This window comes from Streptomyces sp. NPDC051740, assembly GCF_044453165.1.
GTDB classification, from domain to species: domain Bacteria; phylum Actinomycetota; class Actinomycetes; order Streptomycetales; family Streptomycetaceae; genus Streptomyces; species Streptomyces atrovirens.
The window spans coordinates 1-56,524 of sequence record NZ_JBITCL010000009.1; the positions used below are offsets into that span (position 1 = coordinate 1).

A 56,524-nucleotide genomic window follows, 5' to 3' on the forward strand; every position below is an offset into this window, starting at 1 on the left:
CTCCGGCCGCACCTCGGCGACCATGCGGACCGCACGACGGCGCAGCTCAAGCGGGTAAGGGGAAGGACGTGCCATGACTCGATCCTCTCAAATGACCGAGTCCCCACCGAACCCGGAACGGTTCAGACGGTGCTGCGGCCCGAGGACGTGCTGTTCGTCGGCGTCCACTGCCCGCTGGACGAGTTGGCCCGCCGCGAGCTGGCCCGGGGTGACCGCCCGCAGGGCCTCGCGGCGCGCCAGTACGACCTGGTCCACGGCCACGACAACTACGACCTGGAGTGCGACACCAGCGCGGCAAGTCCACTCAAATGCACACATCAGGTCAAGGTTTTCCTCCCGCGTCACCCCGGCCCCACCGCCTTTACCCGCCTCCGCAGACGCTACCTGACGGGCGGCCGGGAATCCCCCACGGTGTGAACGCGCCTACTCGGCCGTGCTGGTCTTCTCGTGGCTGGCACCTGGGCGCCGAGCCCGATCCGTAAGGGCAAGAGCCTGCGCCTGGGGATCCACATCTACGGCTGGAGTACCAAGTTCGAAGTTCCGCCGCCGATACTGGAGTGGTGAGCAGCCCAGGTGCTTCCTGAAGACGCGTGCGAAACTCTCCGGGTTGAGGAAGCCGCAGCGGATTCCTATCTGAGATATGAGTTCGTCGCTTGTAATGAGGAGATGGCATGCGGCCTCGATCCGCAACCCGGTCAAGTATTGCATGGGCGTTTTTCCCGTGGCCGCGGTGAACTGACGTATGAAGTAGTAGCGGCTGAGTAAGGCTTCCTTGGCCATGTCTTCGAGCGTGATGCGCTCCGACAGGTTCTTACGCATGTAATCGGTCACCAGGATTAGTTGTTCCGGCTTGAGGCCTGAAGTGTTCGACTGTGATCCGTGGTGCGAGTGGAGCAGGTGGGCGGTCAGGTAATGTGCTGCTCTCAGTGCGTAACCCTCGCCTATCTTCGCTTCCTGGGCGCGTAATAAGTCGTAGGCCATGGGTGCGACCACAGGATCGGATACCCGCGGATTCTCCAAGGACGACAGGTCGTCGACGGCGACTTCTGGATGTTCGTCTGCATAATCCCGGAAGTGCTGTGGGGGCAGGGCGATGAACGCCACTTCGAATTTCTGCTCCCCTGACGGCGGCCGCCACAGTCGCATCGCGCTCCGGTTGACGAGGCGAGAGGTGTCTCCGACGGCGAGTGTGGTCCGACGCCAGCCCGAACCGTCCGGATATTCAACATGGCATAACCCTAACAGTGGCGTCACGATAGTGAACCAATTTTGGGGTGGCTGATATGTCACGCGTCCCTGATCTGGGATGAATCGCCTCTTGATTGTCAGATACCTCCAGGTCGGGGCACCGTAAGGTCCGGCCATAATCTGTTTTCCTTCCGTGAGCGTTTTCAGCGCTGACGCTCCAGGCTGAGGACTGCTGCGGTGATTGACGACAGGCGGTTCGGGCTGCATCGGGCTCTGCGGAAGATCCGCCAGGACTTCAGCCTTGCGACTCCCCGTTCGACCGGTGCTCGGGCCGCTGACAGTGCCCGGTTCGTCGTGTGCTGGGTGGGTGTGAGTTCTCGGCGGGGCGGGCGTCTGAGTGGTGTGGTCGCCCAGGGGCCGGCTCCGATGCAGGCGCGGTCGGCGAGGATGGGGACGCCCTGGCGTTCGCAGATCCGGATGATCCGGTGGGTACGGGCCGCGGTGAGGTCGTGGGTGCGGCCGGGCAGCGCGGGCGAGATCCACAGCAGTCTGCCCGCAGGATCGGTCACGACCCGCACGTTCACGCCGTGGCGGCGGTGTTTGCGGGAGTAGTCGGTGCGGCTGTCGCCGCCCCGGTCGCACTCGGCGAGCGTGCCGTCGAGGAGGACGTGCTCGGGGTCGGTCTCCCGCAGCACCCGCAGCAGTCCGGGCGCCCGTTTGGGCAGGTGGTTGATGACGGCGGTGACGTAGGTGTGGGCGGTGCCAAGAGATCCCGAAGCCGGCCGCGATCTGAGGCTGGGTGTCGTGCCGACGCAGGTACACCAGGCCGACCGGGGCACGCTGGTGCGGCGGGAGCTTGCAGCGGCGGCCACCCTCGCGGGTGACGATGAGCATGGTGACCCACTCGACCAGGGCGTGAGGCAGGTCGAGTGCGGCAGGATAGACAACCAACAAGGCTCCCGCGCCGGTGGGTTGAGACGTGGACCACCTCCCTCGACGGCACGGGCGCCTCGTGCGTTGCGGGGGCCGATCCCATCATCCGATCGGTGGCCACGCTGAAAGATCTCAGTCTCCGGCCGGACATGACGACCGGATGAGCAAGGCAGATGCCTCAGCGGCAGCGGCCTCGATGGAGTGGCAAGGGATGACAGTGAGCCTTTTCCATCTTGATCAGGCGGCGAGTTCGAGGGTGACGACGGCTCGGACGGCGGCTGTGATCCGGGTGGTGCTGCAGCGGAGCTTCCGCAGGAGCCGCCAAGACTTGAGGATCGCCATGGCGCGTTCACCGAGGCTGCGGATCTTCGCGTGGTCCCGGTTGTGACGCCGGCGCCAGCCGCGCAGGTGCTTGTCACGGATTGGGACACGGATCGCAGGGCCGGCGCCCTGATACGCCTTGTCGGCCCAGCACTTGATGTCCTCCGTGGTGAGGGCGGCGGGAATGCAGTGGGCCCGCGCCGCGGTCAGGTCGTGTGTGGCTCCCGGCAGTGCGTCCGAGACCCAGACCAGGCGTCCGGCGGGATCAGCGAGGACCTGCACGTTCATCCCGTGGTGCTTCTTCACAGCGGACACAGTTCCATGGGCCGGTGCCGGGCCGGCCCATGGAACTGGTGTGCCAAGGAATGATCAGCCGGTCGAAGGTGACCGTGAGCGTTTGGCTGTTCCCGTTTCCGCTGTTCACCACCTTCGCGATCTGCGGGTGATTGAACTGGAAACGCTTAACGCTGGCTCCCTGAAAGTCGCGCACGTCGACGGTGAGGTAGGCCGGCCGGAACCGGCTGGGGTCCTTCAGCCACGTGTCGACGATGGTTTGGGCGCCGGTGCGCCGGGGGAACGTGACTTCGTGCTCAGTGAGGCCGCCGACCTCCTCCAGATATTCAGTGGGGGCGCCCGCCACACCGAGAAGGAAGTTGCGGGTGACGATCGGTGGCTTCAAGTCTTGGGTGATCGCCTGGTGAGCCGAGGTGTGCGGTGATGTGCTCGCTGATGCGGTCGCGGTCGAACAGATGCCCAGGAGACCGGCGGACAGTGCTCCTGCGGCGATCAGAGTGGTCACGCGCCGAACACGGTTGCGCTGATACCTCATCAAAACCTCACGATCGTGACGGTGCCTTCGCACTCCGAAGCTACGGATCCGGCGGCCCGGAATCGTCACCCGGCAGTGGACACTTTTCGGTAGCTCGTACGGGGGACGGGCCCAAGGCTTCGGTGTAGTCGGCCTCGTCCGTTTTGATCACGTGAGGCCGAGAAGAGTGAGGGCGCGGGTTTGGTCCCGGGCTGCCCGTCGGAGGCCGGCGGCGATGTTGCGGATGCCGGCGAGGCGGAAGGCTCCGATCGCGAGGTTTCTGCAGGTGGCCATCGCTCGGGGTGCGTTTCCGGTCCGCAGTCGGGAGGCGTCCTCGGCGAAGGCGACGTCCCTGACGTGGTGCAGGGCCTCGACGGTCCGGTGTCCTCGGATCAGTCGGGCGAGCCGGGCCGGCCTGCCCGGTGGTGAGGCTGGTGACCGCGTAGACGGTCTTGAGGCTGATCTTCCTGGTCTTGCGGTGGACGCGGTGGCGGACGATCTGGACGGCCTGGCGGGCGCCGGGCAAGAGCAGGTTGTTGACCGGGCAGACCTTCAGCCGGCGGAACTCCTGGCGGTCGTGACCGGTCGTGACCGGTCGCACGGGTCCTGTCTTGCAGGGGGATCTGCGTCCGGGGAAGGGACTTGAGCTGCTCGCGGAGCTTCTTCGTGCTGCGCTTGGCGATCACGATGTAGTGGGCCTGCCGGTCGAGGAGACAGGCGGCGTGGTCGTACTGGGTGTGTATCGCGTCGCTGACGACGACTGCGTCGGCCAGGTCCTCGAGGGTGTCGGGCAGAGGCTGGAAGCGGGTGATCTCGTTGGTCTTCTCACCGACGTCCGTCTGGGCCAGGACCAGTGCGTTCACGTGGTCGCAAGCGGCCAGGAGGTGGATCTTCCGTCCCTTCGCGCGGGCCGCACCCCGCAGCGGCTTCCCGTCGGCCGCGAGCCCTCGCAGCCCTTGATCTCTGCCCTGCCGCTCCGCGAGCCAGGCTCCGACCGCGCGGTCCAGGGCGTCCGCGTCGGTTCTGGCGAGCAGTCGCCGGATCGTGGGTTCCGCGGGCCATGACCGTTTCGGTACCAGCGGGTCGACGGCCGTACCGAGCCGTTCGAGCAGGGCCGGCGGTGCGTCGGCCACCCACTTCACCCACCGCGAGCAGGGATCGCGCTCCGGCGAGGACCGCGCAGGCCGTCAGCGCCAGGAGCGTCACGAGCGGATGCCGTACTCCCCCGTGGATCCCGCCGGTCCGGGACCTGCGCGAGGTGTTCCAGCAGATCCGGAAGCTCGCTCCCGGACCCTTCCGGATACGGTCTTGGCTGTTCAGAGACAGGAGAGACCAGAGATGACACGTCGGCAGGCACGGGCGGTCCAAGGTCACAGAGCGTAGAGAACTCCGTGATCGCGGACGTCCGTGCCTGCTCTGTGTCGGACCCTGTCCCACACGACGAGACGTCAGCAACCGGACGTCAGCCGACTACGCCGAATCCCTGCCGGACCACCTCACATGATCACTCGCAATATTGGCCATGGACTGCGCAAGTCCGGTCAAGCGCTCGCCAGTTGATTCCATAGAGTTGCTCTTGAGCACGGACAATGGGTTGACCCTCACATAACGAGGAGAGGGGGATTCGACGGTCATGGCCGCCGCGTTTCGCAGAGAATCCTGAGTCGTCCGTCGGCCGTACTGGGACGGCTCGTCCCGAGCGCGCCGACAAGCCGCATGCGGGCAGCGAGCCTTTTCCAACCTGACTGACGTCGACCGTCGGGCACCATGCGGAGTGACTGACGGCCGGCCTGTCGCATGGCGGGATCGCTGGTCAACGGCCTGGCACAGCTACGGCCCAGGTCGAGTTCCAGCCCTCTGACCAGCGTAGATGCCAGGTCGAAAAGGGCTCAGTATCTAATTCCGTCTCTTCCGCCGGGTGCGAGCGCGGTCGGCCCCGGCCTGCGAATTTTGACCCCTCCGGGGAGGTTGTCGCAGCACTATTACATTCTTTTGACGCCGCACGGCAAGCGGCACTTTGCAGACTTTTGTCCGTCCGCCACAGTCAGCTCGTAACCAGATGGTGAGGGTGTCTTGGAGTCCGAGGAACTGGCATCCCTGAAATCGGATGTTCCCTTATCGCGTGAAGGAACCCCGTCATTCCTGAAGGAGGACCGCATCATGGGCAGTGAATCGCTGGAGCGTGTGTACCCGGCCGCCTCGGTCACGGCCTTCGATCACGTCAGACTGGACGTCGCCGACATCGACGTCGCCGAACGTTTCTATGCCGAAGCGCTCGGCCTGTCCAGCGTCGTGCGCTACGAGCTGTCCGATCGCGTCATCCTGCAGATGGCGCCGGGCGGCAGACCGGCAGGCGTAGAACTGTGGCAGGAGCGAGACCTGGTTCCGCGCCCCCACCCCACCCACCATGTCGCGTTTCGTGTCGCTGATGTTCCGGCGCTGGTGGAGCACATTCGCGCGCTCGGCTACCAAGTGGTCACCGAGCCATACCGGATAGAGAAGGAGACGGTGGCGCTCGTCGCCGACCCCGATCGCCACACTATCGAGCTCAACGATTTCCTGGGGCGCCCGACAGCAACAGTAGGAGCACCGGTATGACGGCCGACACCTTGATCGCTACGGATTATGTGAAGCAGCTCGCCAGGGCACTGCCCGAGCTCGACCTCCGAAGGGTGGAGGGCTGGGGCGCACAGCTGGCCGAGCTGGGCAGCGACGGCCGACGTCTGCTGGTGGTCGGCAACGGCGGGTCCGCAGCGCAGGCCCAGCACCTGACGGCTGAGCTTGTAGGCCGGTTCCAGATGGAACGCCCACCCATATCGGCGTTGTCGCTGCATGCCGAGACCTCTTCGGTCACCGCGATCAGCAACGACTACGGCTATGAGGAGGTCTTTGCCCGGCAGGTCCGGGCACACGCCGGTCCGGGCGACATCGTCCTGCTCATGTCCGGCTCCGGCCGCAGTCCGAACCTGTTACGGGCCGTGGAGGCCGCGCGTGAGGTCGGCGCGGTGACCTGGGCGCTGACGGGACCGGCACCCAACCCGCTGGCCACGCTGGTGGACGAAGCGGTGACCGTGACGGCGGAAGCCCTGTCCACGGTGCAGGAGTGCCATCTCGTGGCGATCCATTTGATGTGTGCCGCGATGGACGCCGTTGTCGCCGCCGGGGTCGATACCACCAAGGCCGGGGCCTCCAGGACCGATGCCGCCGAGGACACCGCCGGTTCGGCTCCGGCCGTGCAGCCTTCGTCCGATCCGTCACCGGAGCCGGTGGGAGAAGGCGAACCGACCACGGCACACGAAGACCGCACACACCTCGTGGTGGTCGGCGACGCGTTCCTCGACCGCGACCACGTCGGCCGCGTGGAGCGGGTCGCGTCCGACGAGCCCGCCCTGGTCGTGACCGGAGGCATCACGCACTTGCGCCCCGGCGGTGCCGCTCTCGCCGCCGTCCTGAGCGCCCGACAGGGTTACCCGGTCACCCTCGTGACCGCGCTGGGCCAGGACACGGTCGGCGACCAGCTGCGCGCGCTGCTGGACGAAGCACGAGTCGAGGTGATCGACCTCGGACTGGACGGCTCGACCGCGGTGAAGACACGGATCCGTGCCGTCGGGCGCACCCTGATGATGCTGGACGAGCACAACGTCTGCCCGCCGGTCGGGAGGGAGGGCGACACGGCACTCGCCGAGGCGCGGCGCGTGCTGATGGCGGCCGACGGCGTCCTGGTGTCCGACTACGGTCGAGGCGTCGCCGCACACGCCGGCATGCGTGCCGTCCTGACCGAGGCCGCCCGGCGAGCCCCCTTGGTCTGGGACCCGCATCCCCGCGGTGCGGTGCCGGTCGCCCATACCGCGGTCGTGACGCCGAACAGCCGGGAGGCCCGGCTGATCGCCTCACGTGCGGGCGACACATTGTCCGACGACATCGAGGCGGCGCGTCTGGTCGGTCGCGAGTGGGGGCCGGTCCAGGTGGCGCTCACCCGGCACGAACACGGCGCCGTCCTGCTCGCCGACGCGGACCTTCCGCCGCTGGTCATACCCACGACGGCCGCCCCGGGAGGGGAGGCCGACCCCTGTGGTGCCGGCGACTTCTTTGCCGGTCACCTCACCACCATGCTGGCCCGCGGCCGACTTCCCAGCGCGGCGGTGGCATCGGCGGTGGAAGCGGCCTCGGCGTACGTCGCGGCGGGTGGTCCCAGGTCACTGGACCGGCTGCACGGCGACGGCTCACCGACAACGGGGCGCCCCGGCGCCGGGCCGGTAGCGACCAAGCGAGGAGCGATCGAGCTCGCCAACGCGGTTCGTGCCAGGGGCGGAACCGTGGTCGCGGCGGGCGGTTGCTTCGACCTGCTGCACGCGGGGCACGTCCAGCTCCTCGAACAGGCGCGCCGGCTGGGTGACTGCCTGATCGTCTGCCTGAACAGCGATGACTCGCTGTCCCGGTTGAAAGGCCCGTCCCGCCCCATCGTGCCGGCGGAACAACGCGCTCTCGTGCTCGAAGCACTCGCTTCCGTGGACGCTGTCCAGGTGTTCGACGAGGACACCCCGGAAGAGGTCATACGCGCGCTGCAACCCGAGATCTGGGTCAAGGGTGGCGATTACTCGGGGATGGAACTCCCCGAGGACAAGCTGGTCAGCTCCCTGGGCGGACGAACCGTGCTCGTCCCCTTCGTCGACGGCTGGTCGACGTCGTCGCTGATCGAATCGGCACGGATGCTGTGATGACGACACCCCCTCCCCTTCGCTTCCCCACGGCTTCTCAGCGACCGGCCGCACGGCCCGGACCGCAGAGGTGGCAGGCATGAGTCGGCAGAGCGTGCTCGTGACCGGTGCGGCCGGATTCGTCGGACGGCACGTGGCACGGGTCTTCCTGGGCTCCGGGTACCGGGTGACCACGGTGGACCTCTCCGAGCCGCCACCTGATCTGTGCAGGGAAACGACCGTCAACGTCGGGTCGTTCGACGACCCGGCGATCCTCGGCGCGGTGGAGGCCGGCCAGTTCACGGCGGTGGTACACCTCGCCGCGATCAGCAGCACCGTCGAGGACGACTGGCAGGCGCTGGAACGGACGAATGTCACCGGGCCGGCGGAGCTGGCGGAGCGCTGTGCGCGCGGCGGCACGCGTTTCGTGTACGCGTCCTCGTCGAGTGTCTACGGTGAGATCGCCGAGCGGCGGCCGCTGCCGGAGAACGCCCTGGGGTCCTCCGCCTGCTCCGGCCCGCTGAATGCCTACGCCCGGTCGAAGGCCACGTTCGACGCACACATGGCCACGCGGTACCCGGCCGATGGCGAACCGGGATGGGCGGGACTGCGGTTCACCAATGTCTTCGGCACCGGCGAACAGCACAAGAAGTCGATGGCCTCCATCATCGGCCAGCTGCTCCTCGCAACCGCGCGGCAGGAAACGCTCAAGGTCTTCGCCGACACCCTGGAGGCGAGCCGCGACTACATTCCCGTCGCCGCGGTCGCCCGGACCTGCGTGCTCATGGCTGGGCACGACGCGCCCTCCGGCGTCTACAACCTCGGATCGGGCCACGCGGTCAGCTTCGCCGAACTGCTCCGCTGGTGTTCGGAATTCGCGGAGACACCGCTGAACGTGCAACTGATCGCGAATCCTCACGTCGGCCGGTACCAGTACTGGACCTGTGCTGACATGTCCGCCCTGGAGACGGCACTTCCCACGCTGCCCCGTCCGGGCCCGGACGATCTGCGGAGCGCTGCCCATGAGCTGTATCTGCATTTCAAGAAGACGAACGGCTGCATCTGAAAGCGCGTCCGCCGGGACACCAGAAAGCGGATCGATGCGATTACTACAGGGATGGATATCACGTGAGTCTTGACATGGTCGTGGTGGGCAAGGATCAACTGGACATGCTCATGCCTCTGATCCTCGAGCAGCAGTACGACGCGGGAAAGGAGGTCGACCTGGCCAGCACCCGTACCTTCTTCGAGGGAATCGTCGGCCAGGAGACGAGCTTTCAGGTCATGGCGGTCGAAAAAGGTGCGGCTGTGGGTCTGGTGATGATCGATCCCATTCCCAATCTCCAGTTCGCCGACAACGTGGCGTATGTGCACGACGTTTATGTGACCGAGTCTCTCCGCGGCGTCCGGGGCATCGGAGCGATGCTGGTGGCGGCGGCGTTCGTGGAGTCCATGCGGCGCGGCTACGAGTTCGCCGAGGGGGAGACCTCGCCGGACAACCGTGCCGCGCGGAACCTCTACGGCCGTATGTCGAAGAAATTGGGGATCGGCTGCAAGGAGGTGGGCTCGGTGCGTCTCCTCGTGGATCTCCGTCCCGGTATCCAGCGAGCGCGCACCGAGCCCGGCTACCTGGACCAACTCGCCACACCGCGGCTCATCAGCCGCCTGGGTGAGCGACCGGGAGCCGATGGCTGACGCGTCTTTCTCAGCGTGCCGGCGGGGCTCGGCCGATGTCGGCCGCGACGCGGGCCGAGTCATCGAAATCCGCGCGCACGGGCCGGGCGGGCCTGCCATCCGCCAGCCCACGGACGCCTACCCAGAAGGGCAAGTATGCGTACGGCAATGGTCGTCATCAATGAAGGCGTGGGCAACGGAATCATTGCGACGCCACTTCTGGCGGCGTTGGAGCGGTGTCATCCGGATTGGCGCTACTTCATGGCGCCGAATATCGCACTCGACACCGAATGGGTGCGTTCGGCGGTCGGAATGCAGGGTCCATCGGGGTCGTTCCCGGCACTGTGGCGACGGTTCCTACCGGCCGATCGGGAGGAGCTGTGGAACTTCATCGACCGCAGCGGTGTGGACCTGGTCGTCAACCTCAGAATGGAGTTCGCCGAAGAGGACGGTAACTACTTCGGGTTCCGGGCGGAGGCGACGAAAAGGGGAGTCGAGTGCTGGGATCTGCACGAACTGGGCGAGCGGCCGCAGCGGTTGCCCTTCGCTGAGCAGGCCTCGAATCTCCTGCGCGCACACGATGTCCCCGTCGGCCTGGACCGCCCGGCCTGGCTGGCCGATCGACGGCAACCACGTCCGGACGTGGTCGGCTGTTACGTCGGTGCCAGCGCAGCGGTCAAACGCTGGCCGACGGATGACTGGTCGACTCTGATCGCGCAACTGGCCGACCGGGGGCTGAGCGTCGAGGTCGCGGTCGGCCGGGACGCGGAGGAGCAGGTACTGGTACGGCGGCTGTCCTCGGCGCCGGGCGTCACCGACACGGTGTCCCTGCAGTCGCTGGAGGCCCTCCGTGACTGGATCGCCGGGCTGGACGTGCTGGTCAGCAACGACACCCTCGCCGTCCATCTGGCGGCCGCCCTGGGGTGCCCGGTGGTCACGCTGCACCTGGCGACCGACGGTGCCATCTGGTCACCGTTGGCGGCCCCCGAGGTCTCGCGGACAGTGCAGAGCGCCGTAGCGCTGTCCTGTTCCTTCATGAAGCCGAACGGCACCTGTCGGCTCTACTACACGGGCTGCCCGGCTCCCTGCGCGGCCGGCGTGCGCCCACCTGACGTTCTCATCGAATTGGACCAACTGGAGTGGAGTATGCGGAAGATCAATCACCGGGGCGTGGCCGAATGACCCGTCGGCGCGCGATCGCGGTACTCGGTGGCCGGCCGGGCAACGCGGGTGCGGACACACTCCGGCTGGCCGAGATGATCGGCAAGGAGCTCGCCCTGCGCGGCTACGGGCTGGTGAGCGGCGGCGAGGGCGGAGTGGCGGCCGCGGCCAACAAGGGCTGCCAGTCGGCCGGTGGCGACACACTCGCGCTGCTGAAGTGGAACCGTCTGGCCGATGCCGAGGAAGGCACCACCTGGGCTCTGCCCACATCGATGGACCTGGCCAGGAGCAACATCCTCAACTGGTGCGGCGACGGCATGATCGCCTTCGAGGGCCGCTACGGCACACTCACCGAGATCGGTCTCGCCCTGGACACGGGACGCCCGCTGCTGGTCCTGGGCAACCAGCCCTTCCTGACCGCCGAGGCGTTCGAGGCGCCCACGTGCCGTGTCGTACCGGACCCGAGGCCGGAGGATGCCGCCGAGCTGGTCGACCTGCTGGAGAAGTTGATCGAGGCCGGCGAGCAGGCATCGGTGCGGCCCGGTGCCGCCGTGGTCGAGGACGACCTTGCCGACGAGAGCGGTATCGGGTTGCGCCGTGCGATACCCGAGGACATCGAGCTGTTCCGCCGGACGTTCGCCGACCCCACGGTGCGGGCGTGGCGAGAACTGGAACCGGGCGACGGGGCCCTCAGCCGCTTCCAGCACGAACGCTGCCTGGTGATGCTCGAGCGGAATCGTCCCGTCGGCTTCCTGGAGTACCGCACGGAGGCCGATCCGGGCTCCAACCACATCCAGGTCGAGGCACTGGCGGTGTCCGACGCGGCCGACCGGGGCCGGAAGATCGGAACACGGGCGTTGAGGCTGTTCGCCGGTTCGGTCCTCGCCGCCGGCCGGCACCGCATCACCGCGGCGCCCAACGCCGACAACAGAGCCGCCCTGCGGTGCCTGGAGAAGGCGGGCTTCCGGAAGGTCGGCGTGATGAGGGCGTATGAACGCCACAGCGGTTCCTGGCGGGACGCGCTGCTGATGGATCTCGTGCCGAGCGATCTGGCCGACGCGGTGTCCGGGCCACCGCGCACCGCAGCCGGGCGCGGATAACAGGACAGAGTCAGACGAAAGGAGTGACCGTCATGGCAGGACCAGGAGTTTCCCGTATCGGCCCCGAGGAGGAGGCCGAGGTGCTGAGCGTCGTGCGTGAGCGCGAGCTGAGCCGGTACCGCTTCGACGACCACGAGGGGTCCGCGCTCCCGTCGAAGGTCTCGCAGTTCGAGAAGGAGTTCCGCACCCTGACCGGTGCGCACCACTGCCTGGGCATGAACAGCTGCACCAGTGCTCTGTACGCCGGGCTGCTCGCCGCGGGCATCGGTCCGGGCGACGAGGTGATCGTGCCGGGCTACACCTTCATCGCCTCGATCGCCGCAATCGCGCACACGGGGGCCGAGCCGGTGCTCGCCGAGATCGACGAGAGCCTGTTGCTCGATCCCGCGGACGTGGCCGCGAAGATCACCCCGCGCACAAAAGCGGTGATGGCCGTGCACATGCTCGGGGCTCCTTGTGACCTCGACGCCCTGGAGGCCCTCACGCGGGAGCACGGGCTGCTGCTCGTCGAGGACTGCGCGCAGGCCGGCGGCGGCACGTACCGCGGCCGGCATCTGGGAACGGTCGGTGGTTTCGGCGCGTTCAGTCTCAATGTCTTCAAGACCTTCACGGCGGGCGACGGCGGCGTGCTGCTCACCGACGATGACGATCTGTACGAGACGGCGTTCGCCCTCCACGATCACGGCGCGGCACCGTTACGGATGGGCGTCACCGACGGGCCGCCCCTGTTCGGTTTGAATCTGCGGATGCACGAACTCACCGGAGCGTTCGCACTCGCCCAGGTGCGAAAGCTGCCGGACATCCTGCGGACGTTGCGAGCCAACCGGGACAAGCTCGCGGACGCGATCGGCAACCTGCCCGGAGCGACGCCGCGCCGGCTGAACGACCCGGACGGCGACTGCGCCACCGTGCTCGCGTACACGTTCGCGTCCGCGGCCATGGCCGAGGAGGTGGCAGCCCGACTCGGCACGATCACCCTGAGCCGGTCCGGCAAACACAACTACGCCAACATGCCCCAGCTGCGCCCGGATCTCCTGGCCCCCACGGAGTTCAGGAAGCGCAGGCCAGATCAGGCCGTCCTGCGACGGTCGTACCCGCCGGGCAGCCTGCCGCGCACGGACGACCTGCTCAGCCGCAGCATCGCGTTGAGCGTCGGGGTGGTCGACTCCTACCTCGGCAGCGGGGTGGGCATCGACGTGACTGCCGAGGATGACGCGATCGAAGCAGCGGCGCTGCTGTTCAGGTCCACGGTGCAGGACGTGGTCAAGGACGCGTCATGAACGCGGGACGGGGTCCCCGCACCGCGACAGCGGCGGCCCAGCAGGCGCCGCGGCGAAAGAGGCGCACCGGATGAACGTCATCGCGTTCGAGTACGGTGCGCGGGCGGCAACGGATTTCCTGGACACGCACCAACTCTCGGCGCGGACGCCGTTCCAGACGAACGGTTGGTGGCGGGCATGGGTACGTGAGGCCGCCGGCGCCGAGGGCACCACCCCGGTGCTGGTCCACGTGACGCGGCCCGGCAGGCCCACCCCGGTGGTCGGCCTGCAACTGCACCAGGACGACGGCACGGCGTTGCTGCGCCCGTTGTCCTGGCCGTGGGCCGACTACCACGAGGTCGCGTACGTGGGTGACGTGTCGTCCATCGGGCCCGGTTCCGACATCGGCGGGCTGGCGGAGGCGATCGACCGGTGCCAACAGGAGTTCGGCGCGAAGCTGGAACTGAGCGACCTGATCACCGACGGACCGCTGCTGCGCGCAGTGTCCGAGCTGGGCGTGGCGCCCCAGCCGTCGAACGTGGTCTTCTGGCTCGACCTGACCGACCCCGACATCGTCCGGCGTGTCAGCGAACGACGGGACATGCGGCGAAAGCTCCGCCGGATCGAGCGACTCGGCACGTTGAGGCTCACCTGCGCGGACACCCCGGAGCGGGTTGCCGCCCGCCTCCCGGCCTTCATCGACCTGCACACCCGGCAGTGGCGTGACCGGCCCGACGCAGTCGCTCCGTTCGACGGCGGCGTGGTGGACCGAACGTTCGCGGCTGTCGCGTCCGAGCCGTCCAGCGGCGCGCGGCTGCACGAGTTGTGGCTGGACGAAACCCTGCTCGCCGGATGGTTCGGCTTCTGTCACGACCGTACCTATTACGCCTACCGCACAGCCTACGACTTGGCTCACGGCCGCGATTCCCCAGGTCATCTGCTGACCGCCGCGATGGTCACCGAACTGGCAGCCCAAGGGACGGACACCTTCGATCTGATGCGCGGCGCCTACGCGTACAAGCTCGAACTGCCCAGCAGCCGCGCGCCCACCGTGACGGCGAGCCGGGAGCAGCCGAGCCCGGTGTGAAACCGTCACCGGCCTCTGTGCGCACCGCACAGTCGGTCGTCCCACTGCCGGACAACAACCCCCGGACCACGAACAACCATGGAGTATCAGTGAAATCGTTGGGTGACGTGGAGACACTCGTGGTCGGCGCCGGAATGGCCGGCCTCGCAATGGCGGCGGAACTCGCCCGGCGGGGACGGGAATCGGTGGTCGTACTGGAAGCCGGGCCCGACCGGGGCCGTACACATATCCAGAACGCGTATCCCTCGACCGAGGCGTTACGGCTGTGGCTGCGCCCGGAGACCGACCCCGACTTCCACCGGCCTTATCGAACGGCCAACGGGGTCTACCGCGACTTGGCGGGCCTGCGTCGCCGGGTCGGCGGCCGCTCGCTGTACTGGGGTGGCGTGCTGCTGCCCATCGAACGCTGGGCGCTTTCCGAGCACTGGCCGAAAACGGTCGTCACCGAACTGACCGAGTCCTGGGACGGGGGGCCGTCGCTGTACCAGCGGGTCGTGGACGACGTGGTCGCTTGGGGTGCCGAGCCCCCCGGAGCACCTGGGCTGACCATCGGAGCACTGGAACTCGACCGCACGCCGCATGCGACGCGCTCGGAGGCCAGGGGCCGGTGGAGCGCGTTCAGTCCGCTGGCGTGGTGGGACGACGACGGCGACCCGAGGGTGCGCCGAGTGCCGATTCTCGCCGGCCATGACGTTCTGGGCGTCCGTGTCGAACAGGGCAGGGCAACTGGCGTACTGGTACGCACCGCGGACGGTGAGTTGCTCGACCTCCGTGCGGAACGGGTCGTCCTGGCCGCGGGCACTGTGGTGAACAGCCGGCTGGCCGTCCAGGCCCTGACTACCTCGGACGCCGCCGCACCGCGTGCCCTGCCAGGACTCGTGGACAAGATCTCACACGGGTTCACGGTCTCCCTTCCCGATGCCGAACGGCTTCCCGACGCCATCCGCGCGGCCGCCCGCGAAGGCCATATCCACCACCGGACCGGTACTGCCGGTACCCGGTCGAACCAGTTCGTGCGCTTCACCGAAGGGGCGAACGGCACGGTCAACCTGGACAGCTGGACCATGGGCGAGCAACGCCGTGGCCCGCACAGCAAAGTGGGGTGCGACGACTCCGCCGCATGGCCTTGGCCGACGACTGTGCACTCCGGGCTCGAAGCGGCCGACGAAGAGGTGCTCGCCTCCCAGCAGCACCTGCTCGGCGAACTGTGGGCCGAAGTGTCGCTGCTTCTCGGCGTTCCCGCCGATCCGCTGCAGTTCTCGCCCCGGTACGGTTCGCCCGACCTGGCCGACAGGCTGACGGCGGCCCGCACGACGACGCCCCTCACCTACAGCTTCCCGCTCGGCTCCGAGCAGCACGAGGCCGGCACGCTGGCCTTCGGTGAAGTCCTCGACGAGAGCCACCAGTTCACGGCCCTCCCGGGTCTGTACGCGTGTGGGCCGTCGGTGATGCCACGCACCGGAGCGGCGAACCCGGCGATGACGACGCTCGCACTCAGCAAGAGGTTGGGGGCCGTCCTCGCCGGGTGACACGCAGCAGAGGCAGCGAGAGAAGAGGGAGTCCCATGCAAGAAATGTCGATCGCGGTTTCCGGTACCGAGTTCACGGACGCCGACGGCGTGGACGGTCTGATCGAAATGGCCAGGTCCGCTCAGTGCGATGCGGTGGAATTCTGGTACCCGAAGAACGCCATGAAGGACGGTGTTGACGAAGCCCTCCGCAAACTGGACCGAGCCGGACTGCGCACAGCCTGTGTGTCGACCCCCAGCCACCTCTACGGACCCGGCGGAGCGGAAGGCGTCCGGCTCCTCCACGAGGCGATCACGCTGGCGGCACGGGTGGGCAGCAACCGGGTCAACACCTACTTCGGGCACGCGCCGGTGGTCGACGACGAGCATGCGATCGCGGCATACGCCGACGCGCTGGCACCAGTTCTCGACCACGCCGCGACGGAGAACGTGGTGGTCGTGCTGGAGAACGAGTTCGACGCGTTCGGATGGGACCCGGCCGGGTCCGACATCACCAGGCGGCCGGCGGCGTTGGCGGCACTGTTCGCCCGGGTGGACTCACCCTGGTTCGGCTTGAACTTCGATGCCGCGAATTTCCACTGCGCAGCGGTGTCCCCGGTCCGCGACGCGTTGCCCCTGCTCCTGCCGTGGCTACGTTATGCCCATGTGAAGGATGTACGTCGCGCGTCGGCGAAGGCCCCGCCCGACGGCTGGACGAGGTACACCGATCACGGCAGACCCTATGACACGGTGCCTCTCGGCGCCGGGGAACTGGACTGGCCGGCGATGATCGGCAGCCTGGCGAAGGCCGGTTACGACGGGTACCTCACACTCGAACCGCACTGCGCGCCGTCGATTCTCCTGTCCGAGACAGCCGGAGCGGCCGGCCACCTGCGCGACGTGCTCGAAGTGCACGCGCCGTCCCGCCGGTGATCCGAAGACCCTGGCGCCACGGCTGACCGACAGCCGCGCCCGGTGCCCCAGCCGTCGAGGCGTTCGGGGCTCGGGCCCGCCTCCGGCCAACGCCGCTCACCCGACCGCCGCCACGAGGTGAGGCCGTTTCCCACCACCTCTCCGGTCATCCGTTCGACGTCGATCGAGGCCCCACCGGTCATCCCTGCGGGAGCCGACCGGGGCGCATGCTCCGGGCAGGACACCGGGGCCGTGACGGTCTCCTCCGAGACCGGCCGCAGCGGTTGAAGCGGCCCGAGGACAACCTTCGATGAGGAGTACATCGCCTTGCCCGACCGCTGGCACCGCGAACCCGCCCCCCGCCTCCGACACCACTTTGTGCTGCCCCCTGCTGCGTCTGTTCTCGTAGCCGCCCCGACGGAGGCGTCGTGAAGTCCACGGCCGCCGAGCGGTCGCTGTGGCGCAACCGCGATTTCGTCACGCTCTGGAGCGGTCAGGTCGTCTCCACCCTCGGCGCCCAAACCAGCGCGACAGCGATGCCGCTGCTCGTACTGGGCATGACCGGCTCGCCTGCCGACGCGGGCCTCGTAGGAGCCGCCGGCACTCTGCCCTTCCTCGTCGCCTACTTGCCGGCCGGACCGTTGGTGGACCGGTACAACCGACACCGGATCCTGCTGACCAGCGAGATCCTTGCCGGACTCGCTCTGGCCACCGTCCCCCTCGCACTGTGGCTGGGCCTGCTGACGGTCGCTCAGCTCATCGCGGTCGCCTTCGTCCAGGGACTGTGTTACGTGTTCTTCAGCCTGGCCGAGACCGCGGCCCTTCCCAGAATCGTGCCGGCCGCCCTGCTTCCCACGGCCCTGGCACAGAACGAGGCCCGTAAACGGGGTGCCGCCCTGGCCGGTGGGCCGCTCGGCGGCCTGCTCTTCGGAATCGACCGCGCCCTGCCCTTCCTGGCCAACACGATCTCCTATGTCGCCGCCTCCGCCGCGCTGTTGTTCCTCCGCAAGGACCTGCAGAGCACGGTGACCGCGCCTGCCGAGCCGCTGTGGCGGGCCACCCTGACAGGACTGCGCTGGATCCGGCGCCACCCGCTCATCCGTACGGCGGTCCTGCTGATCGCCGCAACCAACTTGATCTTCCAGGCACTCATCCTGACTCTCGTCGTCCTCGCCCGAGACCACGGTGCGAACTCCGGTGCCATCGGAACGATGCTCGGGATCCACGCCGGCGGCGGGCTCGTCGGCGCGCTGGTCGCCGGCCGGGCTCACCGTTGCTTCACCCCCAAGGCGGTCATCATCGGGGTCAATTGGATCTGGGTCGTGCTCCTGCCGTTCTTCCTGCTCACCACCGACCCCCTGCACATCGGACTGGTCGGTGCGGCCACTTCGTTCGTCGGACCCGTATGGAACGTCGTGATCATGAGCTACACCGCACTCCTGGTTCCCAACGAACTCCTGGGCCGGGTCACCAGCGCGGCGATGACCTTTGCCTGGGGGGTGATGCCCATCGGTTCGCTCGGCGCCGGACTGCTGCTGACCGCCGTGGGCCCCACAGGTGCCGTTGTCGTTCTCACCGCCGTCATGTTCGTCGTGGCGGTCGGCGCGACCATCAGCCCTGCCGTTCGCCGCGCCCCGCCGATGACCGCCCCCGGGAAACGGTCGGAGAACGCGCCCTCTCCGAGCCCACCGCGGTCATGAGCGGCGGCCCGCTCGACAGTGAGACGACCGCGACGATGCCGAAGCGCGAGTACGTCCGGACACCGGGCACCGCCCGGTCCGCAACCTCCTTCCAGGGAAAGGCATCACAAGAGCCCGAACCGTCCCGGGCCTTCGTCACCCGCACAGACGGCCCGACCGGGCCGGCGCCCACCGGTGCCCGTCGCCGGCCTGCGGTGTTCCTGGACCGCGACGGCACCCTCACCGAACCCCGGCACTACCCGTCCCGCCCCGAGGACCTGGCGCTCCAGCCGGGGATCGGGCCACCGCTGCACGCCCTCCAGCACGCCGGCTTCGCCCTCATCGTGGTCACCAACCAGAGCGGACTGGCCCGCGGCCTGATCAGCGAGGCCGCCGTCGCGCCCATGCACCGGCGGCTGCGGGAACTCCTGGCCCGCCACCGGGTTCAGCTGGACGGGATATACCTGTGCCCGCACCATCCGGACGGTGCCGTGCCGCGGTTCTCCATCACCTGTTCGTGCCGCAAGCCCGCCCCGGGAATGCTCCACCAGGCCGCCGAGGACCTCGGATGCGACCTGTCCGCCTCATGGATGGTCGGCGACTCCGTCTGCGACGTCGACGCAGGCCGCCGGGCCGGAACCCGTACCGCCCTCGTCGGCCCACAGCCCCTTGCCGGTGCCGTACCGACCCTGTACCGGACCACGACGGCCCGGGCGCTCGAAGCCGTCGGTGCCTCCGAGATCCTTCGGGCACCAGGGCAGGACCCGCATGAGGAAGGAACGGGACGGCCACCGCACCCGTCCGTCCCGTCGGCGTCGTCGCGTCGTTCGAACCCACGTGCAGAAGGTCCGTCCCGTGAATCCTGACGCGTCATCCATCACACGAGGAATCGCGCCGCCCGGCCCGGGGGCCATGACAGAACTCGTGGTGGCACCCGTGACGATCACTCCGACGAAACCGCTCACCCCGACCCACGTCAAGGGCTTCCTGTGGACCGACGTGCTGGCGAGGACAAGTGCCTTCGTCACAGGAGTGCGGCTGGTCTGGAACAACCGCATGGCCACCGTCACCACCCGGTCGACGGCATTCTGGAGGTATCTGGACCTCACCGAACCGGACACCGACTGGAGCCGCGAACCGGAGGCCCGGATCGGCCAGCGGTACGTGGCGTTCCACTCCGAGCCCCGCGAGACCGACCGACGGGTGCTGGAGGGCTATCTGGCCCGGGCCGACGACGGCTGGATTCATCCCGCCGCCCGGCGCATGCTGGACCGCCGGCGGAGCGAACTGGAACTCCTGGGCGTCCGTACCTGCCGGGCCGCGTGTACGAGTTCGTCCCGGCCGACCCGGATCCAGGAGCGTCCGGGTAAGCCAGGAGGCGAAGCCGTCGTTCGGGTGCGGGCGGGCCGCCACCGGCCTCGGGATGGACGTTGGAAAGACCGCTCACCACGGTCACGGGCTCACCCCGGCCGGGAAGAAGGTCTTCGACAAGCCGATGCCCAACAGCGAACCCAGGCTGCGGGCCGTCTTCGACAAGCTCAAGGCCAAGTTCGGCACCGTCCTGGTGATCGTGGACCAGCCCGCCTCGATCGGGGCTCTGCCGCTGACCGTGGCCCGCGACGCGGGCTGCGAGGTCGCCTACCTGCCCGGACTCGCGATGCGGCGAATCGCCGACCTCTATCCGGGTGAGGCGAAAACCGACGCGAAGGACGCGGCAGTGCTCGCCGACGCGGCCCGGACGATGCCTCACATGCTGCGTTCGCTGGAGCTGACCGACGAGATCACCGCCGAGCTGACGGTGCTGACCGGCTTCGACCAGGACCTCGCTGCGGAAGCCACCCGCACCTCCAACCGGATACGCGGCCTGCTCACGCAGTTCCACCCCAGCCTCGAGCGCGTGCTCGGGCCCCGGCTGGACCACCCGGCTGTCACCTGGCTCCTCGAGCGCTACAAATCCCCGGTAGCTCTGCGGAAAGCCGGCCGCCGCAGACTCGCCGAACTCATCCGGCCCAAGGCCCCACGCATGGCCGCGCGGCTGATCGACGACATCTTCGACGCCCCCGACGAACAGACCGTCGTGGTCCCGGGAACCGGCACCCTCGACATCGTGATCCCGTCCCTGGCCGCCTCGCTCGCCGCGGTCCACGACCAGCACCGAGCACTGGAAGCCCAGATCAGCAGCCTGCTGGAGGCCCAACCGCAGGCACGACCCGGCCGGACTGTTGGATGTTGAACAGTTCCTCGCCCGGGCCCCGGCCTTCACCGGCCTCCGCGAACTCGCCCTGACGCATGCCGTCCTGACGCTCCCGGACGCCGCCCCGGCCGATGACGAGATCGCCGGCGCCCCCGAGGCGTGCAGTCTGCACGGTCTGCACACCTGGGCGCGCGTCCAGGTCACCGCGGTCAAAGCGATCCTCACCCACACCCACGGACACCGCACGGTCGGCGAACAGGACCGGGAACTGCTGCGCTCCACGCGGCAGCCCGGAACCGTCTGGAAGGCCAACCCCGCGGACGGGTCGTCCTGGTGGTCGGCGCCGGTAACAGCTATCGAGATCGCCGGCGCCCTGGCCGGAGCCGGAGCCGAACAGGAAGGCCGGCCCCTGGGCGGGCAGGCATCACCCTGGCTCCACCACTACGGCAGGCCGTGGCCAGCGCGGGTCGACGCCCCGGGACCACCTGACGCCCCGTCGGAGCCAGCGTCGCATGAGCGTCAGGACGTTTGCCCGTACGCCGCCACGGACCGAGGAGAACGCGTCCATCATCTCGCGAGATGCCCGTGAAGCCGCAGGTCAAGCCCACTCCCCGGTGCCAGGACACGTTCCACGTCGTGTATGTGAGGGAACACGTCGAACGTACCAAGGCGTGCCTGAGCGACCTGGGAAAACTGCAGGTCAGAGCCCCTTTGCAGCAGGCTCCAAAATTGCCACGCACTCCACATGCGACGTCATCGAGATCACGTCGGACGCAACCCATGACGGAGAAACTCCAGGTCAGAGACTCATTCACGGGCGTCAACAGAGCAGTTTCAAGATCACAGCGCCAAACGAGCGTCACAGCTTCCGCCTCATTCGGCGCGACCGCCCGGACCCACCGGTCATCACCGCAGGGACAGGGCGAGGACGCGCACCGGGGCCCGCCCTCTCGGGCGCTTCCGCCCTCCGGAGACGTTCGGACCCACGAGCACGAGACCAGCCGCAACGCTGCCCGCCTCCCCAATGCCGGATCGGTCCGGCATTGGGGAGGACTCACTGCCAGGCGTGGACGAGATCCTCGGGCCCCCAGTGGGCCGCCAGTGGCAGCCCGTCGGCCACACCGCTGCGGGACACTGCGACCAGCGGCGTGTCCGGCCCGGCCCCCGGTACGGCAAGGACGTCCCGGGCCAGGGCGTCGTACTCGCGCCTGCCAAAGGGCTGCGACTCCAGCCACTTGACGGAGCCGACGAAGTGCACCGCGCCGGCCACCGGTTCGCGGTCGGCTCCGATCAGGTCGATCTCAGGATTGTTCTGGCGGTTCCACCAGCCGCCGGTCACCTCGGTGTCCGGCCACCGTTCATCGGGCAGCAGCCGCATCAGCGACTCGCGGATGACCGGCTCGACGGCGCGTCCCCGCCAGGTGGTCCAGGAACGTTCGATGCGTTCCAGGGCAAGGTCGCCGCGTCCGCGTTCGACGAGGGGGATTCCCCGCTGCAGGAAGGCCAGCCAGAACCGGAGGTACGGGTCGGCGATGCGGTAACGCTTGTTCTTCGTGTCCGGTTTCGTGGACAGCGGCAGGTCCGCGGCGACGACCCGTTTGGCCTGCAACATGTTCAACAGGGGGGAGAGAGTGCCTGAGGGCAGGGCGCCGCTTCCGCCGGCCTGAGCGGCGATGGTGGAAAAAGTCCGCTCGCCGCTGCCGACCGCCTCCAACACCGTCCGCGCGTGCGACGCCTCCGGGAACTCCCCCAGGAGCGAGAGTTCTCCGGCCACCAGCAGCGGCGACAGGGGATTCACCAGGGACTCGCGCAGGAAGTCCTCTCGGCTCATCCCCGTCGGCCAGGACTGGACGATCTCGGGAAAGCCGCCGGTGATCAGCAGCGCATCGACCGCGTCCGCTGCCCCGAGCCCTGTCATCGTCTGCACATCGGCCAGGTGCAGCGGCCGCACCAGCATCTTCCCGGCCCGGCCGAAGAAGGGGCGCCCGTACGACTGCAGCGCTTCCATCACCGACATGTCGCTGCCGACCAGTATCAGCAGCACCGACTTGGCTGACAGGTGGCGGTCCCAGACCGTCTGCAGCGCTCCCTCGAACTCCGCGTCCTGCTCCACCAGCCACGGCACCTCGTCGATCACCGCGATGCTCGGGACGTCGTCGGGGAGCGCGAGCGCCAGTGAACGCAGCGCCTGGTTCCAGTCCGTGGCCCGCAGGCCGGCAACCAGTTCCGCGCCCGGCAGCGGGGACTGCGCGAGGGTCGTGGTGAAGTCCGCCCGCTCCGCCTCGGGGTTGCGGCCCCGGGTCGCCTGAAATACGACGTACGGGACCCCGGAGCGGTCACAGAACTCTTGCACCAAACGGGACTTCCCCACCCGCCGCCGCCCCGTCATGATCACAGCCCGCCCCCGGGTGGCCCCGGAGCCGTCCCTCACCTGGCCCAGTTGTCGAGCCAGCAGATCGAGATCGGCCGCTCTGCCCTTGAAATCCACGGCACACCGCCCCAAGAAAAGTAGCTCCCATCTTACGTAGAACGAATCCTACTTAGATGCCACCTTGCGTACTGTCGGACACGCCAGACTGCCGACCGGCCCCGCCTCATGCCTGGAGCGGCGCGAGCTCCACCACGGTCACGTCCGGGGGCGCTCCGATCCGGGTGGGCGGACCCCACGCGCCCGCGCCCCCGGAGACGTACAGCTGGGTGTCCCCGTACCGCTCCAGCCCTGCCACGGTCGGGTTCGCCAGCCCGGCCATGTAGTTCACCGGCCACATCTGGCCGCCGTGGGTGTGGCCGGACAGCCGGAGGTCCACGCCGTGGCGAACGGCCTCGTCGACGAAGACGGGCTAGTGCGCCATCAGGACCAGCTGGCGGGCTCGGCTGGAAGCCGGGACAGCACGTACGGGTACAGGTCGGGGAACTCTCCCTGCGCGCCCACGGGACCTGCTGCGCACCTACACCGTGTGGGACTACGACGGCGACGCCCTGGAACTCCGCGTGTTCCACGCACGGCGACGGCCCCGGTGCGCGCTGGGCCGCCGAGCTCGAGCCAGGCGCTCCGGTGATGTCCAAGGCGCCCGAGGCCGGCCTCGCGGTGTCGGTGAAGGCGCCGCTGGACTCGCAGATCATGACCAAGGTGGCCGCTCCCACGCTGCTGTTCGTCGGCGGGGACGACTTCTCGCTGTCCGCCGACGCGGTACGGGGGATGGTGGGGGTTGTTCCCGGACGCCGTCACCGTCACCGTGCCCGACGGCGGGCATCTGGCCTTCCTGGAGGAGCCCGAATGGTTCCAGCGGGAGGTGGAGTCGTTCGTCGAGCGGGTCGCAGGGACGAGTGACTGAGGCACCTCTCCCGGGGATCCCGAGCGCATGGCTGCTCGGGAGCCCCGGCCGTGTCCGGCAGGTGGTGCCGGCGGTGGCCGCGGTCGCCCCGCCGGGCGGCGGCGTGGCACAGCACCGGGCCGGCCGGCACGCGGTGCGCACGGCACTGCGGCGCGCGGGCAGCCCGGTGACCTCGGTGAGCCGCGCGTACAGCGGAGCGCCGGTCTGTCCGACGGGGTTCCCCGCCTCGGTGACCCACAGCACCGCACTCGCGGTGGCCGTGGTCGCGCCCGGCGCGCGCGGGGTGGGAGTGGACCTGGAGCCGCGCTGCCCGGACCTGCGGCTGCACCGGTTCCTGCTGGACGAGCGGGAGCGGGCCGAGCTGCGGCCGGCGGGCGACCCGCCGGCCTGCGGCGGCTGTTCGCCGCGAAGGAGGCCGCCTTCAAGGCGCTCTCGGACTGTGTGTACGCCCATGGCGGGCTGTTCTGGCGGGTGCGGCTCGGCCTGCGCGAGGGGCGACTGTGGGCACGGGCCGGCGACCGGTACGCGCTGATCGGGGAGCTGACGGCGCCCGCGTTCGCACTGGCCGTGGCGGTCACCGCTGAACCATAACCAAAAGTTCGCTGTTCCAGAAAAACTAGGTCTTGGACTTCTGATCGCGTCGTCGGGACCATGACCGGGACGACAGGGCCGAACCGACCCCCGCCAGGCACTGCCGTCCCTCGACGAAAGGAAGGCCCGTGCCCGCTCGCCCCGAACCGCACACCGCGCGCGAGGACCTGAGCGCGGCCGCCCGGCAACTCGCCGAACGTATCGACGGCCCGCTGTTCGCCGCGGGCCAGGACGGATACGCCGAGGAACGCGTCCGCTACCAGACCCACCAGCCGCATCGGCCGACGCTCGTCGTCGGCGCGGCCGAGCCCAAGGACGTCCAGCTCGCGGTGGAGTTCGCCGCCGCGCACGACCTCCCGGTGGGCGTTCAGGCCACCGGGCACGCGCCCGCGCTGCCCGCCGGCTCCGGGGTCCTGGTCAGCACCCGGCGGATGACCGAGGTGCGGGTGGACCCGGCCGCCCGTACGGCCTTCGTCGGCGCGGGCGTGCGGTGGAAGCAGGTCGTCGAGGCGGCCGCGCCGCACGGCCTGGCCCCGCTCAGCGGCAGCGCCCCGGACGTGGGCGTGGTCGGCTACACCCTGGGGGGCGGAATCGGCCTGATGGCCCGGAAGTTCGGGTATGCGGCCGACCACGTCCGACGCGTGGAGTGCGTCACCGCCGACGGCCGGCCCCGCGAGGTCACCGCAGACAGCGACCCCGACCTGTTCTGGGCGCTGCGCGGCGGCCAGGACAACTTCGGCCTGGTCACCGGTCTCGAAGTGGGCCTGGTCCCGGTGTCCCGCCTCTACGGCGGCGGCCTGTTCTTCGACGGCGCGGCGGCCGAGCGCGTCCTGAACGCGTACCTGCGCTGGACGGAGACGGTCCCCGAGGAGATGACCTCCTCCCTGGCCCTGGTCCCGCTGCCGGACGCGCCGTCCCTGCCCCCGCCGCTGCGCGGGCGGTACGTGGTGCACGTCCGGATCGCCCACCTCGGCGATCCGGCATACGGGGAACGGCTGGTCGCCCCGCTGCGGGCGCTCGGGCCGCGGCTGGCTGACTCGGTGCGCGAGCTGCCGTACACCGAGTCGGGAACGATCCACAACGATCCGGTGGCGCCGGCCGCGTACGTCGGGACCAACTCGATGCTCAGCGGGCTCGACGCGGGCGCGGTGCGCACCGTGCTGGAGCTGGCCGGGCCGCATGCGCCGATCACCAGCATCGTCGAGGTGCGTCACCTGGGCGGGGCCCTGGCACGGACGCCGCGCGTGCCGAACTCCGTCGGCCACCGCTCGGCCCGCTTCCTGCTCGCGGTGCTCGACCGGGTCACCGACGACACCGCCGACTCCTTCCGCGCCGCGCACACCCGGCTCACCGACGCCCTGGCTCCGCTCACCACGGGCCGCAACCTGAACTTCCTGTACGGCGCCGCTGCCACCCCGGACCAGGTCCGCCTGGCGTACGAGCCCGACGACTACGCGCGCCTCGACTGAATCAAGGCCGCGTACGACCCCGGAAACCTCTTCCGGCTGAACCGCAACATCCTACCGAACCCCTCCCCGGCCCTCGCCGAAGGGCCGCCGGCCGCTCAGGACAGCAGAAGGAACGATGATGGATAAGAAGTGGTGGACCCTGTTGGGGGTGTGCGGCGGGACGTTCATGCTCCTGCTGGACACCACCATCGTGTACGTCGTCATGCCCGACGTGCAGCGCGCCCTGGGAGCGAGCTTCGCCGACCTCCAGTGGGTGATCGACGGCTACGCCCTGGCGCTGGCCTCCTTCCTGCTGACGAGCGGCACGCTGGCCGACCGGTTCGGGCGCAAACGCCTCTACGCGATCGGCGTCGCCCTGTTCACGGTCGCCTCGCTGCTGTGCGGTGTGGCGCAGTCGCCGCTGATGCTGATCCTGTCCCGGGTACTGCAGGGCGTGGGCGGCTCGGTCATGTTCGCCACCGGTCTGGCACTGCTCGCGGGCAGCTTCCAGGGCAAGGAACGCGGTATGGCGTTCGGCGTGTGGGGCATGATCACCGGCCTCGCCTCCGCCATCGGCCCGGTGGCCGGCGGCCTGATCTCCAGCGGCATCAGCTGGCGGGGGATCTTCCTGGTCAACGTGCCGATCGGCCTCATCGTGGCCCTGATCATCGCGCTGCGCGTCGACGAGTCGAAGTCGCCGTTCGCCCGCAAGCTGGACTGGCCCGGCTTCGTCCTGCTCACCGGCGGCCTCGCCACCCTGGTCTACGGTCTGATCCGCGCCGGCGAGACCGAGTGGAGCGACGGGCGCGCGGTGACCGGTCTGGTGGTGGGCGCGGTGCTGCTGCTCGTGTTCCTGCTGGTGGAGGCGAAGTCCGAGCAGCCCATGTTCGATCTGAAGCTGTTCCGCATCCCCACCTTCGTCGGCGGTTCCATCGCCGCGTTCGCCATGAACGGCTCACTGTTCGCGATGTTCCTGTTCCTGGCGATCTACCTCCAGGAGGCGCTGCACTACTCCTCGCTGGAGACGGGCCTGCGCCTGCTCACCGCCTCGCTGTCGATGCTGGCCGCCTCCCTGCTCGCCGGGCGGCTCAGCGCCAAGGTGCACCCCCGCTACATGATCGGGGTCGGGCTTCTGCTGGTCGGCGCCGCGCTGCTGCTGATGAGCGGGATCGACGAGTCCAGCGGCTGGGAGCACCTCGTCCCCGGTCTGGTGCTGGGCGGTCTCGGCGCCGGCATGGTGAACCCGGCGCTGGCCTCCACGGCCGTGGGCGTCGTGGACTTCTCCCGCTCCGGCATGGCGTCGGGTGTGAACGGCACCTTCCGTCAGCTCGGTGTGAGCGCGGGTGTCGCGGTGCTCGGCTCGACCTTCGCCGGGGTCATCAGCGACCGGTTCCGTGACGGTCTGCGCGGGGTGCCGGAACTGGCCGGCCTCAGCGACCGGCTGGCCGCGCTGACGCGGAGCGGCGAGACCGGAGAGGCGGTGCGCCTGGTGCCGGAGCAGTACGCGGACCAGGTGGAGCAGATCGCCACGACCGGGTTCGTGGACGGTCTCAACACCCTGCTCACCGTGTCGGCCGGCCTGGCCCTGCTCGGCGGTGTGCTGGCCCTGGTGCTGATCCGCCCCGCCGACTTCCAGGCGGCCCAGGCCCCGAAGCCCGAGGCGAAGGAGAAGGACGCCCCCGGCCCTTCGCCGGTGGGTGCGGGGAACTGAACCCCTTGCACGCGAGCGGGCCCGCTTCCGTGGTGTCAGGTCACGCGCCATCGTGGTGTCAGATCACGCGCTCCTCATCGAGGCGGCCTGCGTGGCGGCGGGCTCGCCGAAGGACTGCCGACAGTGCAGCATCAGTTCGCGCAGGGCGGGGCTCTTGGTGGGCGCGGCGATCAGGGCGAGCACCGCGGGGACGTCGGCGTCGGTGATGGCGACCGTCTTGAGCTTCTTCTGGTGGGCGGTCATGGACTCGGAGAGCACCGCGACCCCGAGCCCCCGCTCGGCCAGGTGCATCACCGCGCCGGGCGCGCTGGCCTGGAGGGCGATGGTCGGAGTCAGACCGAGCGCGGCGGACGCCTCGTCCAGGGTCGCCCGGATACCGGTCCCCTCGGGCAGGCAGACGAGTGGAAAGGCGCTCAGTTCGGCGAGGGTGATCCCGTCCTTTCCGGCCAGGGGGTGGTCGTGCGGCACGGCGGCGACGATCGGCTCGCTGATCACCTGCCAGCCGTCCAGATCCGCCGGCGCGCGGCGGGCGGCGCCGATCAGCGCCAGGTCGACGGTGCCCTCGCGGACGTACTCGACCAGCTTGGCGGAATCGTCCTCGAGCAGGCTGATCTCGACGCCGGGGTGGGCGAGATGGAAGCTGGACAGCGCGTCGAAGAGCGGCTGAACGGTGCAGGCGGTGACCATGCCGACCACCAGCTTGCCCCTGACCAGGCCGTTCAACTCGTCCACGGCCTGCCGCAGCGAGTCCATGGAGGACAGCACGGACTTGGCGTGGGCCAGGACCACCTCACCGACGGCCGTGAGCTGCACACTGCGGCCTGAGCGGTCGATCAGGGTGGCCCCGAGGTCGTTCTCCAGTTGGCGGATCTGGGCGCTGATCCCAGGCTGGCTGATATGCACCAACTCCGCGGCTCTGGTGAAATTGGCTTCCTGCGCCACGGCAATGAAATACCTGAGCCGTCTAATCTCCATAACTCCAAATTATAGCGCCGATCCGGATGATTGATTGGACTTCTTCTCGGCCATGACGGAAAGTCGCCAGGTCGATACTTGGACCGCAGGAAAGGATGATCGTGTCCGAGAACGAGAAGGCCCTGAAGCCGGAAGACCTCACCCGCCTCTTCGTGGAGCGCGCCAACGCCGGTGACGCCGCCGGCCTCGCCGCGCTGTACGACGAGGAGGCCGTGATGGCCTACCCACCCGGCGCCACCACCGTGGGCCGGGAGGCGATCCGCCGGCTCTGGGAGAAGGTTCTCGCCCACGCTCCGCGCTTCGAGCATGAAGAGCCCCTGCCCACGCTGGTGTTCGGTGACATCGCGCTCACGTCCACGCCGCCCAAGGACGGTTCGGGCGCCCGCGCGCAGGTGGTCAAGCGCCAGGCGGACGGCAGCTGGCTGCGCATCATCGACCAGCCGGAGTTCCGCCCGCCGACGATCTGACGGCCTGTCGTCCTCCGGCCGTCCTCGCCTGGGCGCCACCGGCCATCACACGGCTGGCGCCCGGTGCGCGGCGCAGTACGCCCGGCCGAAAAACCTGCTGTCTCCCACGAGGCGCCGGTTCTCGGACAGGTGGTTTCACGGACCACGCGTTGACGGTTCAAGGGCAACGGATATGGTGCACGGCAGCAGGTCCGGAGCCACACGGGGAAAGCTCTTCACCGGGATACCTGACACTCGGCGCCGTTTTCCGGTGCGGCGGACTCTTTCCCGGAGCCGCCTCATCCAGCCCGGCCCACTCGGTCCGCGCCGCCCCTTGAGTGCGGCGCATCACCGGCGGCCGGGCTCCGTCGCCTGAATCCGGCGACTCTCCCCATGCTCTCCCCATGACAATTCTGGTGACCGGGGCCACCGGCAAGACGGGCAGCCATATATTACGGGAATTGCCGGCGGCGGGCGAAGAGGTACGCGTACTGACCCGCAAACCGGAAAACGCGAACGTTCCTTCCGGAACACGTGTCGTACGCGGCAACCTGAGCGACCCGGAGGTCCCGGACGGCGTCGAGCTGTACCGGAGCCGGCCGAACCTCGTCGTGCTGCGGACCTTCTCCAAGGCGTACGGCCTGGCCGCCCTGCGGGTCGGTTACGCGGTGGCGCACGAGGCGGTGGCCGCCCGGATCAGGCACACCGTCGTGCCGTTCGGGGTCAACTCCCTCGCCCAGACCGCCGCCCTGGCCTCTCTGGCGGCGGAGGACGAGTCGCTGGAGAGGGTGGAGGCGGTGGTCAAGGAACGCGACCGGCTGACCGGTGCGCCGGCGGTTCCCGTGACGCCGTCGGAGGCCAACTTCGTATGGCTGCCGCTGGGCGAGCGCACGACGGCCTTCACAGAGGCGTGCGCCCGAGCGGGGATCGACGTACGGGCCTTCCCCGGCGCGGGCGTACGACTCACGGTCGGCACCCCGGAGGCCAACGACGCCGTCCTGCGGGTCGCGGCCGCGTTCGTGACCCGCTGAGGCTCAGTCCCGCACCGGCGCCGACTCCCGCGCCTCGGCCGGGCGTCGCGCTTGCGCCAGGCGCACCGCGGGTTCCATGGCAAGGCCCGCCCCCAGGAACAGCGTGCCCACGACCAGCCAGCCCCAGGTGCCCCAGGACAGAATGAGCGTGGTCAGCAGCAGCGGGCCGACGAGCCGCGCGACGGCGGTCCCGGCGCCGTAGAAGCCCTGGTACTGGCCCTGCTTGTCGGCCGGGGCGAGGGCGAAGCCGATCTCCCAGGAGCCGGAGCCGAGCAGCATCTCGCCGAAGACCTGCACACACGCGGCGAGCAGCAGCACCAGGACCGGCAGCCAGGCCGAGGTGCCGGCCGCCGACACCGCGAAGCAGACACAGGCCAGCAGCAGCACGATCCCCGCCTGCCGCACGGCGCGCGCGGCCGACCACAGGCCCGTCACCCTTGCGGCCATGCGCACCTGGAACAGCACCACGCTGAGGGTGTTGAGCACCAGCAGCGCCGACACCGTCCAGCCCGGCGCCCCGGTCCGCTGCACGATCCACAGCGGCAGGACCACGCTGAGCAGCGGCATGTACAGCAGCATGACCATGTTCAGCAGCGAGACCAGCGCGTACGGGCGGTCCCGGAGCACGGCGAGGGCGCGTCCGGCGGGCCGGTCTTCGGAGGGGAACTGCTTCGCGGGCGCGGGAAGCCGGCTGAGCACCCAGGCGGCCAGGACGAAGGTGACCGCGTCCATCGCCAGCGCCGTGAGGTAGGCCGCCTCGCTGTCGAGCTGGAGGGCGATGCCGCCGAGGGCCGCACCGAGCGCGAGCCCGGCGTTGACGATCGACTGGAGGTAGGCCCGCGTCTCGGTGCGCCGGGCGGGCTCCACAAGCCCCGCCAGCAGAGCTTGCCGGGCGGCGGCCAGCCCGCACTGGCAGCAGGTGTACAGGCACACGGCGGCGAGGAACGCAGGGTAGGACCGCACGAACAGCAGGGAGGCGATGGCGGCGCCGGTCGCCAGTGACATCAGGATGGCGATCCCACGCGGCCCACGCCGGTCGGCGAAATGCCCGAGCGGCACGCCGGCGACGGCTCCGAGCGCCCAGCCGATGGTGAGCGCCGCGCCGATCCGGGTCGGGGACAGCCCGATGACCCGGCTGAAGTACAGCACCGAGCACACGTAGTAGGCGCCGTCGCCCACGGAGTTGGTGAGCTGTGCCAGTGCCAGGGTCCTGGGCGGCCCCGGTGGGGGGATGATGCGGATGACGCTCATTCAGTTCCCTTCTGACGGGCCGTTCCGGGAGGGGTCGCTCCGGCTCGCGGTGGGGCGCGCCACAGGCCGAGGGCGTCGGCGAGCAGCCCGACGGGTTCGACCTGCGTCTCGCCCACGGCACACGCGCCGACGATGTCGTACTCCTCCCGCCAACGCAGGGCGGCGGCCACCGCGCCGGGGACGAAGGAGCCGTCGCGGCCGGGATCGCCCTCGACGAACGCGAAGTCGTGGATGCCGGCCGCCGGATGGGCGGGGTCGGTGGCCCGGACCAGCGTCTCGTCGCGGGCACCGGCGGGGGTGATGAGGAGGATCTTCAGGCCGCGCCGGGCGAGTTCGTCCAGGTAGGCCGGTGACCGGCACACCACCAGGAATGATCCCGCCAGTACGAAGGCGGGCGGGCGCTGTTCTCTTCGCTGCGGCTGGTCCATCTCCCGTTTCCCCCCGGGATGTCGTTGCCGATGTCGATGCCCGGCGGCCGGGCCGCTCCGCTGTCGGCGGGAGGCGGCCCGGTCGCCGTCGGTGCGCGTCTCAGTCGAAGCGGAGACTGCCCGTCCGGGTCCTCTTCAGTTCGAAGAAGTCCGGGTAGTCGGCCAGCGCTCGGGCTCCGTCGAAGATCCGGGCGGCTTCCTCACCGCGCGGGATGGAGTTGAGCACCGGGCCGAAGAAGGCGACGCCGTCGATGTGGATGGTGGGCGTGCCCACGTCCTCGCCGACCGGGTCCATGCCCTCGTGGTGGCTCTTGCGCAGTTCCTCGTCGTAGGTGTCGGTGTCGGCGGCGGCCAGCAGCGACTCGGGCAGGCCCAGGGCGGCCAGGGCCTCGGCGGCGACCGCGAGGCAGTCCTTGTTGCCGCCGTTGTGTATGCGGGTGCCCAACTCCTCGTACAGGCCCAGCAGTACCTCGTCGCCGTGGTGGTGCGCGGCCGCGGTGCAGATCCGGATCAGGGCGAGGGAGTTGTCGACCAGTTCGCGGTACCAGTCCGGCAGTTCGCGCCCCTCGTTGAGGAGGTACAGGCTCATCAGCCGGAAGTCGAGGTCCAGTCGGCGGTGCTGCTGCACCTCGAGAATCCAGCGGGAGGTGATCCAGGCGAAGGGGCATGTTGGGTCGAAGTAGAAGTCGACCTTGGCAGTGTCCGTACCGGCGCCGGAGGCCGGCGCGGTGGTGGGCGTGTCTGCGGTCATGCGGTGAGCTCCTCGTTCACCGCGACGAGCGCGCCATCGCGGTCACGGACGTAGGCGGTCAGCTCGGCGTACTGCTCGCGCAGTTGCCGCTCCAGGACCTTACCGGTGACACCTATGGGCAGACCGGTCTCTTCCGGGACTATCTCCAGCAGGCCGAACACCGGGTGACCGGCGGCCCGCAGCACCTCGTTGGCCTGGCGGAGCAGCTTCTCCGGGTCGGGGTCGGCGACCGGCCGGCCGACGGCGACCGGCACCGTCCGCCCGTCGCGGTGACCGGCGACCACGGCGACGTCACCGATGTCGGGGACGTCGTTGAGGAGGACCTCCTCCATGAACACCGAGTAGCCGGTGCCCTGTTCGGTCTCGATGACGTCGGCGGCGCGGTCGACGAGGAAGAAGTCGCCCTTGCTGTCGCGGTAGGCCATGTCGCCGGGCAGCCAGTGACCGGACAGGGTGAAGCGGTAGGTGAGGTCGGAGTCGCCCCAGTAACCGGGCGTGACGGCGGGGCTCTTGGCGGCGAGGAAGCCGAACTCGCCCACGTCGGCGTGGCTGCCGTCCTTGCGCAGGATGGCGGCCTCGGCGACGCCGACCGGCTTGCCCGCACAGCGGTCGTTGCGCTCGCTGTCCAGGGTGCGGGCCTTCAGCAGCACGCCCCAGCCCAGTTCGGTGGTGCCGAGCCGGTCCAGGAGGCGGCGGGCTCCAGGCCGGGGCTGCGCATGGACAGCACCTTGGTGATGTGGGCCTGGTGCACGGCGTCCCCGATGGACACCCATGCCTGCACGGAGTCCAGCGCGCCGGGCTCGGGCCCGGTGTTGGCGAGTTCGGCGTAGGCGTGCGCGAAGGACATCACGGGGGTCGGCCGGTACTTGGCGACCGCGGCGGCCAGTCCGGGGCCGCTGCGGTCGCTGAGCGCGACGATCGGGGTACCGCCGAGGACCGCGTACACGGTGTACGCGATGCAGCCCAGGTGGGACTGGGGCAGCGCGGTCATCATCAGGGCGCCGGACTGCTCGGTGTGGTCGACCAGGCGGAACTTGGGCCCGGAGACGATGGACTTGTGGGTGTGGATGGCCGGCTTGGGGCGGCCGGTGGTGCCGGAGGAGTGCAGGATCGCCACCGGGTCGTCGTCGTGGTGGTGCCAGTAGGCGGAGTCCGGGAGCGGCGCGGCCGCGGCGTCGACGCGTACCACTGTGGCGCCCCGCTCCTCGATAAACAACCGGGCGGCCACTTCCCGCGGCCAGGAAGCGCATCTGTAAAACAACACCCGATCGAGAACACCGTGCAGCGGTCCGGCCTACGGCTCGGCGTGTCACCCTGCGTCATCAGAAGCAGGCGCTGACAGCTGGGCTCCGCAGCCCTGGTACGGCGACCGATCCTGGCGGGTGACGGGCTCCCGCATGGGAGCCGTCAGCCCTCCGGCCTGCCGTCATTTCGAGCGTCATATGAGCGTCAAGATTCTGCGCGAGTCGCCTCCGCACGCGTCTCGGCAGTGGGAAACCGCAGGTGGGACGGGTGCACCTCGTCCCACCTGTTGTACATGGCAGAACACGTCGAGAGTCCGGCCTGAACAGAGAACCCGCAGGTCAGGCGCCCTTCTTGACCGGCTCCAGGATCGCCACGCACTCCACATGGTGCGTCATCGGGAACAGGTCGAACACCCGCAGCGTCCGCACCCGGTACCCCCCGTCCCGGAAGTACGCCAGGTCCCGTGCCAGCGCCGCCGGGTCGCAGGCGACGTACGCGATGCGACGCGCGCCCAGGGACGACAGGTGTTCCACCGTCTTGCGGCCGGCGCCGGCGCGCGGGGGGTCGAGGACGACCAGGTCGACCTCCGTGATGCCCGTGCGGGGCAGGACCGACTCGACCTTGCCCTGTTCGATCCGGACGCGGGGGAAGTCCGCGAGGTTGTGGCGGGCGTCCTCCACCGCGCGCTTGCCGGACTCGATGCCGAGCACCGCGCCCGCCTCGCCGACCCGGTCGGCCAGGGCGCCCGCGAACAGGCCGACGCCGCAGTAGAGGTCGAGGGCCATGTCGCCCTTGCGGGGCAGCAGGCCCTGCATGACGGCGGTGACGAGGGTGTCGGCGGCCTTCGGGTGGACCTGCCAGAAGCCGCCGCCGGCGACGCGGTGGGTGCGGCCGTCGGCGCGTTCGCGGACGAAGGGGCGGCCGTGGACGCGGTGGAGCTGGCCGGAGCGCTCGTCGACGCGCATGACCGAGACCGGGCGGTCGAGTTCGACCAGGGGCAGGCGGGCGCCGGGCTTGGGGGTGAGGACGACCTGGCGGTCCTGGGAGCCGGTGGCCGCGATCGCCTCGACGGAGTCCATGCCCGTCCAGTCCCGCTTCTCGATGCCCAGCTCGCTGACCCCCTCGGCGGCGATCATGCAGTGGTCGATCGGCTCGACCTCGTGCGAGCGGTGCCGGCGCAGTCCCGCGCGGCCGTCGGCGGTGACGGCGTACTGCACGCGCGTGCGCCACGCCGGGACCTGGCCGGCCGGGACCTTGTCGCCCTCGGCCGGCATCACCGTGCCGTCCCAGCCGGCCTCCTCCGGGGTGAGCCCGGCCAGGCGCTGGAGCTGCTCGGCGACGACCTCGCCCTTCAGGCGCCGCTGGGCGCCCGGCTTGGCGTGCTGCCAGTCACAGCCGCCGCAGCGGCCGGGGCCGGCGAAGGGGCAGGGGGCGTCGATGCGGTCCTTGGAGGCGTCCAGCACCCGCACCGCGTCCGCGCGGAGGAAGCGGGCCCCCTCCTCGCCCTCCGTGACCTGCGCGACGACCCGTTCGCCGGGCAGCGCGTGCCGGACGAAGAGGACCTGGCCCTCGGAGGTGCGGGCGATGCAGTGGCCGCCGTGGGCGACGGGGCCGACCTCGACCTCGTACTCCTCCCCCACCAGTGATTTCCTCGGTTCTGCCTGCATGGCGGGGTGACTCCACAACATCGAGAGCGGGAAGGCCCGTGCGGGCCGGGACAACAGCCCACCAGTCTACGTGTGCGAGGAGGAGTCCTTCGCCCGCTCCGCCGGACCGCGGCGCACCGAGCCGGGGGCGGCCCATTCCTGCCGCCTGCGGGCGCGCTTCCTGGCCGCCTCGGAGGACTGGAGCTGGTACGGCACCGAGGTCACCATCACGCCCGGCGTGAACAGCAGCCGGCCCTTGAGCCGCAGCGCGCTCTGGTTGTGCAGCAGGTGCTCGTACCAGTGGCCGACCACGTACTCGGGGATGATCACGGAGACCACGTCGCGCGGGGACTCCTTGCGCAGGCTCTTGACATAGTCGATGACCGGGCGCGTGACCTCCCGGTACGGCGAGTCGAGCACCTTCAGGGGTACGTCGATGCCGCGCCGTTCCCACTCCTCTCGGAGTGCCTTGGTCTCGGCCGGGTCCACGTTGACGCTGAGCGCCTCCAGGTTGTCGGAGCGCATCAGCTTGGCGTAGCCGAGGGCGCGCAGCGTGGGGCGGTGGATCTTGGAGATCAGGACGACCGAGTGGACGCGGGAGGGCCGCACCATGTCGTCGTTCGGGGTCTCGGGGGCGGCGATCTCCTCGGCGACGCGGTCGTAGTGCTTACGGATCGCTGTCATCGTCGCGTAGAAGATGCACATGCCGAGCAGCGCGACCCAGGCACCGTGGGTGAACTTGGTGACGAGGACGACGACCAGGACCAGGCCGGTGAAGAAGGCGCCGAAGGTGTTGATGGCGCGGGAGCGGATCATGTGGCGGCGCTTGGCCTCGTCGTTCTCGGTGGCCAGCAGCCGGTTCCAGTGGCGGACCATGCCGGTCTGGCTGAGCGTGAAGGACACGAACACGCCGACGATGTAGAGCTGGATCAGCCGCGTGGAGTCGGCGCCGTAGATCCACACCAGCAGCACGGCGGCGCCGGCGAGCAGCACGATGCCGTTGGAGAAGGCGAGGCGGTCGCCTCGTGTGTGCAGCTGGCGGGGGAGGTAGCGGTCCTGGGCGAGGATCGAGCCGAGCAGCGGGAAGCCGTTGTAGGCGGTGTTCGCGGCGAGGAACAGCACCAGCGCGGTGGCGGCGGCGAGGATCATGAACAGGAGGCTGCCGTGGCCGAAGACGGCCTCGGCGACCTGGGAGATCACCGGGTCCTGGACGTAGTCCGCGCCGAGCGGGGCGCCGTCGTGGATCAGGTCCTTGGCGGGGTTCTCGGCCATGCGGACGTCGGTGGCCATCGCCAGTCCGATGATGCCGCAGAACATGGTGACGGCGAGCAGGCCCATCATGGCGAGCGTGGTCGCGGCGTTGCGCGACTTGGGCTTGCGGAAGGCCGGTACGCCGTTGGAGATCGCCTCGACACCGGTGAGCGCGGCGCAGCCGGAGGAGAAGGCGCGCAGGAGGAGGAAGACCAGGGCGAAGCCGGCGAGGCCCGGGTGTTCGGGTTTGATCTCGAAGTCCGCGGTCGGCGCCCGCATGTCGTCGCCGAGCACGACCCCGCGGAACGCGCCCCACGCGATCATCGTGAAGACGCCCGCGACGAAGACGTAGGTGGGGATCGCGAAGAGCGTGCCCGACTCCTTCACCCCGCGCAGGTTCATCAGCGTCAGCAGCACGATCACGCCGATCGCGCAGGCCACCTTGTTCTCGACGACGAACGGGACCGCCGAGCCCAGGTTCTCGATGCCGGAGGAGATCGACACGGCGACGGTGAGGACGTAGTCGACGAGCAGGGCGCTGGCGACGGTCAGTCCGGCCCTGGGGCCGAGGTTGGTGGTGGCCACCTCGTAGTCGCCGCCGCCGCTGGGGTAGGCGTGGACGTTCTGGCGGTAGGAGGCGACCACGGTGAACATCAGCACGACGACCGCGACGGCGATCCAGGGGCTGAAGTGGTACGCCGACAGACCCGCGATCGACAGGACCAGCAGCACCTCACCGGGGGCGTACGCCACGGAGGAGAGCGGGTCGGAGGCGAAGACGGGCAGGGCGACACGCTTCGGCAGGAGCGTTTCACCCAGTCGGTCACTGCGCAGTGCGCGCCCGATCAGAATCCGTTTGGGCACGTCGGTCAATTTGGACACAGCAGTGGATCGTAAGCCTTCGGACCAGGGGCGGCCCAACCACCACCCCACATCCATACGGCTTCCATACGGCCTCTGCTCTCCGGGTGAAATCACCGGGTGACCCGACCGGGGACTCGGCAGGTCGGGGCAGTTCCATGCCTATATGACCAGTCCGGCCGTAGTCGCCACGCCCCGTGGAGGTTCCCATGCACCCGACCGCAGAACTGATCGGCGCCGCGGCCGCCCTCGTCGGCCTCGGGATCCTCACGCTGGCGAGCGTGCGCAGTATCACGCGCCGCTGACCGCCCCGGGGGCCCGCCCGACGACTCCGGCGAGCAGGGCCTCCGGTCCGATGGCGGCCACCCGTGTCGACGGCACCGTGCAGGCGTACGCCCCCGCCACCGCCCCGAGCCGGGCGCAGTGGAGGGCGTCTTCGCCGCCGAGCCGGCCGTGCAGGAAGGCGGCCGCGAAGGCGTCACCGGCCCCGTTGGAGTCGACGACCGGTGCCGGGGGCTCGGCCGCGGGGACGTGGGTCAGCTCGTCGTCGGCCAGCAGGTACGCGCCCTCGGCACCCGCGGTGGCGACGACGGTCCGGGCCCGGCCCCGCGCGGCGATCCGGCGCATGGTGGTCTCCGGGTCGGTCAGGGCGGCGGCGGAGAGGAAGACGAGGTCCGCGGCGAGGGCGAACGTCTCGTGGTACGGATTGGCGCCGTCCCAGTCGTGCAGGTCGGTCGAGATCGTCACGCCCGCCTCGCGCAGCAGGGGCAGGGCGTCGGCGCACGGCTGGGTGATGACGACGTGGGCGTGCCGGCTGACGGCGGCCAGTTCGCGCACCGTCTCCTCGGGCAGCCGGTCCGTCTCGGCCCAGCGGGTCGCGTCGTACAGGGAGAGCCTCCGGCCGTCGGGGCCGACCAGGTTGACGGCGCGCTTGGTGCCGCACGGCTGCGGTACGGCGGTGAGCGCGATGCCGTGGTCGCGGTGCAGGGCGCGGACGAGGTCGCCCTCGTGGTCGTCGCCGATCAGGTCGAGGTGGTGGGTGCGCAGGCCGAGGGCGCTGGTGCCGAGGGCGACGAAGTCGCCGCTCTGTCCCGCGCGGGTGACGATGCCCGGCCGGATCATGTGGCTGTCGGCGGGCGGCACGGGCAGCTCGGGCACGTGCACGATCGTGTCCACGCCCGCGCCGCCCAGGACGAGGACGTCGATCTCGGCGGTCATGGCGGGCTCTCTCCTTGCTCCGGGCATCGGTCGTGCCCGGGTGGTGCGGATACGTCGGACCCGGCACGCACACGCGACGACCGGGCCCCGGAGGGCGTCGGGACCGCGATCCCCCGGCATGATGTTGCCTGGCGGCCCGCACTCAGGCCGCGATGTTTGCCTGGCGAGCCGAAAGAGAGACATGAGCACGAAGGTCATGAAGGTCGAACGGCCTGCAGGAAGCGCGGTGTGACGCGATGCATATTGTCATCATGGGCTGCGGAAGGGTGGGTTCCGACCTGGCCCAGACCCTGGAGGAACAGGGACACACGGTCGCCGTGATCGACCAGGACCCCACCTCCTTCCGCCGGCTGGGCTCCTCGTTCGGCGGGCGTCGGGTCACCGGGGTCGGTTTCGACCAGGACACCCTGCGCGAGGCGGGCATCGAGGAGGCGGGCGCCTTCGCCGCCGTCTCCAGCGGCGACAACTCCAACATCATCGCCGCGCGGGTGGCCCGCGAGATGTTCGGCATCGAGAACGTCGCCGCCCGCATCTACGACCCCCGCCGCGCGGAGGTCTACCAGCGCCTGGGCATCCCCACGGTGGCGACCGTGCGCTGGACGGCCGACCAGATGCTGCGCCGGCTGCTCCCCTCGGGCGCCGAGCCGCTGTGGCGCGACCCCACCGGCGGGGTCCAGCTCGCCGAGGTGCACACCTCCACGGCCTGGGTGGGGCACAGGATCAGCAGGCTGCAGGACGAGACCGGTGTGCGCGTGGCCTTCCTGACCCGGCTCGGCGAGGCGATCCTGCCCAGCTCGCAGACGGTGCTGCAGGAGGGGGACCTGGTGCATGTGATGATGCGCACCGATGAGATCGACCGCGTCGAGGCGGCGTTCGCCAAGGGGCCCGAAGAGGAGGGCGGTCACTGATGAGGGTCGCCATTGCCGGAGCCGGTGCCGTCGGCCGCTCGATCGCGGGCGAGCTGCTGGAGAACGGCCACGAGGTCCTGCTGATCGACAAGGCGCCGACCGCCATCTCGGTGGAGCGCGTGCCGCAGGCGGAGTGGCTGCTCGCCGACGCCTGCGAGATCACCTCCCTGGACGAGGCGGCGCTCCAGCGCTGCAACGTCGTCATCGCCGCGACCGGCGACGACAAGGTCAACCTGGTCGTCTCGCTGCTCGCCAAGACCGAGTACGGCGTTCCACGCGTCGTCGCCCGGGTGAACAACCCGAAGAACGAGTGGCTGTTCAACGAGTCCTGGGGCGTGGACGTCGCCGTCTCCACCCCGCGCCTGATGTCGGCCCTGGTGGAGGAGGCGGTGAGCGTCGGCGACCTGGTCCGGCTGCTGCGCTTCAGCCACGGCGACGCCAACCTGGTCGAGCTGACCCTGCCGGAGGAGTCGGCGCTGGCCGGCACCCAGGTCGGGGACGTCCAGTGGCCGCAGGACACCACGCTGGTCACCATCATCCGCGGCACGCGCGTCCTGACGCCGACCCGGGAGGACTCCCTGGAGGCCGGCGACGAACTCCTCTTCGTCGCCGCCCAGGCGCGTGAGGAGCAGTTGGAGGACCTGCTCTCGGTCCGCAAGGAGTTGTGAGAAGAGGGGCGCCCGGAGTTCTCCGGGCGCCCCTCTTTCGTACGGACTAGGACTCGCGGCGGTGACGGCCGGCCGTCGTCGTCTCGCCGTTCTCCTGCGCGGCGGCGGCCCTGCGTTCCTCTTCCGCGCGTTCCTCCGCCTCCATCTCGGCGAAGACGTCGATCGGCGGCGGCGCCTTCGCCAGGAAGACCCAGGTCAGGTACACCGCCAGCAGGAACGGCGGGATCTTCAGCGCGATCAGGACCCAGCCCAGCTGGGTCGTGTCCGCCCACCAGTACAGCGGGAACAGGATCGCGCTCTTGCCGAGCAGGATCAGCCCCCACGCCCAACTGGCCTTGGTGTACGCCTTCTTCCGGCCGGGGTTGCGGGTGCGCCAGGAGAGGTTCTCCTTGAAGACGGGGCCCAGCATCAGACCGATCAGCGGGACGCCCGCCATCGCCGTGACGATGTACGCCAGGGCCAGGCCCAGCGTGTACAGCATGCCCGGCAGGTAGAAGTCCTTGGCGTTGCCGGTCATCATCGCGAAGACCACGCCGAAGGCCACGCCGAAGACGCCGCTGAAGGCGTGCTTGACGGTGTCCCTGCGCGCCAGCCGGACCACGACCATCACCAGCGACACGGCGAGCGCCGCGATCGCCGACATGTGCAGGTCCTTGTTGACCGTGTAGATGCTGACGAAGAGCAGACCGGGGAGCACCGTCTCGACCATGCCCCGCACCCCGCCGAACGCCTCGAAGAGGGCGGCTTCGGTCACCGCCCGGGCGTCGTCCGCGGATGTGTCTTCGGTTGTCGGCTTGTCGAGTGACGTCACCGGCTACTCCCGTCCGAGGGGTCTCAGTTCGTATTTCGGATTGAACAGCACCCGGCGGCCCCGGCTCATCGAGATCCGGCCCGATGCGATCAGCTTGCGCCCCGGTTCTATCCCCACGATGGAGCGCCTGCCGAGCCACACCACGTCGAGCGCGGCGGAGCCGTCGAACAGCTCGGCCTCCAGGGCCGGAACCCCCGCGCGCGGCCGCAGCGTGACCGTGCGCAAGGTACCAGTAACCGTGACGATCTGCCGGTCGCGGCAGTCGCCTATCCGCGTACAGCCGGCCGTCTCGGCGTCCTCACGCAGCTCCTCGGACTCCAGGTCCTCCTGAGACGAGGAGAGCCGGTCGAGCATGCGCCGGAACCGGCCTGCCGGCTTCTCGGATCGAGGAACAGCACTCATATCTGAAGCGTACCGGGGTGCACTGACGGTTACGTACCCCCTGCCGCCCCGCTCCGAACGGGCCTCTCCCGGACACCCCGCGCGGGGGCGCTCCCGACCTTCACTTCTCGAAGCGGTACCCCATGCCCGGCTCCGTGATCAGGTGCTTCGGGTGTGACGGATCCGCCTCCAGCTTCCGCCGCAGCTGCGCCATGTACACGCGCAGGTAGTTCGTCTCCGTGCCGTACGACGGCCCCCACACCTCCCGCAGCAGCTGCTTCTGCGCCACCAGTCGGCCGCCGGCCCGCACCAGCACCTCCAGCAGATGCCATTCGGTGGGGGTCAGCCGTACGTCCTTGCCGCCGCGGTTGACCTTCTTCGCGGCCAGGTCGACGGTGAACCCGGCGGTCTCCACCACCACGTCTCCCCCGTCGCCGGCGGGCTCCGCGCGGCGTACGGCGGCCCGCAGCCGGGCCAGCAGTTCGTCCATGCCGAAGGGTTTGGTGACGTAGTCGTCGGCACCGGCGTCCAGCGCCTGGACCTTCTCGCCGGAGGCGTGCCGGGCGGACAGCACCAGGACCGGCACCCGGCTCCAGCTCCGCAGTTCCCTGAGCACGTCGACCCCGTCCATGTCGGGCAGGCCGAGGTCGAGGACGACGACGTCGGGATGGCGGGCGGCGGCCGTACGGAGGGCGCCGGCGCCGTCGTGGGCGGAGTCGACCTCGTACGAGCGTGCCCTGAGGTTGATCACGAGTGCGCGCACGATGGCCGGGTCGTCGTCGACCACCAGGACACGGGTCATGAGGGCTGCCTTTCGGGTTCCGTGGTTTCTTCGGCGACCGCCGGTGCTCCGGCGGCGCGCAGGGTGAGCGCCATGGTGAGGCCGCCGCCGGGGGTGTCCTCGGCGTTCAGGGTGCCGCCCATGGCCTCGGCGAAGCCCCGGGCGACCGCCAGGCCGAGACCGACCCCGGCCCCGCGCGGGGCGTCGCCGTGCCGCTGGAAGGGCTCGAAGATGTGGTCCTTGGCCTCGTCGGGGACGCCGGGGCCGCGGTCCACCACCCGCACCTCGACCCGGTCGGCGAGGGCGCTGGCGGCGACCAGGACGGGCCGGCCGGGGGGACTGTACTTGACGGCGTTCTCGATCACGTTGGCCATCGCCCGCTCCAGCAGCCCCGGGTCGACGGCGACCATGGGCAGGGCCTCGGGGACGTCCAGGGCGACGCTGCCCTCGGGCACCCCGCCGAGCGCCATCGGCACCACCTCGTCCAGGTCGATCTCCCGGATCAGGGGGGTGACCGTGCCGGTGTTCAGCCGGGACATGTCCAGCAGGTTGCCCACCAGGTGGTCCAGGCGGTCGGCGCCGTCCTCGATGCCCTCCAGCAGCTCGGCCCGGTCCTCGGGCGACCACTCGACGTCCTCGGAGCGCAGCGAGGAGACGGCGGCCTTGATCCCGGCCAGCGGGGTGCGCAGGTCGTGGCTGACGGCGGCCAGCAGGGCGGTGCGGATGCGGTTGCCCTCGGCGAGGGCGTGGGCCCGGCCGGCCTGCTCGCGCAGCCGGCGGCGGTCCAGGACGACGGCGGCCTGCGCGGCGTAGGCGGCCAGCACCCTGCGGTCCTCGGCGGGCGGCACCCGGCCGGTCAGCGCCAGCGCCATGTGGTCGCCGACCGGCACCTCCACGTCCGCGTCCTCGGGCCGTCCGACCGGGCGTCCGCGCCCCGCCCGGCCGGCGCAGGTCCACGGCTCGACGTCGCCCGCGCGTTCGAGGAGGGCGGCGGACTCCATGCCGAAGGTCTCCCGGACCCGCTCCAGCAGGTCCTCCAGGCCCGTCTCGCCGCGCAGCACGTTGCCGGCGAGGAAGGACAGGGTCTCCGACTCGGCGCGCAGCCGGGCCGCCTGGTGGGTGCGCCGGGCCGCGAGGTCGACCACGGACGCCACCGCCGCGCCGACCGCGACGAAGATCATGATGGCGATGATGTTCTTGGGGTCGGCGACGGTCCAGCGGTGCAGGGGCGGGGTGTAGAAGTAGTTCAGCAGCAGTGAGCCGACCGCCGCGGAGGCCAGGGCCGGCCAGAGCCCGCCGAGCAGGGCCGCCGCCACCGTCAGGGCCAGGAACAGCAGCATGTCGTTGGCGAGTCCCAGGTCCACGGCGCTGAGCAGCACCGCCACCGCCGCCGGCCCCGCCACGCCGACCGCCCAGCCCCAGGCCAGCCGGGAGCGCCCGAGCCGCGCGCCGCGGGCGCCGGGCAGCCCGCGGCCCTTGGCGACCTCCTCGTGGGTGACGATGTGCACGTCCAGGTCGGGTCCCGAGTCCCGGGCGACGGTCGCGCCGACGCCGGGCCCGAGGACGTACTGCCAGGCCGGGCGGCGCGAGGAGCCGAGCACGATCTGGGTGGCGTTGGCCCCGCGCGCGAAGGCGAGCAGGTCGGCCGGGATGTCGTCGCCGACGACGTGGTGGAAGGTGCCGCCGAGGTCCTCCACCAGGGTGCGCTGCTCGACCAGCTCCCCGGGCGATGCCGCGGTGAGCCCGTCGCTGCGGGAGATGTAGACGGCGAGCAGCTCGCCGCCGGCGCCCTTCTCCGCCAGCCGCGCGGCCCGCCGGAGCAGGGTGCGGCCCTCGGGGCCGCCGGTCAGGCCGACGACGATCCGCTCGCGGGAGCCCCATATCGCCGAGACCTCGTGCTCGCTGCGGTAGCGCTGGAGGTGGGCGTCGACCCGGTCGGCCACCCACAGCAGCGCCAGCTCCCTCAGCGCGGTGAGGTTGCCGGGGCGGAAGTAGTTGGACAGGGCGGCGTCGACCTTGTCCGGCTGGTAGATGTTGCCGTGCGCCATGCGGCGGCGCAGCGCCTCGGGCGTCATGTCGACCAGCTCGATCTGGTCCGCCCGCCGCACCACCTCGTCCGGTACGGTCTCCCGCTCCCGTACGCCGGTGATCGACTCCACGACGTCGCCCAGCGACTCCAGGTGCTGGATGTTGACCGTGGCCAGGACGTCGATCCCGGCCGTGAGCAGCTCCTCCACGTCCTGCCAGCGCTTGGCGTTGCGCGAGCCGGGGGCGTTGGTGTGGGCGAGTTCGTCGACGAGGGCCACCCGGGGGCGGCGGGCGAGGACGGCGTCGAGGTCCATCTCCGTCAGGACGGCCCCGCGGTGCTCGACGTCCCGGTGCGGGATCCGCTCCAGTCCGTGCAGCAGCGCCTCGGTGCGCGGCCTGCCGTGCGGTTCGGCGAAGGCGACCACGCAGTCGGTGCCGCGTCCGGCACGGCGGTGCGCCTCGGAGAGCATCGCGTACGTCTTGCCGACGCCCGGTGCCGCACCGAGGTGGATCCGAAGGCTGCCGCGTCCCATGGATTCATTGTCTTCCCCCGTGACGCCCGGCCGGACGCGGGGCCCCGGCGGGGGTCAGTGCTCGGTGATCTCGCCGTCGCTCAGCTCCAGGACACGGTCGGCGAGGTCGAGGAGGGTGGTGTCGTGGGTGGCGACGAGCACGGTGACCCGCTCGCTGCGGACGACCGCGCGCAGCAGCTCCATCACGGCGTGCCCGGTCTCCGCGTCGAGCTGGCCGGTCGGCTCGTCGGCGATGAGGAGGGAGGGGCTGTTGGCGAGGGCGCGGGCGATGGCGACCCGCTGCTGCTGGCCGCCGGAGAGTTCACCGGGCCGCTGGGCGGCGTGGGCGGCGAGGCCGACGAGGGACAGCAGCAGTTCGACGCGCTCCTCGCGCTCGCGCGGGTCGGCACGGCGCAGCCGCAGCGGGACGCCGACGTTCTCGGCGGCGGTGAGGACGGGGATGAGGCCGAAGGACTGGAAGACGAAGCCGACGTGGTCCCGGCGCAGGGCGAGCAGCCCGTTCTCGTCGAGGCCGGCGAGGTCGCGTCCGTCGACGTGGACCCGCCCCCGGTCGGGGGTGTCGAGGCCGCCGACGATGTTCAGGAGTGTGGTCTTGCCGGATCCGGAGCGGCCCTTGAGGGCGACCAGTTCGCCGCGCGGGACGTCGAAGGAGACACCGCGCAGCGCGTGGACGGCGGCGGCTCCGGTGCCGTACGACTTGTGCACGTCCTCGACGCGCACCATGGTCTCGGTGACCACCTGACTCATCCCGACCGCCCTCCCCCGTGGACCGGGCGCCAGTATCCCCGGCCGGCGCCCGTGCGATCAACGGTCGGACCGGCTTGTCCCCACACGCGCACAGGCACGCAACCACCACGACCACGGACAGCCGCTGCCGCCGCTCCCGCGGGCGGTCGTGCCTCCCCCGGTGCCTCAAAGGCCTGGGAGGTACCCCAGGGGGATGGGGCCCCGCTCGAGCGAAGCCGAGAGTGGGGGAGGGTGGGCCGGGGGTACCCCCTCCGGGGGAGGCACCCCGCAAGCGCCGGGCAGCGCGACCCCACCCCCGCAGGCATCGACGCCCGGCGCCCCGGTCCGCCCCGCACCGGCTCGCGCACACGAAAAGGGCCGCACCCCGTCAGGGATGCGGCCCTTCGACCGGTCGGCTAGCGGACCTCGGTGATCTCCGGTCCGCGCTGGAGCTGGCCCATGCCGCCGGCGAAGCGGGAGCCGCTCTCCTCCTGCTGCACGTTCTCCGGCACCATCTGCGCGTCGTTCGGGAGCTTCAGGACGATCGGGTCGCGCGGGGCCATCGGGCCCTCACCGCGCACCACGACCGTGTCCCGGAAGATCTGCTCGAGGAGCCCGGCGGCCCCCGGCTGCACCGCGCCCTGGCCCGAGATCACCCCGCGCAGGAACCAGCGGGGGCCGTCCACGCCGACGAACCGCACGACCTGGAAGCCGCCGGTGCCGTCCGGCAGCTGCACCGGCACCTGGGCCCGCAGCTCCCAGCCCAGCGGGCCCTCGACCTCGTCGATGATGCCGCCCTGCTGGGTGATGCCGGACGCGATCTCCTCGCGCACCTCGCCCCAGATGCCCTCCCGCTTGGGCGCGGCGAAGCCCTGGAGCTGGATGGCGCTGTCCCGCAGCACGACGGTGGCCGCGACGATCGCGTCACCCGCGACCTCCACCCGCAGCTCCATGCCGTCGACCCCGGGCACGAACAGGCCGCCCAGGTCGACCCGGCCCTCACCGGGCTCACTGACCTCGCTGCTGTCCCAGGGCCCGTCGGGCCTCGGCGCCGGCTCGAGCCTCAGCCGCCCGGCCTCCTCGCCCGCCTCAGCGTCGACACCGTCGACGACCTGCTCGGCCTCGCCGGCCGCACCGTCGGCGGCATCCCTCTTCTTGCGACGTCCGAACACGTCACTGTCCTTCCCGGTCGGATACGACCGAAGCGTATCGATTCCCACCCGCTGTACCGCCCGTGGCGGCCTGAACGCTTGTGCCGCTCTTACCTTCTTCCACCGCGGCGTGGCCGCCGGTGGACCCGAAGCCCCCCTCGGCCCGGGCCGAGGGGGGAAGCTCCGCGACCGACACGAAGCGGACCCTCTCGACCTGCTGGACGACCAGTTGGGCAATCCGGTCGAAGCGCTCGAACCGCACGGTCTCGCGCGGGTCGAGATTCACCACGATCACCTTGATCTCCCCACGGTACCCGGCATCAACCGTCCCCGGGGCATTCACCAGGGCGACGCCGCAGCGGGCGGCAAGACCGGATCGCGGGTGCACGAAGGCCGCGTACCCCTCGGGCAGCGCCACAGACACCCCCGTGGGCAGTACGGCCCGCTCACCGGGAGCCAGTTCGCGGGCCTCGGTGGTCCGCAGATCGGCTCCCGCGTCCCCCGGGTGCTCGTACGCCGGAAGCGGTACGTCCGGGTCGACGCGCCGGATCAGCACCTCGAGCTCGCCGGGGCGGGGCCCGCTCACGGGTTCACCTCGAAGGCGCGGACGCGGCGGACCTGGTCGGGGTCCTCCATGGCGGCCCGGATCTCCTCCGGGCGGCCGTGGTCCACGAAGTGGTCGACCTTGACCTCGATGAACAGGGCGTCGGCGCGGACCGCGACCGGCCCGTCGGGGCCGCCGACGCGTCCGGTGGCGGTGCAGTAGATCTTCCGTCCGGCCACCGCCGTCACCTCGGCCTCGAGGTGCAGCACGGTGCCGACCGGCACGGGCCGGACGAAGTCGGTCTCCAGCCTGCCGGTCACCGCGATCGTGCGCAGCAGCCAGTTGAGCGAGCCGAGCGCCTCGTCCAGGGCGGTGGCGAGGACCCCGCCGTGCGCGAGTCCCGGGGCGCCCTGGTGGGCGGGCCGCACGGTGAACTCGGCGGTGATCGACACTCCTTCGCCCGCGCGGGCTGCCAGGTGCAGCCCGTGGGGCTGCTCGTCGCCACAGCCGAAACACTGGCTGTAGTGCGCGCCGAGGAGCTCGCCGGGGGCGGGAGCGTCGGGGTGACGCACCGGTTTCACGGCGTCGGCCGGGGGCTGAAGAGCTGCGGAAGTACCACTCACAGGCGCAGACCTTACCCGCGCGTGAGCCCTGGCCGGACACCGTGCCAAGCTTGGATTCATGCAGCTCTCCGCCTCCCCGTACGAAGAACGCCTCACCGCCCCCCGCTCCTGGTGGCTGATCTCCTTCCTGGTGGGGGTCTCCCTGGCGCTGATCCTGCTGCCGTTCGGCACGCTGCCGATGCTCGGCGGCCTGGCCGGCGGCACCGCCGCGGCGGCCGTCGTGGCGAGTTCGTACGGCTCGGTGCGCATCCGGGTCGTGGGCGACCATCTGATCGCGGGCGAGGCGAAGATCCCGGTGTCGGCGCTGGGCGAGGCGGAGATCCTGGACGCCGAGGAGGCCCGCGCCTGGCGCTCCTACAAGGCCGACCCGCGCTGCTTCATGCTGCTGCGGGCGTACATCCCCGGCGCGCTCCGCGTGGACGTCACGGACCCGGCGGACCCGACCCCCTACGTCTTCCTGTCGACCCGCGAGCCCCAGCGCCTGGCCCAGGCACTGCGAGCGGCACGAGACTCCACCGACGCCGCGTAGACGGGCGCCCGGCGAACGTTCGGGCCGCGGGGGCCGCGGGATGTGCCGCCGCGCGCGGCTGGGCGATTCGCCCGGGTGATGCCGGACACCAGTGGCCGGGAGGCGTCCGGGTTACGGCGCCCGGTGGCCGTCGCCCTTGCCCAGGTGGCCGCCGAGTTCCTTGAGGGCGTCCTCGGGAAGGGCGTCCTCGGGCCGCTCCAGGGCGGGGAGGGCCGGCAGCGCGTCCCAGGGCACCTGGATCCCGCGCAGGTCGCCCCGGATGCGTGTGGCGAGCTTTCTGGTGTCTCTGCGGTTCATGGCGGCGCCCACGACGGCTCCCACCAGGAACGGCATCAGGTTCGGCAGGTTGCGGACCGTGCGCTTCATGATCCGCTGGCGCAGTTCGCGCTTCATGCGGGTGTTCAGCGCCGCGCTCACGGTCGAGGGCTTGGTGGCCTCGACGCCGCGCTCCTCCGACCAGGAGTTGAGGTACACGGTGCTGCGCTGGGCGAGGGTGCCGGCCGGCCGTACGCCGTAGACCTCGTGGAGTTCGGCGATCAGCTTCAGCTCGATCGCGGCGACGCCGGTGATCTCGGCGGCCAGTTCCGTCGGCATCGCGGGCGGTACGGGCATCATGGCCGCCGCGCCGACTCCGGCCCCGACCGTCGCCGTGGCCTTCGCGGCGCCCGCCACGAGCTTGTCCGCGAGCTCCTCGGGACCGAGGCCGGGGAACTGCCGGCGCAGCGTCCCGAGGTCGCGTACGGGCACACGCGGGGCGATCTCGATGATCCGGTCCGCGAGATGCGCCAGTCCCGCGCGGGCGCGGGCACCGCCCTTGCGGGCGCCCTCCAGGGCCTTCTCCCGGATCACGGCGGCCCGCCGGTGCGCCACGGGGGCGGTGACCTCCAGGGGTGCCGGGAGGTCACCCCGGCCGGCTGCCGCTTCGAGCGAGGCCGCCCCGGTACCGGTTGAGCCCCGCTCTTGGTCACGCGTGTCGTGCTGCGGGCCCTCCTGGGGCCCTTGGTCCGCTCCCCTCGTGAAGAAGCGGCGCTTCCTCGGAGGGGTCGAGCCAGTCACGGCCGACCCCGCCTCAGTCGCAGTCGCGGCAGATCGGCTGGCCGTTCTTCTCGCGGGCCAGCTGGCTGCGGTGGTGGACCAGGAAGCAGCTCATGCAGGTGAACTCGTCCTGCTGCTTCGGCAGGACCCGGACGGCCAGCTCCTCGTTCGAGAGGTCCGCTCCGGGCAGTTCCAGGCCCTCGGCGGCCTCGAACTCGTCGACGTCCACGGCCGAGGCCGACTTGTCGTTCCGCCGGGCCTTCAGCTCTTCCAGGCTGTCCGAGTCGACGTCGTCGTCGGTCTTACGTGGAGTGTCGTAGTCGGTTGCCATTGTCGCTCTCCCCCTCTGGGTGTATGCGGTGTCTCCAGCGCACGTAACGCGTGAGAGGCCGGACTTGTGCCCGACCTGAGGCGGAGATTTTGCCTCACATCAAGGTCTGTTACTCAATCGACACCCAACCGAACTCCTCATGAGTGATCGGCTTGGATGGCGATGGGGACCGTACACGGTCCGGATGCCGCACTCCAAAGGCGCCTCACCGTGTACTTCCCGTGATCGGACCCCTTGAAAACCGGGACTTTCTCGACTTTCTCGGGGATACATGATCACGGAGAGTGGACGGCCCGGGAATCGCTCCTGTGATCGATCACACACGGGGATACCGGAGAGGCGCCCCGAAAATTCCGCCCAAAGCGAACACCCCGTTGTGTCGGCGGCATCATCTCAGATCGGCAGGGTGACACGCATCACGAGCCCGCCCCCTTCGCGCGGTTGTGCGTAAATGTGGCCGCCGTGCGCCCGGGCGACCGACCGCACGATGGACAGACCGAGCCCGACACCCTTGTCGCTGCCCGTGCGCTCGGTGCGCAGCCGCCGGAACGGCTCGAAGAGATTGTCGATCTCGTACGCCGGTACCACCGGGCCCGTGTTCGACACCACCAGGACCGCCTGCCCGTGCTCCACGTCGGTGGTGACCTCGACCCAGCCCTCCTCGGGCACGTTGTACCGCACGGCGTTCTGCACCAGGTTCAGCGCGATCCGCTCCAGCAGCACGCCGTTGCCCTGGACGACCGCCGGCCGGCGTGCGCCGCGGATCTCCACACCCTTGGCCTCCGCCTCGCCGTGCACCTGGTCGATCGCCTGGGTGGCGACCTCGGCGAGGTCCACGGGCTTGCGCTCGACGATCTGGTTGTCGCTGCGGGCGAGCAGCAGCAGGCCCTCCACGAGCTGTTCGCTGCGCTCGTTGGTGGACAGCAGCGTCTTGCCGAGCTGCTGGAGCTCCACCGGCGCGCCGGGGTCGGAGAGGTGCACCTCCAGGAGCGTGCGGTTGATCGCCAGCGGGGTGCGCAGCTCGTGCGAGGCGTTGCCCACGAAGCGCTGCTGGGCGGTGAACGCCCGCTGGAGCCGCTCCAGCATGTCGTCGAAGGTGTCGGCCAGCTCCTTCAGCTCGTCGTCCGGGCCGTCCAGCTCGATCCGGCGGGACAGGTCCGAACCGGCCACCGCGCGGGCGGTACGGGTGATCCGGCCCAGCGGCGACAGGACCCGGCCGGCCATGGCGTAGCCGAAGGCGAAGGCGATGATCGCGAGACCGAGCAGGGCCCCCAGGGAGCGGCTGAGCAGATCGTCCAGCGCGTGCTGCCGCTGGGCGGCGTTGCACTGCTTCAGCATGTCGTTCAGCTGGCCGTTGGTGGTCGCGCTGTCCAGCTGCGGACAGGTCTCGCTGGTGATGTCGATGTTGCTGCCGGTCACCTGGAAGGACTGGCCGCTGCCGCCGTCATGGAGCGCCTGGGCGGCCAGCAGGTAGATGATCGACAGCAGCAGGATCCCGGCGATCAGGAACATGCCGCCGTACAGCAGCGTGAGGCGTATGCGGATGGTGGGACGCAGCCACGGGAAGGGCGGGTCGCCCTTCCTCGGGTCCCAGGTGGGCTTGGGGGGCGCCGTGGGGGGCGCGGGTGTGGCGGCCATCGGTCATCAGATCCGGTATCCGGAGCCGGGCACGGTCACGATGACCGGCGGCTCCCCCAGCTTGCGGCGCAGGGTCATCACGGTCACCCGCACCACGTTGGTGAACGGGTCCGTGTTCTCGTCCCAGGCCTTCTCCAGCAGCTGCTCCGCGGAGACGACCGCGCCCTCGCTGCGCATGAGCACCTCCAGGACGGCGAACTCCTTCGGCGCGAGCTGCACCTCCTTGCCGTCGCGGAAGACCTCGCGGCGGTTGGGGTCGAGCTTGATCCCGGCACGCTCCAGAACGGGCGGCAGCGGCACGCTCGTACGCCGCCCGAGAGCGCGCACGCGGGCGATGAGCTCGCTGAACGCGAAGGGCTTGGGCAGATAGTCGTCGGCGCCGATCTCCAGGCCCTCGACACGGTCGCTGACGTCGCCGGAGGCCGTGAGCATCAGCACGCGCGTGGGCATGCCGAGCTCGACGATCTTGCGGCAGACGTCGTCGCCGTGCACGAGCGGGAGGTCGCGGTCGAGGACGACCACGTCGTAGTCGTTGACGCCGATGCGCTCCAGGGCGGCCGCACCGTCGTACACGACGTCGACGGCCATGGCCTCCCGGCGCAGTCCGGTGGCCACCGCATCGGCGAGCAGCTGCTCGTCCTCGACGACGAGTACGCGCACGTCGCTTGTCCTTCCTCGGGTCCCGCCCTTGATCGGACAGCGCTCCAGGGCGCACTCGGGCAGGGGTACGGGTGGGTGTGTTGCCTCCATCCTGCCCTTTTCGGCCGTAAGTCGGCTGTAAGGCGGGGGAACGGGCGGTGGCCGACGGGTGCGGGACCGGGGAACGTCCGGGCGAACGGGGCGGGAATACGAGATTTTCTCGCGCGGTTAGGTTTCCGCGGGAGGGAGCTTGGGGAGGACGGGTTTTACATCCCGCGATCACGCTCTGCACGTACCGCGCCACCATGCGGTACGTAACAGTCCGCTTCCGCAGAGCGGGCATGGATGTCCGGCACCGTCGCCGCCCGGCCGAGCGGCGCTGGGCATCCGCTCCGGACGTGATCGTCCCTTCCGAACGGCACACCCCCGTGCCACCGACCCACCGACCCACCGACCCAGGACGAGGGGGCGCAGCATGGACGCATTCACCGCAGGACTTCTGCAGCGCATAAAGGCGACCGAGTCCGACCTGTCGCAGGCCCGTGATGACGGCGACGAGTTCCTCGTCGACGTGGAACAGGGCGAACTCGACGACCTGCGCCGCCTCGCCGCCGAACACGGCGTGGAGGTCGGCGCGTACAGCGTCTGATCGGCTCGCACCGGAACGGGCCCCGGCGAATCCAGCGCCGGGGCCCGTTCGTGTTCTTGTCCGTTCGCCTTCGGGGCGCTTCAGCCGGTGGCGAGACCGCGATCGTGCTCGGCCCTTCGGGCCTCCGCGCTCCCCCACTCTCGACTTCGCTCGAGCGGGAGGGCTCCCATGCGCCCCGGACACCGGCGCGCCCCTGCGGCTCTCTCACGGCCGACGCGTGGGGACGGCGGGCGTCGGCGGGCCCTTGCCGCCGGTCTGCCCGCCCCGATGCCGGACCTTGGTCGGATGCCACGCCCATCAGCGCCCGTCAGCCGTGCCGGCGGCCACTCAGTCGTGCCAAGCCCCCAGGTCCTCCAGGATGTGCTGGAGCGGCTCGAAGACACCCGGGGTCGCCGCGACCGTGAGGTCCCAGGACGGGCGGTCTCCGGGGCGGCCGCCGGTCAGGGCGCCCGCCTCGCGGGCGATCAGGTCACCGGCCGCCAGGTCCCAGGGGTGCAGCCCGCGCTCGTAGTAGCCGTCCAGACGCCCCACGGCGAGGTCGCACAGGTCGATCGCGGCCGAGCCGCCGCGCCGGATGTCCCGGAGCCGGGGGATCAGCCGCTGTGCCACGTCGGCCTGGTGGGTGCGGACCTCGGTGACGTAGTTGAAGCCGGTCGACACCAGGGCCTGGTCCAGCGGCGGCGAGGGACGGCAGGTCAACCGCCGCTCGCCCGCCCAGGCACCGGTCGCCCAGGCGCCGCGCCCGCGCACCGCGTAGTACGCCTCACCGCGCATGGGGGCCGCGACCGCCCCGGCCACGGTCTCGCCGTCCTGCTCGGCGGCGATGGAGACGGCCCAGGTGGGCAGGCCGTACAGGTAGTTGACCGTGCCGTCGAGCGGATCGATGACCCAGCGGATGCCGCTGCTGCCCTCGGTGGAGGCGCCCTCCTCGCCGAGGAAGCCGTCCTCCGGACGGCGCTCGGCGATCAGCGTGGTGATCAGCTTCTCGGCCGCGATGTCCATCTCGGTGACGACGTCGATCGGGCTGGACTTGGTCGCGGCGACCGCCAGGTCGGCCGGACGGCCGTCCCGCAGCAGCTCGCCCGCGCGGCGGGCCGCCTCCCGGGCGATCTGCAGCAGTTCCGCGTGCAGGGGGTCGGTCACGGCGCTCCTCATGCGTAGGGGCTGTCGGCGCCCGCGGCGGCGGGGCGCGGGGCGCGGGCCGGGCAGCAGCCCACCGGGCAGAGGTCGTGGCTCGCGCCGAGCGCGCCCAGGGCGCACGGCGTGACGTCCTGCCCGCGTTCGGCGACCGCGCGCTCCACGATCAGCTCACGGATCGCGGCGGCGAACCGCGGGTCGGCGCCGACGGTCGCCGAGCGGCGCACCGGCAGGCCCAGCTCCCCCGCCTTGGCGGTGGCCTCGGTGTCGAGGTCGTAGATGACCTCCATGTGGTCGGAGACGAAGCCGATGGGGGCCATGACCACGGCCGGCACCCCGGCCGCGTGCCGCTCCTCGAGGTGGTCGCAGATGTCGGGCTCCAGCCAGGGGATGTGCGGGGCTCCGGAGCGGGACTGGTAGACGAGCTGCCAGGGGCGGTCGACGCCGGTGCGCTCGCGGACGGCGTCGGCGATCACCCGGGCCACGTCCAGGTGCTGCCGGACGTACGCGCCGCCGTCGCCGTGGTCCTCGACGGGGCCGGAGGTGTCGGCGGCGGAGGTGGGGATGGAGTGGGTGCAGAAGGCGATGTGCGCGCCGTCCCGGACGTCCTCGGGGAGGTCGGCGAGGGACCGCACGACCCCGTCGACCATGGGCTCGACGAAACCGGGGTGGTTGAAGTAGTGCCGCAGCTTGTCGATCTTCGGCAGCTCCAGCCCCTCCCGCTCCAGGGTCGCGAGGGCGTCCGCGAGGTTCTCGCGGTACTGGCGGCAGCCCGAGTACGAGGCGTAGGCGCTGGTGGCCAGGACGAGGATGCGGCGGCGGCCGTCCTGGACCATCTCGCGCAGGGTGTCGGTGAGGTAGGGCGCCCAGTTGCGGTTGCCCCAGTAGACCGGCAGGTCCAGGCCGTGGTCGGCGAAGTCCCGCCGCAGCGCGTCCAGCAGGGCGCGGTTCTGCTCGTTGATGGGGCTGACCCCGCCGAAGAGGAAGTAGTGCTGCCCGACCTCCTTGAGGCGTTCCTTGGGGATACCGCGCCCGCGCGTCACGTTCTCCAGGAACGGGACCACGTCGTCCGGGCCTTCGGGACCACCGAAAGAGAGCAGGAGCAGGGCGTCATAGGGGCTGGCATCGAGCACGTCAGGCATGTCCCGATCCTGCCACCCGGCGCTGACAGCCGGGACGGGGGCGGGGGGTGTCATCGGCTGCGACGCGGAATTCCGGGGTGTATTAGGGTGACCTAACCCGTAAGCCGTATCGACTGCGGTCGCACCTTACCGAGCCCCTCCGGAGATCCCGTGCCCAGCCCCTATCGCGCTCTGTTCGCCGCCCCCGGCAGCAGGGCCTTCTCCGCCGCGGGGTTCCTCGGCCGGATGCCGCTGTCCATGATGGGCATCGGCGTGGTGACGATGATCTCCCAGCTCACCGGGCGGTACGGGCTGGCCGGCGCGCTGTCGGCGACCATCGCGCTGGCCGCCGCGGTGGCGGGTCCGCAGGTCTCGCGCCTGGTGGACCAGTACGGGCAGCGGCGGGTGCTGCGCCCGGCGACACTGCTCTCGCTCGGCGCGGCGGCGGTGCTGCTGTTCGCCGCGCACTACGCGTGGCCGGAATGGGTGCTCTTCGTCGCGTGTGTCGGCATCGGCTGCGTGCCGAGCGTCGGCGCGATGATCCGGGCCCGGTGGGCCGCCCTCTACCGGGGCACCCCGCAGCTGCACACCGCGTACTCCTTCGAGTCCGTGGTGGACGAGATCTGCTTCATCTTCGGGCCGATCGTCTCCATCGGGCTGTCCACGGCCTGGTTCCCGGAGGCCGGCCCGCTGCTCGCGGCCTGTTTCCTGGCGGCCGGCGTCTTCTGGCTGACCGCGCAGCGCGCCACCGAGCCCGAGCCGCACCCGCGCGAGCACCGGGGCGGCGGCACGGCGCTGCGCGCCCCGGGCCTCCAGGTGCTGGTCGCGACGTTCGTGGCGACGGGGACGATCTTCGGTGCGGTGGACGTGGTCACCGTGGCGTTCGCCGAGGAGGAGGGGCACAAGGCCGCCGCGAGCGTGGTGCTCGCCGTGTACGCGCTGGGCTCCTGCGTGGCGGGCGTCGCGTTCGGGCTGATGCGCTTCGCGGGGGCGCCGGAACGTCGCTGGCTGCTGGGCGTGTGCGCCATGGCCGTGAGTATGATCCCACTCCTACTGGTCGGGAACCTGCCGTTTCTGGCCGTGGCGCTGTTCGTTGCGGGTCTGTCCATCGCTCCGACGATGATCACGACGATGTCCCTCATCGAAGAGCACGTACACCGCGCGCAGCTCACCGAGGGCATGACCTGGGTGAGCACCGGGCTCGCGGTCGGCATCGCGCTCGGCTCCTCCGTGGCCGGCTGGGTGATCGACGCGGCCGGGGCGCGTGCCGGGTACGGGGTTCCGGCGGTGGCCGGGGCCGTCGCGGTCGTGGTCGGTTTCCTCGGGTACCGCCGGCTCAAGCGGCCGGCTCCGGGTCGGGGAGGCTCCGTTGGGCAGCACGGCGAGCACGGGGAACGGCACATGGCGTAACTGGGGCGGCAACGTCCGCGTCCGTCCCGCGCGGGAGACCTCGCCCGCCTCCGTCGAGGAGCTGGCCGCCGCCGTGCGCCGGGCCGCCGAGGACGGCATGCCGGTGAAGGCGGTCGGCACCGGCCACTCCTTCACCTCCATAGCCGCCACCGACGGCCTGCTGATCCGCCCTC

Annotated in this window: 53 protein-coding genes and 6 pseudogenes (1 of these 59 cut by a window edge); 29 read left to right on the forward strand and 30 right to left on the reverse strand. The window is 70.5% G+C overall.

The genetic code is table 11. The features are described 5' to 3' along the window. Window positions 1-417: pseudogene (locus ACIA6T_RS16830) on the forward strand (chloramphenicol phosphotransferase); the annotation flags it as partial. A gap of 6 nt (window positions 418-423) precedes the next feature. Here the strand turns inward: ACIA6T_RS16830 and ACIA6T_RS16835 are convergent. The 5 genes and pseudogenes from ACIA6T_RS16835 to ACIA6T_RS16855 form a co-directional block, all read right to left on the reverse strand. Then, the gene (locus tag ACIA6T_RS16835) at window positions 424-1,104 is read right to left on the reverse strand and encodes a helix-turn-helix domain-containing protein (protein ID WP_399447243.1); all 681 of its coding nucleotides are present in this window, start codon (window positions 1,102-1,104) and stop codon (window positions 424-426) included. Between the two features lie 287 nt (window positions 1,105-1,391). Next, window positions 1,392-2,139, reverse strand: a pseudogene (locus tag ACIA6T_RS16840) (transposase family protein). Between the two features lie 219 nt (window positions 2,140-2,358). Continuing rightward, a pseudogene (locus ACIA6T_RS16845) lies at window positions 2,359-2,754 on the reverse strand (transposase family protein); the annotation flags it as partial. Next, on the reverse strand, window positions 2,708-3,241 hold the full coding sequence (locus tag ACIA6T_RS16850; protein ID WP_399447244.1) for a hypothetical protein: 534 nt from the start codon (window positions 3,239-3,241) through the stop codon (window positions 2,708-2,710). The gene ACIA6T_RS16850 and the pseudogene ACIA6T_RS16845, both read right to left, overlap by 47 nt. 401 nt (window positions 3,242-3,642) lie before the next feature. Continuing rightward, window positions 3,643-4,383, reverse strand: a complete 741-nt coding sequence (locus tag ACIA6T_RS16855; RefSeq protein WP_399447245.1) for an ISAs1 family transposase — start codon at window positions 4,381-4,383, stop codon at window positions 3,643-3,645. Between the two features lie 940 nt (window positions 4,384-5,323). Here ACIA6T_RS16855 and ACIA6T_RS16860 point away from each other — a divergent pair. The 14 genes and pseudogenes from ACIA6T_RS16860 (at window position 5,324) to ACIA6T_RS16925 (ending at window position 21,109) form a co-directional block, all read left to right on the forward strand. After that, window positions 5,324-5,848: a VOC family protein gene (locus ACIA6T_RS16860; RefSeq protein WP_384711151.1), complete on the forward strand. Its 525-nt coding sequence runs from the start codon at window positions 5,324-5,326 to the stop codon at window positions 5,846-5,848. Next, window positions 5,845-7,968, forward strand: coding sequence for a D-glycero-beta-D-manno-heptose 1-phosphate adenylyltransferase (gene rfaE2 / locus ACIA6T_RS16865; RefSeq protein WP_399447246.1), 2,124 nt, complete (start codon window positions 5,845-5,847; stop codon window positions 7,966-7,968). The genes ACIA6T_RS16860 and rfaE2 overlap by 4 nt, the downstream gene beginning before the upstream one ends. 79 nt (window positions 7,969-8,047) lie before the next feature. Then, window positions 8,048-9,013, forward strand: coding sequence for an NAD-dependent epimerase/dehydratase family protein (locus ACIA6T_RS16870; RefSeq protein WP_399447247.1), 966 nt, complete (start codon window positions 8,048-8,050; stop codon window positions 9,011-9,013). A gap of 62 nt (window positions 9,014-9,075) precedes the next feature. Next, entirely contained in the window at window positions 9,076-9,642 is a 567-nt protein-coding gene (locus tag ACIA6T_RS16875; RefSeq protein WP_399447248.1) for a GNAT family N-acetyltransferase, read from the forward strand. Window positions 9,643-9,789: 147 nt separating this feature from the next. Further along, window positions 9,790-10,803, forward strand: a complete 1,014-nt coding sequence (locus tag ACIA6T_RS16880) for a glycosyltransferase family 9 protein (protein WP_399447249.1) — start codon at window positions 9,790-9,792, stop codon at window positions 10,801-10,803. Then, window positions 10,800-11,882 (forward strand): GNAT family N-acetyltransferase, encoded by a 1,083-nt coding sequence (locus tag ACIA6T_RS16885; protein ID WP_399447250.1) that lies wholly within the window; start codon window positions 10,800-10,802, stop codon window positions 11,880-11,882. Before ACIA6T_RS16880 ends, ACIA6T_RS16885 begins: the two co-directional genes overlap by 4 nt. Window positions 11,883-11,914: 32 nt before the next feature. Next, window positions 11,915-13,162: a DegT/DnrJ/EryC1/StrS family aminotransferase gene (locus tag ACIA6T_RS16890; RefSeq protein WP_399447251.1), complete on the forward strand. Its 1,248-nt coding sequence runs from the start codon at window positions 11,915-11,917 to the stop codon at window positions 13,160-13,162. A 70-nt stretch (window positions 13,163-13,232) separates the two neighbouring features. Continuing rightward, complete coding sequence (locus ACIA6T_RS16895) at window positions 13,233-14,228, forward strand: GNAT family N-acetyltransferase (protein ID WP_399447252.1); 996 nt, start codon at window positions 13,233-13,235, stop codon at window positions 14,226-14,228. An 89-nt stretch (window positions 14,229-14,317) separates the two neighbouring features. Then, window positions 14,318-15,757, forward strand: coding sequence for an FAD-dependent oxidoreductase (locus ACIA6T_RS16900; RefSeq protein WP_399447253.1), 1,440 nt, complete (start codon window positions 14,318-14,320; stop codon window positions 15,755-15,757). Between the two features lie 44 nt (window positions 15,758-15,801). Beyond that, the gene (locus ACIA6T_RS16905) at window positions 15,802-16,668 is read left to right on the forward strand and encodes a sugar phosphate isomerase/epimerase family protein (RefSeq protein ID WP_384711177.1); all 867 of its coding nucleotides are present in this window, start codon (window positions 15,802-15,804) and stop codon (window positions 16,666-16,668) included. A gap of 407 nt (window positions 16,669-17,075) precedes the next feature. Continuing rightward, entirely contained in the window at window positions 17,076-18,347 is a 1,272-nt protein-coding gene (locus ACIA6T_RS16910; RefSeq protein ID WP_399447254.1) for an MFS transporter, read from the forward strand. Beyond that, window positions 18,344-19,192, forward strand: coding sequence for a D-glycero-alpha-D-manno-heptose-1,7-bisphosphate 7-phosphatase (locus ACIA6T_RS16915; RefSeq protein ID WP_399447255.1), 849 nt, complete (start codon window positions 18,344-18,346; stop codon window positions 19,190-19,192). Before ACIA6T_RS16910 ends, ACIA6T_RS16915 begins: the two co-directional genes overlap by 4 nt. Before the next feature lie 557 nt (window positions 19,193-19,749). After that, window positions 19,750-20,526 (forward strand): annotated as a pseudogene (locus ACIA6T_RS16920) (IS110 family transposase); the annotation flags it as partial. A 22-nt stretch (window positions 20,527-20,548) separates the two neighbouring features. Further along, complete coding sequence (locus tag ACIA6T_RS16925) at window positions 20,549-21,109, forward strand: hypothetical protein (RefSeq protein WP_399447256.1); 561 nt, start codon at window positions 20,549-20,551, stop codon at window positions 21,107-21,109. A 465-nt stretch (window positions 21,110-21,574) separates the two neighbouring features. Here the strand turns inward: ACIA6T_RS16925 and ACIA6T_RS16930 are convergent, their stop codons facing one another. Together ACIA6T_RS16930 and ACIA6T_RS16935 are read right to left on the reverse strand one after the other, a co-directional pair. Next, window positions 21,575-23,008 carry an ATP-binding protein gene (locus tag ACIA6T_RS16930; RefSeq protein ID WP_399447257.1) on the reverse strand — a complete coding sequence of 478 codons (1,434 nt, stop codon included), beginning with the start codon at window positions 23,006-23,008 and terminating at the stop codon, window positions 21,575-21,577. 106 nt (window positions 23,009-23,114) lie between these two features. Then, a pseudogene (locus ACIA6T_RS16935) lies at window positions 23,115-23,390 on the reverse strand (metallophosphoesterase); the annotation flags it as partial. Between the two features lie 339 nt (window positions 23,391-23,729). Here ACIA6T_RS16935 and ACIA6T_RS16940 point away from each other — a divergent pair. The 6 genes and pseudogenes from ACIA6T_RS16940 to ACIA6T_RS16965 all read left to right on the forward strand — a co-directional run bounded on the left by ACIA6T_RS16940 (window position 23,730) and on the right by ACIA6T_RS16965 (window position 27,605). Further along, window positions 23,730-23,855, forward strand: a complete 126-nt coding sequence (locus ACIA6T_RS16940; protein WP_399447258.1) for an alpha/beta fold hydrolase — start codon at window positions 23,730-23,732, stop codon at window positions 23,853-23,855. A 103-nt stretch (window positions 23,856-23,958) separates the two neighbouring features. Beyond that, a pseudogene (locus ACIA6T_RS16945) lies at window positions 23,959-24,111 on the forward strand (hypothetical protein); the annotation flags it as partial. Window positions 24,112-24,296: 185 nt separating this feature from the next. Further along, a complete protein-coding gene (locus ACIA6T_RS16950) occupies window positions 24,297-24,446 on the forward strand; it encodes a hypothetical protein (protein WP_399447491.1) in 150 nt (49 codons plus the stop codon). Window positions 24,447-24,574: 128 nt separating this feature from the next. Next, complete coding sequence (locus ACIA6T_RS16955; protein ID WP_399447259.1) at window positions 24,575-25,915, forward strand: FAD-binding oxidoreductase; 1,341 nt, start codon at window positions 24,575-24,577, stop codon at window positions 25,913-25,915. Continuing rightward, the gene (locus ACIA6T_RS16960) at window positions 25,916-26,041 is read left to right on the forward strand and encodes a hypothetical protein (protein WP_399447476.1); all 126 of its coding nucleotides are present in this window, start codon (window positions 25,916-25,918) and stop codon (window positions 26,039-26,041) included. Continuing rightward, complete coding sequence (locus tag ACIA6T_RS16965) at window positions 26,034-27,605, forward strand: MFS transporter (RefSeq protein ID WP_399447260.1); 1,572 nt, start codon at window positions 26,034-26,036, stop codon at window positions 27,603-27,605. The genes ACIA6T_RS16960 and ACIA6T_RS16965 overlap by 8 nt, the downstream gene beginning before the upstream one ends. A gap of 63 nt (window positions 27,606-27,668) precedes the next feature. Here ACIA6T_RS16965 and ACIA6T_RS16970 read toward each other — a convergent pair whose 3' ends face one another. Beyond that, the gene (locus ACIA6T_RS16970; RefSeq protein WP_399447261.1) at window positions 27,669-28,580 is read right to left on the reverse strand and encodes a LysR family transcriptional regulator; all 912 of its coding nucleotides are present in this window, start codon (window positions 28,578-28,580) and stop codon (window positions 27,669-27,671) included. Window positions 28,581-28,681: 101 nt separating this feature from the next. On the opposite strand from ACIA6T_RS16970, the gene ACIA6T_RS16975 reads away from it, so the two are divergent. Both ACIA6T_RS16975 and ACIA6T_RS16980 read left to right on the forward strand, forming a co-directional pair. Beyond that, a complete protein-coding gene (locus ACIA6T_RS16975) occupies window positions 28,682-29,047 on the forward strand; it encodes a YybH family protein (protein WP_399447262.1) in 366 nt (121 codons plus the stop codon). Between the two features lie 383 nt (window positions 29,048-29,430). Continuing rightward, window positions 29,431-30,057 (forward strand): aminotransferase class I/II-fold pyridoxal phosphate-dependent enzyme, encoded by a 627-nt coding sequence (locus ACIA6T_RS16980; protein ID WP_399447263.1) that lies wholly within the window; start codon window positions 29,431-29,433, stop codon window positions 30,055-30,057. A 3-nt stretch (window positions 30,058-30,060) separates the two neighbouring features. Here the strand turns inward: ACIA6T_RS16980 and ACIA6T_RS16985 are convergent, their stop codons facing one another. The 8 genes from ACIA6T_RS16985 to ACIA6T_RS17020 form a co-directional block, all read right to left on the reverse strand. Beyond that, a complete protein-coding gene (locus tag ACIA6T_RS16985) occupies window positions 30,061-31,308 on the reverse strand; it encodes an MFS transporter (protein WP_399447264.1) in 1,248 nt (415 codons plus the stop codon). After that, a complete protein-coding gene (locus ACIA6T_RS16990; protein WP_399447265.1) occupies window positions 31,305-31,736 on the reverse strand; it encodes a hypothetical protein in 432 nt (143 codons plus the stop codon). The genes ACIA6T_RS16985 and ACIA6T_RS16990 overlap by 4 nt, the downstream gene beginning before the upstream one ends. 100 nt (window positions 31,737-31,836) lie before the next feature. Further along, the gene (locus tag ACIA6T_RS16995) at window positions 31,837-32,487 is read right to left on the reverse strand and encodes a DsbA family protein (RefSeq protein WP_399447266.1); all 651 of its coding nucleotides are present in this window, start codon (window positions 32,485-32,487) and stop codon (window positions 31,837-31,839) included. After that, complete coding sequence (locus tag ACIA6T_RS17000) at window positions 32,484-33,137, reverse strand: hypothetical protein (RefSeq protein WP_399447267.1); 654 nt, start codon at window positions 33,135-33,137, stop codon at window positions 32,484-32,486. The genes ACIA6T_RS16995 and ACIA6T_RS17000 overlap by 4 nt, the downstream gene beginning before the upstream one ends. Continuing rightward, on the reverse strand, window positions 33,128-33,676 hold the full coding sequence (locus tag ACIA6T_RS17005; protein ID WP_399447268.1) for an AMP-binding protein: 549 nt from the start codon (window positions 33,674-33,676) through the stop codon (window positions 33,128-33,130). Before ACIA6T_RS17005 ends, ACIA6T_RS17000 begins: the two co-directional genes overlap by 10 nt. A 394-nt stretch (window positions 33,677-34,070) precedes the next feature. Beyond that, window positions 34,071-35,399 (reverse strand): class I SAM-dependent RNA methyltransferase, encoded by a 1,329-nt coding sequence (locus ACIA6T_RS17010; protein ID WP_399447269.1) that lies wholly within the window; start codon window positions 35,397-35,399, stop codon window positions 34,071-34,073. Between the two features lie 66 nt (window positions 35,400-35,465). Then, complete coding sequence (locus ACIA6T_RS17015) at window positions 35,466-37,511, reverse strand: APC family permease (protein ID WP_399447270.1); 2,046 nt, start codon at window positions 37,509-37,511, stop codon at window positions 35,466-35,468. 270 nt (window positions 37,512-37,781) lie between these two features. Then, window positions 37,782-38,708 carry a PfkB family carbohydrate kinase gene (locus ACIA6T_RS17020; protein WP_399447271.1) on the reverse strand — a complete coding sequence of 309 codons (927 nt, stop codon included), beginning with the start codon at window positions 38,706-38,708 and terminating at the stop codon, window positions 37,782-37,784. Window positions 38,709-38,944: 236 nt separating this feature from the next. Here ACIA6T_RS17020 and ACIA6T_RS17025 point away from each other — a divergent pair, with 236 nt between their 5' ends. Then, window positions 38,945-39,616, forward strand: a complete 672-nt coding sequence (locus tag ACIA6T_RS17025; RefSeq protein WP_399447272.1) for a potassium channel family protein — start codon at window positions 38,945-38,947, stop codon at window positions 39,614-39,616. Then, window positions 39,616-40,284 (forward strand): potassium channel family protein, encoded by a 669-nt coding sequence (locus tag ACIA6T_RS17030; protein WP_399447273.1) that lies wholly within the window; start codon window positions 39,616-39,618, stop codon window positions 40,282-40,284. The genes ACIA6T_RS17025 and ACIA6T_RS17030 overlap by 1 nt, the downstream gene beginning before the upstream one ends. A 46-nt stretch (window positions 40,285-40,330) precedes the next feature. Here the strand turns inward: ACIA6T_RS17030 and ACIA6T_RS17035 are convergent, their stop codons facing one another. The 8 genes from ACIA6T_RS17035 to ACIA6T_RS17070 form a co-directional block, all read right to left on the reverse strand. Beyond that, the gene (locus tag ACIA6T_RS17035; protein ID WP_399447274.1) at window positions 40,331-41,095 is read right to left on the reverse strand and encodes a DUF3159 domain-containing protein; all 765 of its coding nucleotides are present in this window, start codon (window positions 41,093-41,095) and stop codon (window positions 40,331-40,333) included. 3 nt (window positions 41,096-41,098) lie between these two features. Then, a complete protein-coding gene (locus ACIA6T_RS17040; RefSeq protein WP_073930701.1) occupies window positions 41,099-41,497 on the reverse strand; it encodes an OB-fold nucleic acid binding domain-containing protein in 399 nt (132 codons plus the stop codon). A 100-nt stretch (window positions 41,498-41,597) separates the two neighbouring features. Further along, window positions 41,598-42,278, reverse strand: coding sequence for a response regulator (locus tag ACIA6T_RS17045; RefSeq protein ID WP_399447275.1), 681 nt, complete (start codon window positions 42,276-42,278; stop codon window positions 41,598-41,600). Then, the gene (locus ACIA6T_RS17050; RefSeq protein ID WP_399447276.1) at window positions 42,275-44,818 is read right to left on the reverse strand and encodes an ATP-binding protein; all 2,544 of its coding nucleotides are present in this window, start codon (window positions 44,816-44,818) and stop codon (window positions 42,275-42,277) included. Before ACIA6T_RS17050 ends, ACIA6T_RS17045 begins: the two co-directional genes overlap by 4 nt. 54 nt (window positions 44,819-44,872) lie before the next feature. Then, on the reverse strand, window positions 44,873-45,565 hold the full coding sequence (locus tag ACIA6T_RS17055) for an ABC transporter ATP-binding protein (RefSeq protein ID WP_399447277.1): 693 nt from the start codon (window positions 45,563-45,565) through the stop codon (window positions 44,873-44,875). Window positions 45,566-45,960: 395 nt separating this feature from the next. Further along, window positions 45,961-46,716, reverse strand: a complete 756-nt coding sequence (locus ACIA6T_RS17060; protein WP_399447278.1) for a DUF3710 domain-containing protein — start codon at window positions 46,714-46,716, stop codon at window positions 45,961-45,963. 1 nt (window position 46,717) lies between these two features. Beyond that, entirely contained in the window at window positions 46,718-47,281 is a 564-nt protein-coding gene (gene dut, locus ACIA6T_RS17065; protein WP_399447279.1) for a dUTP diphosphatase, read from the reverse strand. Then, a complete protein-coding gene (locus ACIA6T_RS17070) occupies window positions 47,278-47,862 on the reverse strand; it encodes a PaaI family thioesterase (protein WP_399447280.1) in 585 nt (194 codons plus the stop codon). The genes dut and ACIA6T_RS17070 overlap by 4 nt, the downstream gene beginning before the upstream one ends. Before the next feature lie 58 nt (window positions 47,863-47,920). Here ACIA6T_RS17070 and ACIA6T_RS17075 point away from each other — a divergent pair, with 58 nt between their 5' ends. Next, the gene (locus tag ACIA6T_RS17075) at window positions 47,921-48,391 is read left to right on the forward strand and encodes a DUF3093 domain-containing protein (protein WP_399447281.1); all 471 of its coding nucleotides are present in this window, start codon (window positions 47,921-47,923) and stop codon (window positions 48,389-48,391) included. A 111-nt stretch (window positions 48,392-48,502) separates the two neighbouring features. Here ACIA6T_RS17075 and ACIA6T_RS17080 read toward each other — a convergent pair whose 3' ends face one another. From ACIA6T_RS17080 to ACIA6T_RS17095, 4 genes are all read right to left on the reverse strand, one after another. After that, on the reverse strand, window positions 48,503-49,447 hold the full coding sequence (locus tag ACIA6T_RS17080; protein ID WP_399447282.1) for a hypothetical protein: 945 nt from the start codon (window positions 49,445-49,447) through the stop codon (window positions 48,503-48,505). A gap of 13 nt (window positions 49,448-49,460) precedes the next feature. Then, window positions 49,461-49,757, reverse strand: coding sequence for a DUF4193 domain-containing protein (locus ACIA6T_RS17085; protein WP_003993510.1), 297 nt, complete (start codon window positions 49,755-49,757; stop codon window positions 49,461-49,463). A 393-nt stretch (window positions 49,758-50,150) separates the two neighbouring features. Further along, window positions 50,151-51,395, reverse strand: a complete 1,245-nt coding sequence (locus ACIA6T_RS17090) for a sensor histidine kinase (RefSeq protein ID WP_399447283.1) — start codon at window positions 51,393-51,395, stop codon at window positions 50,151-50,153. Window positions 51,396-51,401: 6 nt separating this feature from the next. After that, window positions 51,402-52,055: a response regulator transcription factor gene (locus ACIA6T_RS17095; protein WP_003993508.1), complete on the reverse strand. Its 654-nt coding sequence runs from the start codon at window positions 52,053-52,055 to the stop codon at window positions 51,402-51,404. Window positions 52,056-52,509: 454 nt separating this feature from the next. Between ACIA6T_RS17095 and ACIA6T_RS17100 the strand changes: the two genes are divergently transcribed. Then, window positions 52,510-52,683, forward strand: coding sequence for a hypothetical protein (locus ACIA6T_RS17100; RefSeq protein ID WP_399447284.1), 174 nt, complete (start codon window positions 52,510-52,512; stop codon window positions 52,681-52,683). Between the two features lie 327 nt (window positions 52,684-53,010). On the opposite strand, the gene ACIA6T_RS17105 is transcribed toward ACIA6T_RS17100, so the two are convergent. Both ACIA6T_RS17105 and ACIA6T_RS17110 read right to left on the reverse strand, forming a co-directional pair. Next, entirely contained in the window at window positions 53,011-53,826 is an 816-nt protein-coding gene (locus tag ACIA6T_RS17105; protein ID WP_399447285.1) for an inositol monophosphatase family protein, read from the reverse strand. Between the two features lie 8 nt (window positions 53,827-53,834). Further along, window positions 53,835-54,962, reverse strand: coding sequence for a ferrochelatase (locus tag ACIA6T_RS17110; protein WP_399447286.1), 1,128 nt, complete (start codon window positions 54,960-54,962; stop codon window positions 53,835-53,837). A gap of 150 nt (window positions 54,963-55,112) precedes the next feature. Here ACIA6T_RS17110 and ACIA6T_RS17115 point away from each other — a divergent pair, with 150 nt between their 5' ends. Both ACIA6T_RS17115 and ACIA6T_RS17120 read left to right on the forward strand, forming a co-directional pair. Beyond that, on the forward strand, window positions 55,113-56,351 hold the full coding sequence (locus ACIA6T_RS17115) for an MFS transporter (RefSeq protein WP_399447287.1): 1,239 nt from the start codon (window positions 55,113-55,115) through the stop codon (window positions 56,349-56,351). Then, window positions 56,311-56,524, forward strand: partial view of a D-arabinono-1,4-lactone oxidase gene (locus ACIA6T_RS17120; protein WP_399447288.1) — the 5' portion only. 1,106 nt of this gene lie beyond the right edge of the window; the window shows 214 of its 1,320 coding nt (coding positions 1-214); its start codon is at window positions 56,311-56,313; the stop codon falls past the right edge of the window. The genes ACIA6T_RS17115 and ACIA6T_RS17120 overlap by 41 nt, the downstream gene beginning before the upstream one ends.

Coding starts and splice junctions, on each gene's coding strand:
- ACIA6T_RS16905 (WP_384711177.1), top strand. CDS start 15,802: ATGTCGATCGCGGTTTCCGGTACCGAGTTCACGGACGCCGACGGCGTG.
- ACIA6T_RS17110 (WP_399447286.1), bottom strand. CDS start 54,962: ATGCCTGACGTGCTCGATGCCAGCCCCTATGACGCCCTGCTCCTGCTC.
- ACIA6T_RS16965 (WP_399447260.1), top strand. CDS start 26,034: ATGGATAAGAAGTGGTGGACCCTGTTGGGGGTGTGCGGCGGGACGTTC.
- ACIA6T_RS17085 (WP_003993510.1), bottom strand. CDS start 49,757: ATGGCAACCGACTACGACACTCCACGTAAGACCGACGACGACGTCGAC.
- ACIA6T_RS16915 (WP_399447255.1), top strand. CDS start 18,344: ATGAGCGGCGGCCCGCTCGACAGTGAGACGACCGCGACGATGCCGAAG.
- ACIA6T_RS17045 (WP_399447275.1), bottom strand. CDS start 42,278: ATGACCCGTGTCCTGGTGGTCGACGACGACCCGGCCATCGTGCGCGCA.
- ACIA6T_RS17050 (WP_399447276.1), bottom strand. CDS start 44,818: ATGGGACGCGGCAGCCTTCGGATCCACCTCGGTGCGGCACCGGGCGTC.
- ACIA6T_RS16880 (WP_399447249.1), top strand. CDS start 9,790: ATGGTCGTCATCAATGAAGGCGTGGGCAACGGAATCATTGCGACGCCA.
- ACIA6T_RS16995 (WP_399447266.1), bottom strand. CDS start 32,487: ATGACCGCAGACACGCCCACCACCGCGCCGGCCTCCGGCGCCGGTACG.
- ACIA6T_RS17025 (WP_399447272.1), top strand. CDS start 38,945: ATGCATATTGTCATCATGGGCTGCGGAAGGGTGGGTTCCGACCTGGCC.
- ACIA6T_RS16895 (WP_399447252.1), top strand. CDS start 13,233: ATGAACGTCATCGCGTTCGAGTACGGTGCGCGGGCGGCAACGGATTTC.
- ACIA6T_RS16970 (WP_399447261.1), bottom strand. CDS start 28,580: ATGGAGATTAGACGGCTCAGGTATTTCATTGCCGTGGCGCAGGAAGCC.
- ACIA6T_RS16885 (WP_399447250.1), top strand. CDS start 10,800: ATGACCCGTCGGCGCGCGATCGCGGTACTCGGTGGCCGGCCGGGCAAC.
- ACIA6T_RS16870 (WP_399447247.1), top strand. CDS start 8,048: ATGAGTCGGCAGAGCGTGCTCGTGACCGGTGCGGCCGGATTCGTCGGA.
- ACIA6T_RS17100 (WP_399447284.1), top strand. CDS start 52,510: ATGGACGCATTCACCGCAGGACTTCTGCAGCGCATAAAGGCGACCGAG.
- ACIA6T_RS17075 (WP_399447281.1), top strand. CDS start 47,921: ATGCAGCTCTCCGCCTCCCCGTACGAAGAACGCCTCACCGCCCCCCGC.
- ACIA6T_RS16985 (WP_399447264.1), bottom strand. CDS start 31,308: ATGAGCGTCATCCGCATCATCCCCCCACCGGGGCCGCCCAGGACCCTG.
- ACIA6T_RS17040 (WP_073930701.1), bottom strand. CDS start 41,497: ATGAGTGCTGTTCCTCGATCCGAGAAGCCGGCAGGCCGGTTCCGGCGC.
- ACIA6T_RS16890 (WP_399447251.1), top strand. CDS start 11,915: ATGGCAGGACCAGGAGTTTCCCGTATCGGCCCCGAGGAGGAGGCCGAG.
- ACIA6T_RS17010 (WP_399447269.1), bottom strand. CDS start 35,399: ATGCAGGCAGAACCGAGGAAATCACTGGTGGGGGAGGAGTACGAGGTC.
- ACIA6T_RS17020 (WP_399447271.1), bottom strand. CDS start 38,708: ATGACCGCCGAGATCGACGTCCTCGTCCTGGGCGGCGCGGGCGTGGAC.
- rfaE2 (WP_399447246.1), top strand. CDS start 5,845: ATGACGGCCGACACCTTGATCGCTACGGATTATGTGAAGCAGCTCGCC.
- ACIA6T_RS16990 (WP_399447265.1), bottom strand. CDS start 31,736: ATGGACCAGCCGCAGCGAAGAGAACAGCGCCCGCCCGCCTTCGTACTG.
- ACIA6T_RS17030 (WP_399447273.1), top strand. CDS start 39,616: ATGAGGGTCGCCATTGCCGGAGCCGGTGCCGTCGGCCGCTCGATCGCG.
- ACIA6T_RS17055 (WP_399447277.1), bottom strand. CDS start 45,565: ATGAGTCAGGTGGTCACCGAGACCATGGTGCGCGTCGAGGACGTGCAC.
- ACIA6T_RS16980 (WP_399447263.1), top strand. CDS start 29,431: ATGACAATTCTGGTGACCGGGGCCACCGGCAAGACGGGCAGCCATATA.
- ACIA6T_RS17090 (WP_399447283.1), bottom strand. CDS start 51,395: ATGGCCGCCACACCCGCGCCCCCCACGGCGCCCCCCAAGCCCACCTGG.